The organism is Pseudomonas sp. SED1 (assembly GCF_034044025.1).
Lineage (GTDB): Bacteria > Pseudomonadota > Gammaproteobacteria > Pseudomonadales > Pseudomonadaceae > Aquipseudomonas.
In genome coordinates, this window is the sequence record NZ_JAXCIS010000013.1 from 1 (window position 1) to 53513 (window position 53513).

At 60.9% G+C, this 53513-nt stretch carries 45 protein-coding genes and 1 pseudogene; 32 read left to right on the top strand and 14 right to left on the bottom strand.

What is annotated here, in order from left to right:
* Positions 1 to 118 precede the first annotated feature (118 nt).
* From SNL23_RS01550 to SNL23_RS01570, 5 genes are all read right to left on the bottom strand, one after another.
* Complete coding sequence (locus SNL23_RS01550) at positions 119 to 1534, bottom strand: efflux transporter outer membrane subunit (protein WP_167664242.1); 1416 nt, start codon at positions 1532 to 1534, stop codon at positions 119 to 121.
* Positions 1531 to 4710 carry an efflux RND transporter permease subunit gene (locus tag SNL23_RS01555; RefSeq protein ID WP_076013563.1) on the bottom strand — a complete coding sequence of 1060 codons (3180 nt, stop codon included), beginning with the start codon at positions 4708 to 4710 and terminating at the stop codon, positions 1531 to 1533. The genes SNL23_RS01550 and SNL23_RS01555 overlap by 4 nt, the downstream gene beginning before the upstream one ends.
* Positions 4711 to 4725: 15 nt before the next feature.
* The gene (gene mexE / locus SNL23_RS01560; protein ID WP_076013718.1) at positions 4726 to 5967 is read right to left on the bottom strand and encodes a multidrug efflux RND transporter periplasmic adaptor subunit MexE; all 1242 of its coding nucleotides are present in this window, start codon (positions 5965 to 5967) and stop codon (positions 4726 to 4728) included.
* A gap of 225 nt (positions 5968 to 6192) precedes the next feature.
* On the bottom strand, positions 6193 to 6603 hold the full coding sequence (locus SNL23_RS01565; protein ID WP_076013562.1) for a DUF3757 domain-containing protein: 411 nt from the start codon (positions 6601 to 6603) through the stop codon (positions 6193 to 6195).
* Between the two features lie 68 nt (positions 6604 to 6671).
* Positions 6672 to 7058 (bottom strand): cupin domain-containing protein, encoded by a 387-nt coding sequence (locus SNL23_RS01570; protein WP_076013561.1) that lies wholly within the window; start codon positions 7056 to 7058, stop codon positions 6672 to 6674.
* Between the two features lie 265 nt (positions 7059 to 7323).
* On the opposite strand from SNL23_RS01570, the gene SNL23_RS01575 reads away from it, so the two are divergent.
* From SNL23_RS01575 to SNL23_RS01590, 4 genes are read left to right on the top strand one after another with little or no spacing between them, the layout of a single operon-like run.
* Positions 7324 to 8310, top strand: coding sequence for a sugar ABC transporter substrate-binding protein (locus SNL23_RS01575; protein WP_318301414.1), 987 nt, complete (start codon positions 7324 to 7326; stop codon positions 8308 to 8310).
* Entirely contained in the window at positions 8310 to 9845 is a 1536-nt protein-coding gene (locus tag SNL23_RS01580; RefSeq protein WP_318301415.1) for a sugar ABC transporter ATP-binding protein, read from the top strand. Before SNL23_RS01575 ends, SNL23_RS01580 begins: the two co-directional genes overlap by 1 nt.
* Positions 9832 to 10824, top strand: coding sequence for an ABC transporter permease (locus SNL23_RS01585; RefSeq protein ID WP_318301416.1), 993 nt, complete (start codon positions 9832 to 9834; stop codon positions 10822 to 10824). The genes SNL23_RS01580 and SNL23_RS01585 overlap by 14 nt, the downstream gene beginning before the upstream one ends.
* Complete coding sequence (locus SNL23_RS01590) at positions 10821 to 11798, top strand: ABC transporter permease (protein WP_318301417.1); 978 nt, start codon at positions 10821 to 10823, stop codon at positions 11796 to 11798. The genes SNL23_RS01585 and SNL23_RS01590 overlap by 4 nt, the downstream gene beginning before the upstream one ends.
* A gap of 30 nt (positions 11799 to 11828) precedes the next feature.
* Here SNL23_RS01590 and SNL23_RS01595 read toward each other — a convergent pair whose 3' ends face one another.
* The 4 genes from SNL23_RS01595 to SNL23_RS01610 are packed head-to-tail and all read right to left on the bottom strand — an operon-like array spanning position 11829 to position 15748.
* Positions 11829 to 12680 carry an urea carboxylase-associated family protein gene (locus SNL23_RS01595; RefSeq protein WP_318301418.1) on the bottom strand — a complete coding sequence of 284 codons (852 nt, stop codon included), beginning with the start codon at positions 12678 to 12680 and terminating at the stop codon, positions 11829 to 11831.
* Positions 12681 to 12694: 14 nt separating this feature from the next.
* Entirely contained in the window at positions 12695 to 13360 is a 666-nt protein-coding gene (locus tag SNL23_RS01600; RefSeq protein WP_318301419.1) for a GntR family transcriptional regulator, read from the bottom strand.
* A 17-nt stretch (positions 13361 to 13377) separates the two neighbouring features.
* The gene (locus SNL23_RS01605; RefSeq protein WP_076013555.1) at positions 13378 to 14886 is read right to left on the bottom strand and encodes an amino acid ABC transporter permease/ATP-binding protein; all 1509 of its coding nucleotides are present in this window, start codon (positions 14884 to 14886) and stop codon (positions 13378 to 13380) included.
* 16 nt (positions 14887 to 14902) lie between these two features.
* The gene (locus tag SNL23_RS01610; protein ID WP_318301420.1) at positions 14903 to 15748 is read right to left on the bottom strand and encodes an ABC transporter substrate-binding protein; all 846 of its coding nucleotides are present in this window, start codon (positions 15746 to 15748) and stop codon (positions 14903 to 14905) included.
* A 264-nt stretch (positions 15749 to 16012) separates the two neighbouring features.
* Here SNL23_RS01610 and SNL23_RS01615 point away from each other — a divergent pair, with 264 nt between their 5' ends.
* The 8 genes from SNL23_RS01615 to SNL23_RS01650 all read left to right on the top strand — a co-directional run bounded on the left by SNL23_RS01615 (position 16013) and on the right by SNL23_RS01650 (position 24911).
* Positions 16013 to 17413 (top strand): MFS transporter, encoded by a 1401-nt coding sequence (locus tag SNL23_RS01615; RefSeq protein ID WP_318301421.1) that lies wholly within the window; start codon positions 16013 to 16015, stop codon positions 17411 to 17413.
* A gap of 118 nt (positions 17414 to 17531) precedes the next feature.
* A complete protein-coding gene (locus tag SNL23_RS01620; RefSeq protein WP_076013553.1) occupies positions 17532 to 18491 on the top strand; it encodes an AraC family transcriptional regulator in 960 nt (319 codons plus the stop codon).
* An 85-nt stretch (positions 18492 to 18576) separates the two neighbouring features.
* Entirely contained in the window at positions 18577 to 19953 is a 1377-nt protein-coding gene (locus tag SNL23_RS01625) for a Rieske 2Fe-2S domain-containing protein (protein ID WP_318301422.1), read from the top strand.
* Entirely contained in the window at positions 19950 to 20438 is a 489-nt protein-coding gene (gene benB / locus SNL23_RS01630; RefSeq protein WP_318301423.1) for a benzoate 1,2-dioxygenase small subunit, read from the top strand. The genes SNL23_RS01625 and benB overlap by 4 nt, the downstream gene beginning before the upstream one ends.
* 10 nt (positions 20439 to 20448) lie before the next feature.
* Positions 20449 to 21471: a benzoate 1,2-dioxygenase electron transfer component BenC gene (gene benC, locus SNL23_RS01635; RefSeq protein WP_318301424.1), complete on the top strand. Its 1023-nt coding sequence runs from the start codon at positions 20449 to 20451 to the stop codon at positions 21469 to 21471.
* Positions 21472 to 21481: 10 nt separating this feature from the next.
* On the top strand, positions 21482 to 22243 hold the full coding sequence (locus SNL23_RS01640; RefSeq protein ID WP_318301425.1) for a 1,6-dihydroxycyclohexa-2,4-diene-1-carboxylate dehydrogenase: 762 nt from the start codon (positions 21482 to 21484) through the stop codon (positions 22241 to 22243).
* A 55-nt stretch (positions 22244 to 22298) separates the two neighbouring features.
* Entirely contained in the window at positions 22299 to 23633 is a 1335-nt protein-coding gene (locus SNL23_RS01645; protein WP_318301426.1) for an MFS transporter, read from the top strand.
* Between the two features lie 30 nt (positions 23634 to 23663).
* Positions 23664 to 24911, top strand: coding sequence for an OprD family porin (locus SNL23_RS01650; RefSeq protein WP_318301427.1), 1248 nt, complete (start codon positions 23664 to 23666; stop codon positions 24909 to 24911).
* On the opposite strand, the gene SNL23_RS01655 is transcribed toward SNL23_RS01650, so the two are convergent.
* Entirely contained in the window at positions 24908 to 25126 is a 219-nt protein-coding gene (locus SNL23_RS01655; protein WP_318301428.1) for a DUF2790 domain-containing protein, read from the bottom strand. The two genes, SNL23_RS01650 and SNL23_RS01655, sit on opposite strands and share 4 nt — an antisense overlap.
* A 110-nt stretch (positions 25127 to 25236) precedes the next feature.
* On the opposite strand from SNL23_RS01655, the gene SNL23_RS01660 reads away from it, so the two are divergent.
* A complete protein-coding gene (locus SNL23_RS01660) occupies positions 25237 to 26160 on the top strand; it encodes a LysR family transcriptional regulator (RefSeq protein WP_318301429.1) in 924 nt (307 codons plus the stop codon).
* A 91-nt stretch (positions 26161 to 26251) separates the two neighbouring features.
* On the top strand, positions 26252 to 27085 hold the full coding sequence (locus tag SNL23_RS01665; protein ID WP_318301430.1) for an oxidoreductase: 834 nt from the start codon (positions 26252 to 26254) through the stop codon (positions 27083 to 27085).
* Between the two features lie 8 nt (positions 27086 to 27093).
* On the opposite strand, the gene SNL23_RS01670 is transcribed toward SNL23_RS01665, so the two are convergent.
* Positions 27094 to 28008, bottom strand: coding sequence for a LysR family transcriptional regulator (locus SNL23_RS01670; protein ID WP_003217142.1), 915 nt, complete (start codon positions 28006 to 28008; stop codon positions 27094 to 27096).
* A 248-nt stretch (positions 28009 to 28256) separates the two neighbouring features.
* Between SNL23_RS01670 and SNL23_RS01675 the strand changes: the two genes are divergently transcribed.
* From SNL23_RS01675 to pgm, 4 genes are all read left to right on the top strand, one after another.
* Complete coding sequence (locus tag SNL23_RS01675; RefSeq protein WP_076013528.1) at positions 28257 to 29279, top strand: zinc-dependent alcohol dehydrogenase family protein; 1023 nt, start codon at positions 28257 to 28259, stop codon at positions 29277 to 29279.
* A 654-nt stretch (positions 29280 to 29933) separates the two neighbouring features.
* The gene (locus tag SNL23_RS01680) at positions 29934 to 31355 is read left to right on the top strand and encodes a hypothetical protein (RefSeq protein ID WP_318301431.1); all 1422 of its coding nucleotides are present in this window, start codon (positions 29934 to 29936) and stop codon (positions 31353 to 31355) included.
* Between the two features lie 24 nt (positions 31356 to 31379).
* Positions 31380 to 32789 (top strand): aminotransferase-like domain-containing protein, encoded by a 1410-nt coding sequence (locus tag SNL23_RS01685; RefSeq protein WP_076013526.1) that lies wholly within the window; start codon positions 31380 to 31382, stop codon positions 32787 to 32789.
* Between the two features lie 99 nt (positions 32790 to 32888).
* Positions 32889 to 34535 (top strand): phosphoglucomutase (alpha-D-glucose-1,6-bisphosphate-dependent), encoded by a 1647-nt coding sequence (pgm, locus tag SNL23_RS01690; protein WP_318301432.1) that lies wholly within the window; start codon positions 32889 to 32891, stop codon positions 34533 to 34535.
* Between the two features lie 125 nt (positions 34536 to 34660).
* Here the strand turns inward: pgm and SNL23_RS01695 are convergent, their stop codons facing one another.
* Positions 34661 to 35356, bottom strand: a complete 696-nt coding sequence (locus SNL23_RS01695; protein WP_017479706.1) for a pirin family protein — start codon at positions 35354 to 35356, stop codon at positions 34661 to 34663.
* 218 nt (positions 35357 to 35574) lie between these two features.
* On the opposite strand from SNL23_RS01695, the gene SNL23_RS01700 reads away from it, so the two are divergent.
* A complete protein-coding gene (locus tag SNL23_RS01700; RefSeq protein ID WP_318301433.1) occupies positions 35575 to 38043 on the top strand; it encodes a UvrD-helicase domain-containing protein in 2469 nt (822 codons plus the stop codon).
* A gap of 106 nt (positions 38044 to 38149) precedes the next feature.
* Here the strand turns inward: SNL23_RS01700 and SNL23_RS01705 are convergent, their stop codons facing one another.
* Positions 38150 to 38422, bottom strand: coding sequence for a DUF1652 domain-containing protein (locus SNL23_RS01705; RefSeq protein ID WP_076013522.1), 273 nt, complete (start codon positions 38420 to 38422; stop codon positions 38150 to 38152).
* A gap of 260 nt (positions 38423 to 38682) precedes the next feature.
* On the opposite strand from SNL23_RS01705, the gene SNL23_RS01710 reads away from it, so the two are divergent.
* From SNL23_RS01710 to SNL23_RS01730, 5 genes are all read left to right on the top strand, one after another.
* Positions 38683 to 39498 (top strand): helix-turn-helix transcriptional regulator, encoded by an 816-nt coding sequence (locus SNL23_RS01710; protein WP_076013521.1) that lies wholly within the window; start codon positions 38683 to 38685, stop codon positions 39496 to 39498.
* A 49-nt stretch (positions 39499 to 39547) separates the two neighbouring features.
* Positions 39548 to 40954: an NAD(P)/FAD-dependent oxidoreductase gene (locus tag SNL23_RS01715; protein WP_318301434.1), complete on the top strand. Its 1407-nt coding sequence runs from the start codon at positions 39548 to 39550 to the stop codon at positions 40952 to 40954.
* 27 nt (positions 40955 to 40981) lie between these two features.
* On the top strand, positions 40982 to 41323 hold the full coding sequence (locus tag SNL23_RS01720; RefSeq protein WP_076013519.1) for a cupin domain-containing protein: 342 nt from the start codon (positions 40982 to 40984) through the stop codon (positions 41321 to 41323).
* 60 nt (positions 41324 to 41383) lie between these two features.
* Positions 41384 to 42463, top strand: a complete 1080-nt coding sequence (locus SNL23_RS01725) for a polyamine ABC transporter substrate-binding protein (protein ID WP_017479712.1) — start codon at positions 41384 to 41386, stop codon at positions 42461 to 42463.
* 90 nt (positions 42464 to 42553) lie between these two features.
* Positions 42554 to 43012, top strand: coding sequence for an REP-associated tyrosine transposase (locus tag SNL23_RS01730; protein WP_076013518.1), 459 nt, complete (start codon positions 42554 to 42556; stop codon positions 43010 to 43012).
* 149 nt (positions 43013 to 43161) lie between these two features.
* Here the strand turns inward: SNL23_RS01730 and SNL23_RS01735 are convergent, their stop codons facing one another.
* Positions 43162 to 43956, bottom strand: coding sequence for a helix-turn-helix transcriptional regulator (locus SNL23_RS01735; RefSeq protein WP_412104135.1), 795 nt, complete (start codon positions 43954 to 43956; stop codon positions 43162 to 43164).
* Between the two features lie 197 nt (positions 43957 to 44153).
* Here SNL23_RS01735 and SNL23_RS01740 point away from each other — a divergent pair, with 197 nt between their 5' ends.
* The 8 genes and pseudogenes from SNL23_RS01740 (at position 44154) to SNL23_RS01775 (ending at position 53485) form a co-directional block, all read left to right on the top strand.
* Positions 44154 to 45518, top strand: coding sequence for an APC family permease (locus tag SNL23_RS01740; RefSeq protein ID WP_017479714.1), 1365 nt, complete (start codon positions 44154 to 44156; stop codon positions 45516 to 45518).
* A gap of 9 nt (positions 45519 to 45527) precedes the next feature.
* Complete coding sequence (locus tag SNL23_RS01745) at positions 45528 to 46628, top strand: DmpA family aminopeptidase (protein ID WP_167664264.1); 1101 nt, start codon at positions 45528 to 45530, stop codon at positions 46626 to 46628.
* Positions 46629 to 46992: 364 nt separating this feature from the next.
* Positions 46993 to 48441, top strand: coding sequence for a serralysin family metalloprotease (locus SNL23_RS01750; protein WP_318301435.1), 1449 nt, complete (start codon positions 46993 to 46995; stop codon positions 48439 to 48441).
* 74 nt (positions 48442 to 48515) lie between these two features.
* On the top strand, positions 48516 to 48884 hold the full coding sequence (locus tag SNL23_RS01755) for a protease inhibitor Inh/omp19 family protein (RefSeq protein ID WP_318301436.1): 369 nt from the start codon (positions 48516 to 48518) through the stop codon (positions 48882 to 48884).
* A 104-nt stretch (positions 48885 to 48988) separates the two neighbouring features.
* Entirely contained in the window at positions 48989 to 50713 is a 1725-nt protein-coding gene (locus tag SNL23_RS01760) for a type I secretion system permease/ATPase (protein ID WP_167664267.1), read from the top strand.
* Positions 50694 to 50786 (top strand): annotated as a pseudogene (locus SNL23_RS01765) (outer membrane lipoprotein carrier protein LolA); the annotation flags it as partial. The gene SNL23_RS01760 and the pseudogene SNL23_RS01765, both read left to right, overlap by 20 nt.
* Positions 50787 to 50810: 24 nt before the next feature.
* Entirely contained in the window at positions 50811 to 52145 is a 1335-nt protein-coding gene (locus tag SNL23_RS01770) for an HlyD family type I secretion periplasmic adaptor subunit (RefSeq protein ID WP_318301437.1), read from the top strand.
* A gap of 2 nt (positions 52146 to 52147) precedes the next feature.
* Complete coding sequence (locus SNL23_RS01775; protein ID WP_318301438.1) at positions 52148 to 53485, top strand: TolC family outer membrane protein; 1338 nt, start codon at positions 52148 to 52150, stop codon at positions 53483 to 53485.
* Positions 53486 to 53513 lie beyond the last annotated feature (28 nt).

Here is a 53513-nt window from a genome sequence, read left to right on the forward strand (position 1 = left end):
ACCCAAATAACGGATATACACACAAAACCTCAGCCCAAAAAAAGCCCCGCGACCGAATGACGGCACGGGGCTAAAAATTGGCTGGATGCGACCAACCAAAGGAGCTCTTTAAATCACATCACTTGGCACTGGCAATGGTGGTACTCGGCTGCCACCCACCCCCCAACGCCTTGTAAATCGCGACAATCCCACGATACAGATCCACCTCGGCCTGAGCCTGCGAATCCTCGGCAGCCAAACGCTCACGCTGCGCGTCCAGCAACACCAGGAAATCCACCGTCCCTTCGCGGTAACGAATCTCCGCCAGATCCGCAGCCGCCCGACTCGACTCACTCTGACGAATCAGCGAAACCAACCGCTGCTGGCGTTTACCGTAATCACTGAAGGCATTTTCCGATTCTTCCAGCGCCAGCAACACCTGCTGCTCATAGCTCGCCAGAGCACCATCCGCCTCGGCATCCGCACCACGCAACCGCGCCCGCACACTGCCCAGGTCAAACGCCGCCCAGGTAATGCTCGGACCCAGCGACCACGCATTCGCCGCCGCCGACCCAATCTGCGAACCGCGCCCAGCGGTAAACCCAAGGAACCCACTGAGGCTCACCCGCGGAAACAGATCAGCCTTGGCCACCCCAATCCGCGCCGTGGCGGCTGCCAACTTACGCTCGGCACTGAGAATGTCCGGACGACGTTGCAGCAGTTGCCCCGGATCACCAATCGGCAACGCCTTGGCAATCGCCGGCAAATCTTTCGGGCTCAAATCCACGCTCAACTTGTCCGGACGCTCACCGAGCAGGGTAGCGATGCGATTACGCTCGCGAACTTCCTCGGCCTGCAGTTGCGGCACACTGGCTTCTACAGCCGCCAGCCGCGCATCGGCACGCACTACATCGAGCTGATCGCCCACACCGGCATCCCGCAGGCTGACCGTAATGCCGCGCGAATCCTCCTGGTTCTTCAGGTTGGCCACCGCGATTTTCTCACGCAGTTGCGCGCCCCGCAGTTGACCGTAAGCGTCCACCAGCTCGGCAATCATCGTGACTTGCAGTTGATACAGGTCGGCCTCGGCAACCTGTTGGTCAGCGTCGCTGGCCTCGAGGTTGCGGCGGATGCGCCCGAACAAGTCCACCTCCCAAGCCATGTCCAGGCCCAGGTCATAACGCTCACTGTTGACGCGTTTGGTGGTCTGGCCCGGAATCTGGCCTTTGCCCACGTCGCTGCTGACGCGGCTGGTGATCACCGGCATCACGTCATTGGCAGCGTCGTCACGAATCGCCCGGGCTGCCCGCAGGCGGGCAAATGCCACCCGCAGGTCACGGTTACCGTTCAGGGACTGAGTCACCAACTGGTTAAGGGTCGGGTCCTCGAACTGCTGCCACCAGATGCCTTCGAACTTCGCGTGGTCGTACTGCTTGGCGTCGGCGGCGGCCGTTACGTTGGCCGCCTCCAGTGGCTGGGTTTTATAGTCCGGGCCCACGGCACAGGCGCTCAGCGCCAGTACCAGCAAGCTCGGCAAAAATACTTTCACGCTCATTGCTGTGTCTCCAGCTTCAAGGCCTTGGCCGCTTTGCGCGCCTCACCGCGTTCAACAAACCGGCGGATCAGTACATAGAACACTGGGGTCAGCAGCAGACCGAAGAAGGTCACGCCGATCATCCCGGAGAACACCGCCACACCCATGGCATGACGCATCTCGGCACCGGCACCGCTGGACAACACCAGAGGCACTACACCCATGATGAAGGCGAACGAGGTCATCAGGATCGGCCGCAGACGCAGACGGCAGGCTTCCAGTACCGCGGCGAGCGGGTCGAGGCCTTCCTGCTGTTTATCCTTGGCGAACTCGACAATCAGAATCGCGTTCTTACAGGCCAGGCCCACCAGTACGATCAGGCCGATCTGGGTAAAGATGTTGTTGTCGCCGCCAGAGATAATCACCCCGGTGATGGCCGACAGCAGGGTCATCGGTACGATCAGGATCACCGCCAATGGCAGGCTCCAGCTTTCGTATTGGGCGGCGAGTACCAGGAACGCCAGCAGTACGCAGAGCGGGAACACGAACAGCGCAGTGTTGCCCGAGAGGATTTGCTGATAGGTCAGGTCGGTCCACTCGTAGGTCATGCCGTTGGGCAGTTCGTCTTTCAACAGTTTCTCGATCGCCACCTGGGCCTGGCCGGAGCTGTAGCCCGGTGCGGCGTTGCCGTTGATCTCGGCGGTGATGAAGCCGTTGTAGTGCATCACGCGGTCCGGACCCGAGGTGTCGCTGACCTTGATGAAGGTCGCCAGGGGAATCATCTCGCCTTTGTTGTTACGCACTTTCAGCTGACCGATCTGGTCTTCATCCTGGCGGAACTGTTGCTCAGCCTGCACGTTGACCTGATAGGTTCGCCCGAAGCGGTTGAAGTCGTTGGCATACAACGAACCCAGGTAGATCTGCAGGGTGTCGAAGATGTCACTGATCGCCACGCCATGGGTCTTGGCCTTTTCACGGTCGATGGCAGCATCGACTTGGGGCACGTTGACCGTGTAGCTGGTGAACAGGCCGAACAACTCAGGCACGCCACGGCTCTTGGTAATGATGTTCTGCACTTCTTTGTACAGCTCGTCGTAACCCAGGTTGCCACGGTCTTCGACCTGCAGGCGGAACCCGCCGATCGTACCCAAGCCCTGTACCGGCGGCGGTGGGAAGATCGCCATGTAGGCTTCCTGGATGCTGCTGTATTTGCCATTCAGTGCACCGGCAATCGCACCGGCCGACAGGCTTGGGTCTTTACGCTCATCGAACGGCTTCAAGGTCACGAACACGATGCCGTTGTTCGGGCTGTTGGTAAAACCGTTGATCGACAAACCAGGGAAGGCAATCGCGCTTTCCACGCCCGGCTGTTTCATCGCAATGTCCGACATGCGCTTGATCACGTCTTCGGTGCGGTCCAGGCTCGCGGCGTCCGGCAATTGCGCGAAGGCCACCAGGTATTGCTTGTCCTGGGCCGGTACGAAACCGGTCGGCGTGTGGGCAAAGCCCAGCCAGGTCAGGACCATCAGGCCGGCGTACAGGAACAGCGCGATGCCACTGCCGCGAATCACCCGGCGCACAGTGCCGACGTAACCATGGCTGGCCTTCTCGAAGAAACGGTTGAACGGCTTGAACAACCAACCGCCCAGCATCTTGTCGAGGAACCTGGAGAAGCCGTCTTTCGGTGCGTTGTGGCCTTTGAGCAATACCGCTGCCAGTGCGGGCGACAGGGTCAGCGAGTTGAACGCCGAAATTACCGTCGAGATCGCAATGGTCAAGGCGAACTGCTTATAGAACTGCCCGGTCAAGCCGCTGATAAAGGCCGCTGGAATGAACACCGCACACAGTACCAGCGCGGTCGCGATGATCGGGCCGGTCACTTCGCTCATGGCCTTTTCGGTGGCCGGGAACGGTTCCAGTCCAAGCTCGATGTTCCGCTCGACGTTCTCCACCACCACGATGGCGTCGTCCACCACGATACCAATCGCCAACACCAGTCCGAACAGCGACAGCGCATTGAGCGAGAAGCCAAACAGGTGCATCACCGCAAAGGTACCGATCAACGAAACCGGCACCGCCACCAGCGGAATGATCGACGCACGCCAGGTTTGCAGGAACAGGATCACCACCAGCACCACCAGGATCAGTGCTTCGAACAAGGTGTGAACCACGGCCTCGATGGAACCGCGCACGAAGACGGTCGGGTCGTAGGCGATTCGGTAATCCATGCCTTCCGGGAAGCTCTTTTTCAGCTCCGCCATTTCGGCGCGCACTTCATTGGAGATGTCGATGGCGTTGGAGCCAGGGCGCTGGAAGATCGGGATCGCCACCGCCGGCTGGTTGTCGATCAGCGAGCGCAGGGCATATTGGCTGGAACCCAGCTCAACCCGTGCAATGTCCTTCAGGCGCGTGATTTCACCGTTGTCACCGGCACGAATGACGATGTTCTCGAACTCTTCCTCAGTGACCAGACGGCCCTGGGTATTCACCGACAGCTGGAAACTGGTGTCAGTCGGCGCAGGCTGCGCACCCAGCGCACCGGCCGCTACCTGGCGGTTCTGTTCGCGAATGGCCGTCACCACATCAGTGGCGGTCAGGTTGCGCGAGGCGGTCTTGTTCGGATCGAGCCACACCCGCAGGGAGTAGTCGCCCATGCCGAACAGCTGCACATCACCCACGCCGCCCAGCCGTGCCAACTCATCCTTGATATTCAGGATCGCGTAGTTGGACAGGTACAGCATGTTGTAGCGCTGATCGGGGGAGGTGATGTGCACCACCATGGTCAGGTCGGGAGACGCCTTGTCCACGGTGATGCCGATGCGTGTCACTTCCTCAGGCAGTTTTGGCTGAGTCCGGGTTACCCGGTTCTGGACCTGCACCTGCGCGTTGTCCAGGTCGGTGCCCAGGGCGAAGGTGATGGTCAGGGTCAGCTTGCCGTCGGCGGTCGACTGCGAGGACATGTACAGCATGTTCTCGACGCCGGTGATGGCTTGCTCCAGAGGCGCGGCCACGGTTTCACCGATGACCTTGGGGTTGGCGCCCGGGAAGTTGGCGCGTACCACTACAGTCGGCGGCACCACTTCCGGGTATTCACTGATGGGTAGCTGGAACAGTGAAATCGCGCCGGCGATCAGGATCAACAGCGACAACACCGCTGCGAAGATCGGCCGCGAAATGAAGAACTTGGAAAAATTCATCTTGAGTCGTATCCCTTAACCGCGTGGAGTCGCGACACTGGCGAGCTTGGGCGCGGCTTTATCCGGCGCCACTTGCTCCAGGTTGCTGGCTTCAAGCGCTTGTCGTTGTTGTGCCAAGGCGGCGAGGGTTTCCTTGCTGGCCATCGGGATGGTTTCCGGAGCAACCGGCGATCCCGGGCGAACGCGCTGCAAGCCTTTGACGATGATCGTGTCGTCCTTGGTCAGGCCGCTGCGCACAATGCGCAAGCCTTCGATCTTCGGCCCCAGTTCCACGGCGCGATAGGCAGGCTTGTCGCCGTCCATCACCAGTACGAATTTCTTGCCCAGGTCGGTGCCCACGGCTTCGTCGCTGATCAGCACGGCGGAGTAGGTGCCGCTGCCCACCAGCTTCAAGCGGGCATACAGGCCAGGGGTGTATTCGCCCTTGCTGTTATCGAACACGGCGCGACCGCGAATGGTGCCGGTGGCCGGGTTTACCTGGTTGTCGACGAAGTTCATCTGGCCCAGGTGCGGGTTGCCGGTTTCATTCGACAGGCCCAGGTACACCGGGGTGGTAGCGCCACGGCGACCCTGGCGCGCGAGTTCGGTGTACTTGAGGTACACGCGCTCATCGGCGTCAAAGTAGGCGTAGACCTTGTCGGTGGAGACCACGCTGGTCAGCGCGGTGACATCGGCGGTCACCAGGTTGCCGGCGGTGATTTCGGCACGGCTGACACGGCCGCTGATGGGCGAAGTCACGCGGGTGAAACTCAGGTTCAACTTGGCCAGGTCCAACTGCGCCTGGATCCCGGCGACGGCGGCGCGGGCTTCCTGGGCGGCGGTGGTGCGCGAGTCGGCCAGTTCGGCGGAGATCGCATTGCTCTGGCGCAGGCGTTCGCCGCGCTGGGCTTCGTTATCACTGCGGGAGGCAGCAGCTTTGGTTTGCTGCAGTTGGGCTTCGAGGCGGCGCACTTCAGCCTGGAATGGGCGTGGGTCGATCTGGAACAGCAGGTCGCCTTTCTTGACCAGCGCGCCTTCGGTGAAGGCTACCTGATCGATCTGGCCCGACACGCGCGGACGGATCTGTACGGTTTCCGGCGCTTCGAGGCGGCCGGTGAATTCGTCCCACTCGTTGACCGGTTGTTCCAGCACCTTGGCCACGCTGACATGGCTGGGTGGCATGGCGGCTGCTTGTTCCGGCGCTTTGCCGCAGGCGCTCATCACCATCACGGCCAAAATGGCCAAGGGATAGCGCAAATGTTTGAGAGACTGTTCCATGAAGTGCATCCGCCAATGTATTTAAGATGGGCGGATCATGCTCGGCAGGGTGCTATCTCACGAATCGAATGAAACAAAGGTAACTATCATTCGGAATGATATAAGCGTAATGCGAGCCCTCTAGCATGCAGGTTTCGTTAGGGAGCTATCAATGCTGTTGATGACAAAGGACTGTTGCGCAAGATGCAAGGAACAGCGCGCCCTATAAACTGTCGGGCGTGCTGGCTATTCAAAGGTGCAGAGCGCCGGGTTGGTTGCCGTGCATTCGTTGCCGGCCCATGCGTTGCCAACCGGCTTGGCATTGACCGGGTTTTTCAGGGTCATGCTCACCGGTTCGTGGTTCTGATCCAGGTAGTGGCATGCCACCGACGACTGACCCTGGCCGCTTTGGATCACCGCCTTTTCAAAGTGGACCTGGTGCAGGTCCTTCTGCTCTGTCATCGGGTTTTGCCCGGTCCATTGCTGACCGTCCGGGCCGGACGCGGAGTAGGCAACCACTTCGCCGGTCGGCGTCTTTTTGTACGTATCTTTAAGGGCATGGGTGGGCGGGCAGGCGGCAGTGCCGGCGTAGACGTTGCCCATCAACGCCATCAGGGTAATCACGAGGGCTGAGGTTTTCTTGAGCTGCCTGTTCATCACGCGTGCTCCTGATCTGGAGTAACTGTGAGGTAAAGACTAGCCCAAACAGGCAACGCCGGAAGGTGCTAAATCCACACGTCGTTGATTGCCGTACGCTCGCCACCCTCACTGCCGGTGTTCAGCACGCCGCAGGGCTCGATCAACAGCAGCTTCACCTCACCCAATGCGTGCGGCTTGTGCTCGACGCCTTTGGGCACCACATACATTTCTCCTTGGCCGATGGTCACGGCGCCGTCGCGGAAGTCGATGCGCAGGGTGCCTTCGAGGACGATAAAGGTTTCATCGGTGTCGGCATGGTCGTGCCAGATAAAGTCACCTTCAATCTTCACCACCTTGAACTGGTAGTCGTTCATTTGCGCGACGACCTTGGGCGCCCATTGCTCGCTGAACAGGGCGTATTTTTGCGCGAAGTTGATCGAAGTGTAATGCGTCGAAGCGGAGGTGGCAGGCATCGGAGGTTCCAGGGTTTCAGCAGATCGGAGCCTTACGTTAGGCCCAACGGCCCCATGGATATTGAATGATCGTGCAGTAGGCGGCGGTCTTGGGTGTGTGCAACTGTTGGCTGGGCAACACCAGTCGGACACTTATGGTTTACGCGGGACAGCGTGATGCCAGCCGTTGTTTTTATCTGATTGATTTTATTAACAATAATTTATGGCATGGGCTCTGCAATGCACACAGGTGAACCCTTTCACCCGTCGCTCAGCGGAGCCTTGTATGCCTTGCACTTTTTTCTCACGTTTCCGTTTCATCTGGCTTGGCGCAGCGCTGTTGCTGGGCCACGCCGCGCTGTCCCAGGCCGCCGAGGGCGACGACGCGGTGCCGTCCCTGGCCGGCAAGCGCATTGCCGTGAGCATGACCGGCACCAGTCACTATTTCGATATCAAGGCATTCCAGGCCCAGGTCGACGAGATCAAGCGCCTCGGCGGCACGCCGATCACCCTCGACGCCGGGCGCAATGACAAGAACCTGGTGACCCAACTGCAAACCGTGGTCACCCAGAAACCCGATGCGGTGATCCAGACCCTTGGCACCCTCAGCGTGATCGACCCGTGGCTCAAGCGCATCAGCAAGGCCGGCATCCCGCTGTTCACCATCGACGCGCCTTCGCAGTACAGCCTCAACAACACCACCTCGGATAACGTCGCCACCGGCAAGGCCCTGGCCGATCAACTGATCAAGGACGCCGGCGGCAAGGGCAAAATCCTGGTGTTCAATGGCTTCTACGGCGTGCCGGTGTGCGCGATTCGCTATGACCAGTTGAAGCTGGCGCTCAAGGATCACCCGCAACTGGAAATCATCGAGCCGGAGTTGCGGGATGTGATCCCCAACACCGTGCAGGATGCGTATTCCCAAGTGTCCGCGCTGCTCAACAAGTACCCGGCCGGCAGTGTCTCGGCGATCTGGGCGGCGTGGGACATTCCGCAACTGGGGGCGAGCAAGGCGTTGATCGATGCCAAGCGCACCGAGATCAAGACTTATGGTGTGGACGGCACGCCTGAGGTGCTGGAGCTGCTCGGCCAGGCCAATTCACCGGTGGGCGCAGTGGTCGCCCAGCAGCCGGCGCTGATCGGCAAGACCGCGGTGCAGAACGTGGCCCGCTACCTGGCCGGGCAGCGCGACCTGCCCAAGGAAACTCACGTCGCGACGCTGCTGACCACGGCTGCCAACCTGGCGCAGGTCCAGCAACTGCGGGGTGATTGATGGCTGCATTGCACTTGCAGCACCTGCACAAACGTTTCGGCGCCACCCTGGCGCTGGATGATGCGAGCCTGAAAGTCGAGCGCGGCACCATTCACGGCCTCGTGGGTGAGAACGGTGCCGGCAAGTCGACCTTGATCAAGGTCCTGGCGGGGATCCACAAGGCGGACTCGGGGCAGGTGAGCATTGACGGCCAGGCGTATACCGCGCTGTCCCCGCGCCAGGTGGATGCGCTGGGCGTGCAGTTCATCCATCAGGAGCGGCTGTTGCCGGCGAGTTTTACCGTGGGTGAGGCGCTGTTTTTCGGGCATGAGTTACGTCGTGGTCCGTTTGTGGATCGGCGTCGGCAGCAGCGTGAGTCTGAGCGTTTGCTGGCGGAATATTTTGAGCTGCAACTGCCGGCCGACGCGTTGGTAGGCGAGCTGAACAGCGCCGAGCGCCAGGTGCTGCAAATCACCCGGGCATTGGTTCGCCAGCCGAAGATCCTGGTGTTCGACGAGCCCAGCGTCGCGTTGGTCAAGCGCGAGGTCGACCAGTTGCTGCGGATCGTCAAGCGCCTGCGGGACCAGGGTTTATCAATCCTCTACATCTCCCATTACCTGCAGGAAATCGACAGCCTGTGCGATGAGGTGACGGTGTTGCGCAATGGTCGTGATGTGGCGGTGGTGGAGCCACGTCATACCTCCAGCGCGCAGATTGCGCGGTTGATGGTCAATCGTGAGGTGCAGGACATGTATCCCAAGGCTCAGGTCGAACTGGGTGAACCGTTGCTGCAGGTGCGCTCGCTGAGCCTGGCCCGGCGCTACCGGGAGATCGACCTGGAGCTGCGCCGAGGTGAAATCGTCGGACTGACCGGGCTGGTCGGGTCGGGCGCCAAAGACTTGCTCAAGACCCTGTTTGGCGTAGCGCGTGCCGACAGCGGCAGCATCCACCTGGAAGGCCGTTTGTTGCGCCTGCGTTCACCCGGCGACGCCATCGCCCAAGGGATTGCCCTGGTGCCGGAAGAGCGCCGCAGCCAAGGGGTTTCACCGCTGCTCTCGGTGCTGGAAAACCTCACACTGGCCGGGCTTGCGCGGTTCAGCCGTTGGGGCTTGCTGAACAAGCGCCAGGAACAGGCCGAAAGCCTGCGCCTGATCGACGAACTGGCAATCAAGGTGCCAGGTCCGCAGGCCGCGGTCAGCCAACTCAGCGGGGGTAACCAGCAGAAAGTTGCCTTGGGCAAATGGTTGAGTCGACGCTCGGCGGTGTACCTGTTGGATGAGCCGTGCGTGGGGGTGGATGTCGGCGCCAAAGTCGAGATTTATCGCCTGATCGGGCGCCTGGTGGAAGAGGGGGCTGCGGTGCTGGTGCTGTCTTCGGACTTGCCCGAGCTGCTGGGAATTTGCGACCGCATCCTGGTGTTGCATCGAGGCGAGATTGCCGGTGAGTTCCTGGCCGGTGAGGCGGACAGTGATCAATTGCTGGCGTGTGCCACGGGGGCTGTGCCGCCCACGGTATCCGTGCCGGTGAATCGGGAGGTGGCGCATGTCCCTGCTTGAGACGGCTGCGCCGGGCTTGTCCCAACGGTTGTGGGTACTGGTGTTGCGGCGCGGTTCGGTGGGGGTGTTCCTGGCGATCCTGCTGGGGTTTGCCGTGGCCGCGCCAAACTTTTTGTCGGTGGGTAATATCGCCAATGTGTTCAGCCAGTCGGCCATCCTGGGGGTGCTTGCCTTCGGCCTGACCTGCGTGATCATCGGCGGCGGTTCCAATATCGTCGCCGGCGGGCTGGACCTGTCGCTGGCGGCCAATCTGGGGTTGTGCGCTGCACTGTTCAGCCGACTCAACAATGCCGGTCTCGACCTTTGGGCCAGCCTGCTGCTGACCTTGGGCTGTGGCCTGGCGGTCGGCCTGCTCAATGGCCTGGCCGTGGTGGTACTGCGTTTGCCACCGTTGCTCGCGACCCTGGCAAGCATGAATGTTCTGGCCGGCCTGGAGTTGGTCCTGACCGAAAACACCGTGGTCTCCACCGACTCACCGTTGCTCGACCTGCTCAGCGGCGGGACCTGGCTGGCAGTGCCGGCACTCGCCTGGGTGTTGCTGGTGACGGCCTTCGTGCTGGCGCTGTTGATCCAGCACACGGCGTATGGCCTGCGCCTGCATGCCGTCGGGGAATACCCGCACGCCGCTGAGGCTGCGGGCATTCGGGTGCCAGCGTATGTGCTTTCCAGCTATCTGTTGTCGGGGTTGTGTGCCGCCGTGGCGGCGTTGTGTTCAGCGGCATTTTTCAGCGGCAGCACCACCGGCTCCGGCGACATGCTGCTATCGGTGGTGGCGATTGCCTTTCTCGGCGTGGTGTTTTCCCGGCGGCTGGTGGCAAGCATCCCCGGCACCTTGCTCGCGACCTTGCTGATCGGCTTTCTGATCAACGGGTTTCAACTGCTCAACCTGTCGAGCTTCTGGGTCAACGGTGTGCAGGGCGTGCTGATTTTGCTGGTGGTCGCGGCTTCCAGTGCATTGAATCGGGGAGAGCCTTCATGAGTCGGGTTTCAACGCTACAAGCACATGGCGGTGGGTGGCGTTCACTGTTACCCCTGACGTTGCCGCTGGTGTTCGTGGCCATCGTCGTGGTGTTTGCCTGGCAGGCACCCGGGTTCCTCAGTGGCGGTAATCTCAAAAGCCTGGTGCTGAACAACTTCGTGCTGCTGGCGATTGTCGCCATCGGCATGACCTACGCGGTGGCGGCCGGTGGCATCGATCTGTCGGTGGGCACCGCGCTGGATTTCGCCAGTTTCAGCTTTGTAGTGTTACTGAACGCCGGGCACGGGTTGGGTGTGGCGATCGCTGGTGCGTTGGCCGCCGGGTTGCTGGTAGGACTGTTCAACGCCGGCTTGATCGCGGGTTTGCGGATCAGCCCGTTCCTGGCGACCCTCGGCACCTTGTTTATCGGCACCAGTGCCCAGCAGTTGCTCTCGGACGGCGGCCAGCCGATCTACATCGCCCAGGGCTTCAAGCCGGAACTGGCGAGCTTCAGCCCGTTGGGTGTGCCGTTGCCGTTGTTGATCGTGCTGGTATTGGCAGTGGTCTACGGCCTGTTGCTGGCCCGTGGACGCCTGGGGCGCGAACTGCTGGCCCAAGGCACCCAGCCGCTGCTGGCGTATTACTCAGGGTTATCGGTACGGCGCATTGTCACCACCACAGTATTGGCCGCTGCGCTGGCGTGTGGGGTGGCGGGGATTCTGCTCAGTTCGACGGTGAGCGCTTATGTGCCGCTGTCGGGCAATGCGTTCCTGCTGAATGCGATTGGTGCGGTATTTATCGGCACCACGTTGAATCGCCAGGGCCGGGCGAATATCCCGGGCACGCTGCTGGGTGTGCTGTTTATCAACGTCATTGCCAATGGCTTGCTGTTGATCGGCTGGAATTTTTACTGGCAGCAGGTGGCCACCGGCGTGCTGATTTTTGTGGTGCTGGCCTTCAGTTTTATCAGCCGCAGGATCGCCCAGAACACCTGAGGCGCGGCGCCCCAGGTGTCAATCTGTCGGTTACTTTTCCCAGTCAGCCTTGGGGATCAACAGGCCATGGTTGCCGTTATAGGCGGCGCGTTCGGGCTGTTTCCAGCCTTCCAGCAGCGCGTCGTCGAGGCGGTAGATCTCAACCCCCAATGGACGGCAGACCTTCAGCGGGTCTTCGGCGTCCGGGCCCCACATCGGCAGCGACAGGTCGCCACCCGGGCAGGTGGAGAGGGCGCACAGCAGGTCGATTTCGGCAAAAAACTCCAGATAGTCGCCCTGTTTGGCCGGGCAGGCTTTCATGAAGTACATGTCGTCGTGATTCAGGCCGGTGCACTGGAAGATATTCAGCACGTCATGCACGTCGAACTCGGTCAGGCCATGGGGCAACACGGCGCGAGTCAGGTTGGAGTGGCAGTGGTGGTGGAAGTCTTCGCCGGTGAGCATCTTGTTCACGTAAGGGTCGCAGCGCGTGCCGAGCAAATCGTGCAGGCGCCCGCCGTGTTCGTCGATGCCGTAGTCGGCCAGGCTGTCGTCGGTGATGGTGACCATCGGCCGCAAAAACGGCAAATTCGACCACAGGCGGTCATAGGTGCTGACGTGAGCGCCTTGCAACTGGCGGGTGCGTGCCGCCCACATGCGCTCGCGAGGGTCGTTTGCACTCCACACGTTGAAGTCGCCGACCTGCGGGCCCACCGGTGTGGTCACGCGAAACACATGGCCGGCCGGTACTTTCCAGGCGCGGCCGGTGCGGATCGGCACTTCGAATTGTTCGATCAGGGTGCGGCCGTCCGGGGACTCGCGCACGCGGTCATAAAAGGCTTTGTCGACCTGCAAGGCAGCGCCTTTGCTGACTTGGTAGGCCGCTGGATAGTCCTTGTACATGGTAGGTCCTCGCTTCAGGGTTTGGGGATGCTGCTCAGAATGTCCAGCAGCACCGATTCGGAGTCGTTGAGGTAGCTGCCCAGGGCTTCCCCGGCGGCTTGCTTGTGGCCGTCAACCAGCAGGTCGTGAATCTGCCGGTCGCGTTCCAGCCAGGGTTTCTGGAAGGCCTCCTCGCTGGGGGCGTTGGAAAACACCAGGCGCATCTGGGCTGCAATATGGGTAAAGAATTCGTCCAGCAACGGGCTGCGCATCAGCCCGACGATGTGTTGGTGAAAGCGCAGGCTGTGAGTACCGAAGGCCTGCCAGTTCTCGCGATCCTGGGCCAATTGCGCGGCCTCGATGGACTCGAGCATCAAGTCGGACTGGTACTCGCGCAACGGCTTGCTGGCGGCGATGGCCTGCAGCTCCAGGGTGCGACGCACCTTGAAGAGGTCACGCACTTCATCCACCCCGAGGCGGCGCACGATCACGCCTTTGTTGCGCACGTAACTGGTCAGGCCTTCGCGGCCCAGGTGGTGCAAGGCTTCACGCACCGTGTTGCGCGAGGCGTTGTAGGCGTTCACCAGCTCGCTCTCCACCAGCGGCATGCCGGGCAGCAGGCGGCCGCCGATGATGTCTTCACGCAGCTCGATGGCAACCTGGTCGGCCAGCGACAGGCTGGGTTCCTTGGCTTGACTCACGTTGGGGCTCCTTGGGCTCACGCCAGTTGGACGTCTTTGAGGAACTTGGTCATGCGTTCGCTGCGTTGTTCGAGCATTTCACGCGGCGGGGCGTCCTGAATAATCTCGCCGCCTTCCATGAACACCACACGATCGGAGAGCTTGAACGCGAAGTTCATTTCATGGGTCACGATGACCATGGTCATACCTTCGCGAGCCAGCTCTTCGATCACCGCGAGTACGTCGCCCACCAGCTCCGGGTCGAGGGCTGAGGTGGGTTCGTCAAACAGCATCACCGACGGCCGCATCGCCAAGGCGCGCGCAATTGCCACACGCTGCTGTTGGCCGCCGGACAATTGATGCGGGTACTTGCCGGCGTGCTCCAGCATGCCGACCTTGCGCAGCAGGGCCAGGCTCAACAGGCGCAGTTCTTCGCCGCCCCCATGGGCATGGTAGACGGGCGCGAGCATCACGTTCTCAAGGGCGGTTTTATGCGGGAACAGGTTGAACCCCTGGAACACCATGCCGACATGCACGATGCCGCGCATATGCACCTTGTGACCCAGCGCACCCTGGGGCTCCTGAGTGCCACGCAGGAACGGCTGGCCTTGCAGGGTGATTTCGCCACGGTCCAGGCTTTCGAGGCCGTTCATGGTGCGAATCAACGTAGTCTTGCCCGAGCCCGACGGGCCGATGATCGACACCACCTCGCCCCAGCGCACATTCAGTTCGACACCCTTGAGCACTTCCAGCTCGCCATAGGCCTTGCGCACTGCGCGGGCCTGCAACGCAAACTCGCCGGGCTCGGCCTGGCCGGACGCACGACGCGTCGCCACCTGGTCGAGTTCAGCGGGCGCGATTGCCTTGGGTTTGCGGCGGGTCACGTCCAAGTGGTTTTCAAGCACCCGCAGCAGCCAGCTGAACACCGTCACGATGAACACGTAATAGAACGCCACGGCCAGCATGGTCTCCATCACCAGGAAGTTCTGGGTGTAGAGCTGTTGGCCCACCAGCAGGATTTCCGAGAGCGAAATCACCGACACCAGCGAGGTCAGCTTGACGATGGTGATGTATTCGTTGGCCAGTGTCGGCAATGCCACCCGCAGCGCCTGGGGCACCACGATCAGGCGCTGCACGCCGCGATAACCCACGCCCAACGCCTTGCCGGCTTCGCGCTGCCCCTTGACCACCGCCAGCAAGCCGCCCCGATGAATCTCGGCGATGTAGGCCGCCTCACTCAATACCAGGGCGATCAGGCCCGCGGAGTAAGGGTTGGACAACACCACGCTGGTGGACGGAAACACCTGGGGCAGGTTGTAGACAAAGATCAATAGAACCAGTAACGGCAGGCTGCGGAAGAACCAGATGTAGACCCCGGCGCAATCCCGCAGCCAGCGCCGTTCAGACTGCCGGGCCAGGGCCAGGAAAAACCCCAGCACAATGCCCAGCAGCCAGGTTTCCAGGCTCAGTTCGACCACAGTGCCGACGGCGCGCCAGAAGTCGCCGTTCCACAACAGGCCCAGGGTGTAGTGCCAATCGAATTGCATAAAGGTGCTCCGCGTTTCAGTTACCCAGTGCCGCAGTGATTTCGGCGGCGTTCGGCTCGGCCAGGTTGTAGCGCGCAAGCAGCTTGCCGTAGCTGCCGTCCTGCTTGATCTGGCTCAGGGCACCGGTCAGTTCCTGGAGCAGTGCCGGGTTTTCTTTACGCACTGCCAGGCCGACCACCACCGGGTAGATCAATTCGTTTGAGCTGATCACGGTTTTGCCTTGCAGTTTTTCCACAGTGATCTTGGCGACCGCCGCGTCTTCCATCTGCACGTCGACCGCTTGGGCGAGCAGGGCCTGGGCGGCTTCCGGAGACGTCGGGAACTCACGCGACTCGATCGCCGGCTTGCCCGCAGGGAGGCAGTAGTCCGCCGAAACCTTGTTCAGCTTCGGCACCCACGACGCGCCCTTGATCGACCCGACGCGCTTGCCGCACAGGTCTTCCGGGCGTTGGGGTTTGAAGTCACCGGCGCTGAGCACCATCAGCGAAGAGCCGGTCTTCAGGTAGCTGAGGAAATCCACCTGTTTGGCGCGCTCGGGCGTGACATACAGCGCCGAGGCCACCACGTCGAAACGCTGCGCGTTGACGCCGAGGATCAGGTTGGCGAAACGGGTGTCGAGAAAGCGCGGTTTCAGCCCCAGTTGCTTGCCCATCAACTGCATGAACTCCGGGTCGAAACCGGCGGGGGTCTTTTGCTCAAGGTAGGTGTAAGGCGGGTAGGTGAGGTCGGAGCCGATCGACAGCTCGCCCTGCTTGAGGGTGCCCTTGACCTCGGCAGCCGACAGTAGCGGTGCCACACACGCCAGGGTGATCGCTAGCCCCAGGGTGCGCTTGGTGTTCTTGCCCTTCAGACCTTTTTGCATGTTTGTCGCCTCGGTTGCTGGATTCAGGGGTAGTCATGATTGTTCAACAATCCTGTATTAGTGGGTACGCGTTTATCGTGCCAAGTAGATTGATTAAGGGTTTTTTGATGAGTTTTGATGGGAGGCGAGGGCTTTTTTTGTAGGCGCGCACACCAATTCGGGGCGATTCGTTACCACGCGCTACGTTGTGGGGCGGGAATATTGCGGGGCATCACGCACGTACTTATTGATAAAGTGCCGCTACGAAACCCTGAGTGAACAGCAATGACGTCGATCTCCCAACGCCGCTCAACCTTGATTGCCTTGTTGGTCGCCGTCACCTTTTTCATGGAGAACCTGGACGCCACGGTGATCGCTACGGCGTTGCCGGACATCGCCAAAACCTTCGGGGTGGGGGCGGTGGACGTGAATATCGGCATGAGCGCCTACATGCTCGCCGTCGCTGTGTTTATTCCCATCAGCGGCTGGCTGGCCGACCGCTTTGGGTCGCGGCGGGTATTCGGTTCGGCGATTGTGCTGTTCAGTGTGTCGTCGTTGCTGTGCGGGTGGAGTGACAGCCTGCAAACCTTCGTCGCCGCGCGCGTGTTGCAGGGCATCAGTGGGGCGATGATGGTGCCGGTGGGACGCCTGGCGGTGCTGCGCTCGACCGAGAAGAAAGACCTGGTGCGGGCGATTTCATTTATCACCTGGCCCGGCCTGGTGGCGCCGATACTCGGGCCGCCGGTGGGCGGGTTTATCGTCACCCACGCGTCCTGGCCGTGGATTTTCTACCTCAACCTGCCGCTGGGCCTGTTGGCGTTGATTGCCACGCTGGTATTGATCCCCAAGCACGACGAGGTCACTGCCCGCACCTTCGATTTCAGCGGTTTCCTGCTGGTGGGCGTCGCCAGCGCGGCGCTGTTGTACGGTGTCGAACTGCTCGGGCAAAGCCGTGGCAGCCTTTTGCAGGGCCTGTTGCTCAGTGGCGCAGGCGTGATGCTCGGTGCCTTTGCCTGGCGCCATATGCGCCGGCATGCCCAGCCGTTACTGGCGTTGGGTGTGGTGAGCGTGCGCACCTTCAGTGTGTGCCTGTGTGGCGGGTCGATTTTCCGGGTGGCCATCAGCACCTTGCCGTTCCTGCTGCCGTTGATGTTTCAACTGGCGTTCGGTCTCTCGGCCTTCGATGCCGGATTGCTGGTGCTCGCGGTATTTGCCGGCAACCTGGCGATGAAACCGTTCACCACCTGGGTAATGCAGCGTTGGGGTTTCCGTCCGGTGTTGATGATCAACGGCATCCTTGGCGTACTGGCGATTGCCGCCTGTGCGTTGCTGGATGAGCGCATGAGCTGGGCGCTGATCCTGTTCATTCTGTTCGTGGGCGGCCTGTCACGCTCAATGCAGTTCACCTTGTTCAACACCCTCGGGTTTGCCGATATACCCAAGGCGCAGATGAGCGATGCTTCAACCTTGTTCAGTATGTTTTTCCAGCTGAGCATGGCCATGGGCGTGGCGATTGGCGCGCTGTTGTTACGTTTTGCCATGATTTTTCACGGCAATACCGGGCAGGCCGCCACCACCGATTTCCAGCTGACGTTTCTGTTGGTAGCGGTGATTGCCGGCGTGGCGCTGCTGGATAACCTGCGCTTGCCGCCCCAGGCCGGGGAGTCGGTGCTGCAACGCAAGTGAACCCACGATACCTTCGGGGTATGAAGCAACACCTATTGAATATTGGACGGTTTGCGTCCCCCGCAGCACTCTGCGGTGAAGTTCACACGCAGGGCCCATAACAATAAAAGGCGCAACCATGACCGTGCTATTGAGTGAGCGCAGCCAGATTTTCGATCGTGCAGATGCCTATGCCGTGTCCGACTACGTCAACCAGCACGTAGGCAGCCACTGTATCCGCCTGCCGCCCAAGGGCCGCCCGCAGGCGAGCATCAGTCACCGGACCTTCTCCAGCCTGGACCTGTGCCGCATCAGCTACGGTGCGCCGGTGCGGGTGACGTCGGTGGCGCTGGAAACCATCTACCACCTGCAAATCCTGCTGCACGGCCACTGCCGCTCGAACTCCCGTGGCGAAGAGCAGGTGCTGGGCCCGGGGGAAGTGCTGCTGATCAACCCGGATGACCCGGTGGACCTGACCTATTCCGCCGACTGCGAAAAATTCATCGTCAAAGTGCCGGTTCGCCTGCTGGAAAACGCCTGCCTTGAACAGCACTGGACGTTACCGCAGCCGGGCATCCGTTTTGCGGCGCCGCGCCATGCACTCACTGAAATGGGCGGGTTCCTGCAACTGCTGGGGCTGATCTGCCACGAGGCCGAAAACGCCGCCGAGCCGGAAGTGCAGGGCCTGTATGAGCGCATCGTCGCCAATAAGTTATTGGCGCTGCTGGCCAGTAACGTCCTGCGGGTGATCCCGCGGCCCGATCAAGGCGGCGGCTTTGAAGCGGTGCGCCAGTTTATCGAGGAGCACCTGACGGACGACATCAGCGTCGAACAACTGATGGCCATCGCCAGGGTCAGCGAGCGGTCGCTGTATACCTTGTTTGAACGCCAGGTCGGCCTGTCGCCCCGGGACTACATGCGCCAACGCAAGCTGGAGCGGGTGCACACCATGCTGCAACTGGCCACGGCGCGCAGCGTCACCGAGGTGGCGCTGGATCACGGGTTTGTACACCTCGGGCGATTCTCCGAGGCCTATCGCAAACGCTTCGGCGAGTTGCCCTCGCAGACATGGAAGCGTCGGCTTGCGCCAGGCGGATAGCGAATTGCAGTCAGCGGATATTGAGGGGTAGGGCAAGCACATAAGGTGGTGGGGCCTGATACAAGAACAACCGAGGGCCTACCCCATGATCAGCACATTCGACCGACTCGCCCGACAATTGCGCGACTCCGTCCAGGAAGATCCCGCCACCGGGGTGTTCCGGTGCCGCCGCGACATCTTTACCGACCCCGACCTGTTTGCCCTGGAGATGAAGCACATTTTCGAAGGCGGTTGGGTCTACCTGGCACACGAAAGCCAGGTGCCAGAAATCAACGACTACTTCACCACCTGGATCGGCCGCCAACCCGTGGTCATCGCCCGCGACAAACAAGGCTCGCTACATGGCCTGATCAACGCCTGCGCCCACCGTGGCGCCATGCTCTGCCGCCGTAAACAAGGCAACAAAGGCTCGTTTACCTGCCCGTTCCACGGCTGGACCTTCAGCAACGCCGGCAAGCTGCTCAAAGTGAAAGACGCCAAGACCGGCGCCTATCCCGACAGCTTCGACTGTGACGGCTCCCACGACCTCAAGCGCCTTGGCCGTTTCGAAAACTATCGCGGCTTCCTGTTCGGCAGCCTCAGCGAGACGGTACCGGAACTCAGCGACTACCTGGGCGAAACCCGGGTGATCATCGACCAGATGGTCGACCAGGCACCGCTGGGCCTGGAAGTGCTGCGGGGCAGTTCGTCGTATGTGTATGACGGCAACTGGAAGCTGCAGATCGAAAACGGCGCCGATGGTTATCACGTCAGCTCCGTGCACTGGAACTACTCGGCGACCATGGGCCGCCGCAACTACGAAGCCGAAGGTACGCGCACCGTCGACGCCAATGGCTGGTCGAAAAGCCTGGGCGGCGTCTATGCCTTCGAGCACGGGCATATTCTGCTCTGGACGCGCCTGCTCAACCCCGAAGTGCGCCCGGTGCATGCTCACCGTGAAGCGCTGGCCGAGCGTCTGGGCCAGGAGCGTGCGGACTTTATCGTCGATCAAACCCGCAACCTGTGCCTCTACCCGAATGTGTACCTGATGGACCAGTTCTCCACGCAGATCCGCGTGGTGCGGCCAATTGCGGTACACAAGACCGAAGTCACGATTTACTGCATGGCGCCCAAGGGCGAAAGTGCCCAGGAACGCACCACGCGCATCCGCCAGTACGAAGACTTCTTCAACGTCAGCGGCATGGGTACGCCGGACGACCTGGAAGAGTTCCGCGCCTGCCAGACCGGCTACCAGGGCGCGACCACCTTGTGGAATGACCTCAGCCGCGGCGCGAAACAGTGGGTGGAAGGCGCCGACGAAAATGCCAAGGCCATGGGCATGAACCCGCAGCTAAGTGGCGTCAAAACCGAGGACGAAGGGCTGTTCGTGCGCCAGCACGCCCATTGGGCCCAGAGCCTGCAACGCGCTATTGAGCGCGAGCAGCAAGGCCTGATCGCCACGGACAAGGAGGTGCTGTCATGAGTGCTACCCGCGACCGCCTGCTGGACTTTCTGTACCGCGAAGCGCGCCTGCTGGATGACCGTCAGTGGGACGAGTGGCTTGAATGCTATTCACCCAAGGTCGAGTACTGGATGCCGGCCTGGGACGACCACGACACCCTGACCGAAGACCCCCAGAGCGAAATTTCGCTGATCTATTACCCCAGCCGCGACGGCCTGGAAGACCGCGTGTTCCGGATCAAGACCGAGCGCTCCAGCGCCAGCACACCGGAGCCGCGCACAGCGCACCTGATCACCAACCTCGAAGTGCTGGCCGATGACGGTCAACACGTGGAACTGCGTTTCAACTGGCAAACCCTCAGCCATCGCTACAAGACCACGGATACGTACTTCGGCACCTCGTTCTATCGCCTGGACATCCGCGCCGAACAGCCGCTGATCACGCGCAAGAAGGTGGTGCTGAAAAACGACTACATCCATCAGGTCATCGATATCTACCACATCTGAGGACACGCCCATGACGTACTCCATTGCCCTGAACTTCGAGGACGGAGTGACCCGTTTCATCGACTGCAAGGTGGGTGAAAAGGTCCTCGACGCGGCCTTTCGCCAACGTATCAACCTGCCCATGGACTGCTCGGACGGCGTGTGCGGCACCTGCAAATGCCGCTGTGAAACCGGCACCTATGACTTGGGCGACGACTATATCGAAGACGCCCTGAGCGAGGATGAAGCCGGCGAGCGCCAGGTGCTGACCTGCCAGATGGTGCCGCAATCCGACTGCGTGATTGCCGTGCCGGTGCCGTCCGGTGCGTGCAAGACCGGCACCGCGCAGTTTGCCGCGACGGTGGCGAGCATTACCCGGCATGCCGATGCCGCTCTGGAGGTGAGTTTCGAGCTGGACCAGGCGCCGGTGTTCCTGCCGGGCCAATACGTGAATATCGGCGTGCCCGACAGCGGGCAGACCCGCTCGTATTCCTTCAGCAGCAAGCCCGGCGACAAACGCGCCAGCTTCCTGATCAAGCATGTGCCTGGCGGGCTGATGAGTGGCTGGCTGGACCGCGCCCGGCCGGGCGACGCCGTACCGATGACCGGGCCACTGGGCAGTTTCTACCTGCGTGAAGTGGCGCGGCCGTTGTTGTTGCTGGCGGGCGGCACCGGGTTGGCGCCGTTCCTGTCGATGCTCGAAGCGCTGGCTGAACGTGGGGAAACCCGGCCGGTCAGGCTGATCTACGGCGTGACGCGGGATCAGGACCTGGTGATGGTCGAGGTGCTGGAAGCCTTCGCCAAACGTCTGCCCAATTTCAGTTTTGTCACCTGCGTGGCCGATCCACAGACAGCGCACCCGCAGCAGGGCTATGTCACCCAACACATGGCCGCCGACGTGCTGAACGACGGCGACGTGGATGTGTACCTGTGCGGGCCGCCGCCGATGGTCGATGCAGTACGCCAACACTTCAAGAACCAGGGCGTAACGCCCGCCAGCTTCCATTACGAGAAGTTCACACCCAACGCCATCGTCACCGGCGACGCCGCTTGAGGAAAGCCCCATGAACCCACGTTTCAACACCAAAGTCGCGCTGGTGACCGGCGCCGCCCAGGGCATCGGCCGGCGTGTCGCCGAGCGTTTGCTGGAAGAGGGCGCCTGGCTGGTGGCGGTCGACCGCTCGGAGCTCGTGCATGAGTTGCAGCATGAGCGGGCGCTGGTCCTCACTGCCGACCTTGAACAGCACGCCGAATGCGCGCGCGTGATGGCCGCCGCCAAGGCGCGATTCGAGCGTATCGACATTTTGGTCAATAACGTCGGCGGGACCATCTGGGCCAAGCCGTTCGAACATTACGCCGAGAACGAAATCGAGGCTGAAGTGCGTCGTTCGCTGTTCCCCACGTTGTGGTGCTGCCATTGCGTGTTGCCCTACATGCTGGAGCAGGGCAGTGGTGCCATCGTCAATGTTTCGTCCGTCGCCACCCGTGGGGTGAACCGCGTGCCGTATGGCGCGGCCAAGGGCGGCGTGAACGCCCTGACCGCATGCCTGGCCCTGGAGACCGCCGGCAGCGGCATTCGGGTCAATGCCACCGCGCCGGGTGGCACCGAAGCACCACCGCGCCGGATCCCGCGCAACAGCCAGCCCCAGAGCGACCAAGAGCGCGTCTGGTACCAACAGATTGTCGACCAGACCCTCGACAGCAGCCCGATGAAGCGCTACGGCAGCATCGACGAACAAGCCGGCGCGATCCTGTTTCTCGCCTCCGATGAGGCTTCTTACATCACGGGCGTGACCTTGCCGGTAGGAGGCGGCGACCTCGGCTGACCCATCGCTGTACCTGCAGACACTGACTCACAACAACAATAAAGAGAGCATTGCCATGCGTACCCATGACGTTAATTCGATTATCGACAACGCCCGTTTCAACCGTTTCCACTGGTTGGTAGTCAGCCTGTGTGCCTTGCTGTTGATCTTTGACGGGTATGACTTGTTTATCTATGGCGTGGTCTTGCCATCGATCATGACGGAATGGGGGCTGACGCCCTTACAGGCCGGCGCGCTGGGCAGTTACGCGCTGTTTGGCATGATGTTCGGAGCGCTGATCTTCGGTAGCCTGGCGGACAAGTTTGGTCGCCGCAAAGGCATCGCCATCTGCTTTGCGTTGTTCAGCGTCGCCACGGTGATTAACGGTTTTGCCAGCAGCCCGACTGAATTTGGTATTTGCCGGTTTATCGCCGGGCTTGGCTGCGGCGGGCTGATGCCCAATGCCGCCGCACTGATTACTGAATACGCGCCGAAGAAAATGCGCAGCATCCTGATGGCGGTGATGTTCGGCGGTTATTCGCTGGGCGGCATGCTCTCGGCCGGGGTCGGGATTTTCATGTTGCCGCGTTTCGGTTGGCCGTCCATGTTCTTCGCGGCGGCCATCCCGCTGCTGCTCATGCCATTGATTGTGTATTGGCTGCCCGAATCCATCGGGTTCCTTATCCGTCAGGGCCGACAGGAGCAGGCGCGTGCGCTGCTCAAGCGCCTGTCGCCGCACATTTCGATCAACCCGGAAGATGAGCTGCACATCAGCACCGGAAAAGGCAAAGGTGCCTCCGTGATGGAATTGTTCCGCCATGGCCTGGGCTTGAGGACGGCGGCGATCTGGGTCGCGTTTTTCTGCTGCCTGTTGATGGTTTACGCCTTGAGTTCCTGGCTGCCCAAGCTGATGGCGGGCGCCGGTTACAGCCTGGGGTCGAGCCTGTCCTTCCTGCTGGCGCTGAACTTTGGTGGCATTGCCGGGGCGCTCGTCGGCGGTTGGCTGTGTGACCGGCTTAACCTGGTGAAGGTGGTGATCGGCTTCTTCATCGCCGCGCTGGTTTCCATCAGCCTGCTGGGGATCAATAGCCCGATGCCGGTCTTGTATCTGCTGATCTTTTTTGCGGGCGCCACCACCATCGGCACACAGATCCTGCTGTACGCCGGTGCCGCACAACTCTATGGCTTGAACATTCGAGCCACTGGCCTCGGCTGGGCTTCCGGTATTGGCCGCACGGGCGCCATCGTAGGTCCGCTGTTGGGCGGCGCACTGATGGGCATTGAGTTGCCCCTGCACCTGAACTTCATGGCCTTTGCCATTCCTGGGGCTATCGCGGTGCTGGCGATGACGGGGTACGCCCTGAATGAACGTCGAGGCCGGCCAGAGGTGGTCGCCGCCCCGGCGCAATAACTGTCGATAACAATAACTAAGAGCAACGACATGAATACACAACGTATCTGGCTGTCCCTGTTGGGCATGCCCCTTGCGGCGACGGCGGCTGAGGGTGGTTTTTTCGCAGACTCCACAGCCACCTTGCAGGCCCGCAATTACTATTTCAGCCGCGACTTTTCGGACATCGTGGGCGCCAACAAGCAATCAAAGGCGCAGGAGTGGGGCCAGGGTTTTATCCTGACCTACAAATCCGGCTATACCCCGGGGCCCGTGGGTTTTGGTTTGGATGCCCTAGGCACCCTGGGGCTCAAACTCGACAGCAGCTCGGACCGGACCAATACCGGCTTGCTCCCGGTCAAGGGCGATGGCAGTGCCCCGGACGACTACAGCCGTTTGGGCCTGACCTTCAAGGCGAAACTCTCCAAAACCGAATTGAAGGTTGGCGAGCTGCAACCCAACCTGCCGGTATTGGCCTTCAGTGACATTCGCCTGTTGCCGCCCAGCTACCAGGGCGTGAGTGTCAGCTCCGGCGAAATCGCCGGCCTGACGCTACAGGCCGGGCACTTGACCACCACCAGCCTGCGCAACGAAGCCGGCGACGAGAAGATGATCGCCATGCTTGGCCACGTGCCGCAACGCGGCGCAGAAAGTGATGCGTTCAACTATGTCGGCGGCGACTACGCCTTCAACACCAACCGCACCAGCGTCAGCTACTGGCATGGCCAACTCAAGGACATCTACCGCCAGGACTTTGTGGGTCTCAAGCACAGCAAGCCGATGGGCGACTGGATACTCGGCGCCAACCTCGGCTACTACGATGCCCGGGAAGACGGCGACAAACTGCTCGGCAAGATCGACAACCAGGCGTTTTTCTCGCTGCTGTCGGCCAAGCATGGCGGCCATATCTTCTACGTCGGCTATCAAGCCATGTACGGCGACAGTGCGTTCCCACGGGTCTTCGCCAACATTTCGCCACTGGGCAACGAGGTGCCCACCTACGAGTTCGCCTACACCGACGAACGCTCCTGGCAAGCGCGGTACGACTACGACTTCGCGGCGTTGGGCATTCCGGGGCTGACCACCACCGTGCGCTATATCTCCGGTAATAACGTGACGACCGGCGCCGGTTACGAAGGCAAGGATCGTGAGCGCGACCTGGATATCGGCTATGTGGTGCAAAGCGGCACGCTGAGCGGCCTGGGCATCCGGGTGCGTAACGTCATGGCCCGTTCAAACTACCGCAGCGATATCGATGAGAACCGGCTGATCCTCAGTTACACCTGGAAGCTGCTTTAAACCCCGCCCTGGCACGTACCCATGACCTGGTAGTTGACGGTGTGGCTGACGCCCTGGCTGTCGAGATAAACCATCGTCGCCGGTTCTACCTGGCAACTGCCGGGCACGGGTGTGAGTGAAACAATGCGCTGGATATCCGGCGCTTCACTGCTGCCGGCCGCCATAGCGCCGGTAGCGCTGAAGAGCAGGATCAAGCTGAGCCATTTGATATTCATGATGAGTCCCTCTGTGAGTAGGGTTCATTTTAGTGATTGCCACAGCGGGATAAAGACAGGAACAGGTGAATGACTCGTACGTATCAGGTAGCAATCGAGGGGCAACACTGATGGATCTGCTCAATGGCATGCAGGTGTTTGCCCGGGTTGTCGACACAGGCAGCTTTGCTGCGGCGGCCGAGGCTCTGGACATGTCCGGCGCACACGTGTCGCGGTTGATCGCCGAGCTGGAAAAACACCTTGAGACCCGCCTGTTGCAACGCACCACCCGACGCCTGAGCCTTACCGACTCAGGCGAGCGGTTCCTGCTGCGCTGTCGCGACATTCTTGAGGACGTGAGGGAAGCCACCGCGGAGGCCAGCGGCGCACACCTCAACCCGCGCGGGCGGTTGCGGCTGCATTGTATGAGCGGGCTTGGCGTGCTGATCACCCCGTTGATTGCCCGCTACAGCGAGCAATACCCGGACGTGTCCATCGAGCTGACCCTGTCACAGCACAACCCGGACCCGCTGGAAGAGGGCCACGACGTGGTGATCTCCATCGCCCATTCGTTGCCGGATTCAGCGCTGGTGAGCCAGACGGTGGGGCAGTTGTTCAGCGTACTGTGTGCGGCGCCGGGGTATCTGGCCAGATACGGCGTGCCCGAGAGTCCGCAGCAACTGGTGCAGCACCGACGCTTGCACCTTCAGGATTTCCAGGAGGATGTCTGGGTGTTCAAAGGTGAAGAGGGCGAGGTTGCGATTGCGCCGGGGGACACCTTCAGGACCAACGTGGCGGATGCGATGGTCAAGGCGACGCAGGAAGGAATGGGCGTCAGTTTGTTGCCGTTTTTCAGTGCAAGCGCGGCACTGCGGGAAGGTTCGCTGGTACGGCTGTTGCCCGACTATCGGCTAAGGGAGCGCAGCATTTTCGCGGTGTATCCGTCGAGGCGTTTTTTGGATGCCAAGGTGCGCACGTGGGTCGCGTTTTTGCAGCTGCAATTGCCGGTGTTGCTGGCGGAGCAGGTGAACGTGATTGAGCCTCCCCGAGGCTAATAGGAATAGGCAAACCTCATAGAGTTACCGGCATAGGTCGACAGTGCTTACCTGACTACCATGGGGGCACATCCACCGAGAGCCATTTTTCATGAGTACTCAAAAAACACTGTTCATCACCGGCATCAGCAGCGGCTTTGGCAAAGCGCTGGCAGCAGAGGCGTTGGCTGCCGGCCACCGAGTCATCGGGACTGTGCGCAATGAGACGGCCCTGCAGGCGTTCGAAGCGTTATCGGCGGAACGCGCCCATGGCGTAATTCTGGACGTCACGGACTTTGAGCGGATCGACAGCGTCGTCGCCGAGGTGGAGACCCGCTTCGGCCCGGTGGACGTCCTGGTGAACAATGCGGGTTACGGCCATGAGGGGATTTTTGAAGAGTCGCCGCTGGAGGACATGCGCCGTCAGTTCGACGTCAATGTGTTCGGCGCCGTTGCCGTGACCAAGGCCTTCGTGCCGTACTTCCGCCAGCGCCGCCGTGGGCACATCATCAACATCACGTCCATGGGCGGCACGATCACCATGCCGGGTATCGCCTACTACTGCGGGAGCAAGTTCGCGCTGGAAGGCATCTCCGACACCCTGAGCAAAGAACTCCGGCCGTTCAACATCTTTGTCACGGCCTTGGCGCCGGGTTCGTTTCGTACCGATTGGGCCGGGCGGTCCATGCAGCGTACGCCACGCAGCATTGCCGACTACGATGCGAGCTTTGATCCGGTGCGCAAGGCGCGGGAAGAAAAAAGCGGCCATCAATTGGGTGACCCACAAAAAGCCGCGCAGGCGATGTTGACGCTGATTGCCAGCGACCACCCACCGGCGCATTTGCTGCTGGGCAGTGATGCGCTGGGTTATGTGCGGGAAAAACTGCGGCAATCCCTGCGGGATATCGATCAGTGGGAAGCTGTGACACGTTCTACGGATGGTTAAGTCATGGGTCAGAGGCTGTCCGGATCCCCAAAGAACATCTGAATCCGCGACCGCAACCACCGTTCCCCCGGATCATTGTCCTGAGACCCACGCCACGCCATGTGCAATTCAAACGTACGCACTGGCAACGGCGGCTCCTCAGCCCGTAAGCCACCCGCTGACGTCAACGCCTCAGCGGCATAGTCCGGCACGGTCGCGACAATATCGGTACCCGCCAGCAACGTCCCCAGTCCATTGAATTGCGGCACCGCCAGCACCACATGGCGCTTGCGGCCAAGCTTCTCCAGCTCTTCATCCAGAAACCCGCTCAAATCCCCGGCAAACGACACCAGGGCATGGGGCCGGGCGCAAAAGTCATCCAGGCTCATGGACCCAGGCATGCTGTCGGCCCGCAGCAGCATCGGCTTGCTGCGGCGCAGGACCTTGCGCTTGGCGTTGGCCGGCAAATCGGTGGTGTAGCTCACGCCGATGGAGATTTCCCCGGAGGCCAGCAGCCCGGGCATCAGGATGTAGTTGACGCGGCGCACCACCAGCACGATGCCGGGGGCTTCGGCCCGCAGGCGCTTGAGCAGCAGTGGCAGCAGGGCGAATTCGACGTCGTCCGACAGGCCGATGCGGAATACGGCGGTGCTGGTGGCCGGGTCGAACTCCGATGCGCGGCTGACGGCCGTGGAAATCGAGTCCAGGGCCGGGGAGAGCAGGGCGAAGATTTCGACCGCACGGGCCGAAGGCTCCATGCTGCGCCCGGTACGCACGAACAACGGGTCGTCGAACAGGCCGCGCAGGCGTGACAACGCCGCGCTGATGGCCGGTTGGCCAAGGAACAATTTCTCGGCAGCGCGGGTCACACTGCGCTCATGCATCAAGGTTTCGAATACGATCAACAGGTTGAGGTCGACACGACGCAGGTCGTTACGGTTCATCTTGTGTCCCAGGCGGCGTCAGTAAACTTGACGGGAGCGGTCATATAAGAACAATGACCGGCATGAATCTTACGGGGAAAGGCTGGTACTCTGCACCGGCTAATTCAGTTTTCCTACATGGCTTGGTGCGTTTTCCGTATGTGCGGAATCAATGACAGGCATGTCGACTATTAATGGCGACCGGTGGCCTTGCTCCGAAAGCCCAGATAGAGTTCATGGCAATAGAGGTTACTTTGACGAGGTTTGCGATGTCCCGCACGATCCGTTTTCACAAGTTTGGTCCGGCCGAGGTGCTCAAATGCGAAGAGCATGCAGCCGCTAAGCCCGCATCGGGCGAAGTGCAGGTGCGCGTCGAAGCGATTGGCATCAGTTGGTACGACATTCTGTGGCGCCAGAACCTGGCGTCGTCCCATGCCCGTCTGCCATCAGGCCTGGGCCATGAAATGGCCGGTGTGGTTGTGGCCGTAGGCGAGGGTGTCGACGACCTGGCGGTGGGTGACAAGGTCGCCAGCTTCCCGGCCGAGAGCCCGAATGATTACCCGGTGTATGGCGAACAAATCGTCCTGCCCCGTTCGGCCTTGACCCGTTACCCGGACGTCTTGAGCCCGATTGAAGCCAGCGTGCACTACACGCCGCTGCTGATTGCGTACTTTGCGTACATGGACTTGGCGCGGGTCAAACCCGGGCAGTTTGCCCTGGTGACGGACGCCAGCCACTGTGCCGGCCCATCGTTTGTGCAACTGGGTAAAGCCCTCGGTGTGCGGGTGATTGCCGCCACCAAGACCAGTGATGAGCGCGAATACCTGCTGTCCCTCGGGGCAGAAAAGGTCATCGTCACCGAAGAGCAGGACCTGCTGATGCAAATCAACAAGTTCACCGACAACCGCGGCGTTGACGTGGTGTTCGATGGTTTGGGTGGCCCGCAGATGTCGCTGCTGGGCGATGTGTTGGCGCCCCGTGGCAGCCTGGTGCTGTACGGCCTACAAGGTGGCAACCAGACGCCATTTCCGGCCTGCGCGGCGTTCCAGAAGAACATTCAGTTCTTTGTGCACTGCATCGGCAACTTCACCGGCAAACCGGAACTGGGCATCATCCAGGACCAGGTGGCCTTGCAGCGAGCCTTGCGTGACATCAACCAACTGACCGCCGACAAGGTGCTGGTACCGCTGAAGACCACGGTGTTTCCGTTCAGCCAGTTCGTTGAAGCGCACCGTTATATGGACGAATGTCCGTGCCGTGAGCGCGTCGCCTTGCAGGTAGAAGCTGTTTGATCTGTGGGAATATTCTCAAGCGAGTATTCCTTCCCCCGGGCGCATGGGGCAAATGCGCCATTTGACAGGATTTAACCTGCCCACCGTTTTAATCGGGACTTCAGCGTTTTAGCCCGATAAATCACCTTGCTGCCCCTCACGCCGCCCTGAATCCCAGTGCGGCGTTGTCGTGTCTGGGGGGTCGATACCCGATGCCTGCGCTCATCTGAACTGGTTTCAGGCCCGGTTCTGTATCTGTTAATCAGGATTCAAGCGCTGATAATTGCTCCCTCACTTTCATCTCAAGGATTGAGCAATGATTGAATATCTGAAGTCACCCCATGCGTTCATTAAATCCAATAAAGCGCTGTATGCCCGCTCAGGCGAAAAACCACTATTTAAGTTGGTTGCGTCAGATGCTTCTTTAGTTTGTAAGTTAAGACGGTGTAGGAAGTTGTCAGAACAATCCTAAGACCGCCGGTGTTAGCACCGCCGACTCGAAGCGTGCCGCGTTTCCGGGACTGGAAGCCCCGAAGCGCCCATTGGCAGGCATGGTGCGGTGCTAATCTCCATTGAATGTCACATGTTGCAACGCCCCTACAGAAACAACAGTCAGGCAAACACCGTTAGTTAACGGTTGCCCGACACTGATATTTCAACTCAGGTAGTAGAACTATGAGCGCTATTCACGAACAAGCCATGAACTATGTCTATCAACAAGTATTACAACGCTTGGTTGGACATTTTTCTCGAACAGAACGCACCTCGCTTCAATTATTGATTCAAAGAATCGTGGTGGCGGCAGGCGGCATGGAGCGGATCGGTGAATACAAGGTGCTGGTCGCTCACGGCGCTGGCGCTGGCAGCAGCTACGCCTTGACCTTGCTGCGTGCGGCGCAGCTGACACTCGCGGGCCGGGCGCCTCGCACCTTTCAATTACGTGTCGCCACCTTGCGCCACGCCGGCATGACGCAAACGGCGCTGGACACCTTGCATCGCGGCTACAGCGCGCTGTTTGTGCATGACGACCCGCGTGTGGAACTGCTGATGGTGGAAAACCAGGAAGTGTTGCCGTTCAACCACCTGCGGCCGGCCTCCGCCACGGCGCGCGATACCAGTCGGCGCAACATGCTGATGGTGGGGCACCTGACCTCGGGAGACCTGCGCCAAACCCTGTGCAACGACGCCTACCTGGCCCTCGGCGACTTCTATCAGCGTGTGAGCACGTGGGATGGCGGCGTGCACGCGATGGTCAGCGGTGATTCCCCACGCAAGCAACGCGAGTACCTGGCGTGGTTGAAAAAGGCTGCGCTGGCGGCGGGTGCAGCGGTTCCGGCGCGGCAGCCTATGGTGCTCAGCGGATTGTTCGCGCGCATGGACGAGTGGAGCAGCGCTTATTACTCCGATGTCTACGGCGAGCACTATGTCGCCGTCGATGCGTCCGACAAGGACACCGACCGTCCCCTGGCCTACATCGGCATTGCGGACCTGATGGAAGCCGTCGAATACCCGTCCGGCCCGTTGTTGCGGCAGTTCCTGGCTTATCAGCCGGAAGAGTTTGGCTTTCACTTCAGTCATCCAGCCTACGCGAACCCATTGCTGATGGCCCACCTGCGCGGCTTGCAGGCAGAGTGCCTGCGGGAACTGAGCTATGAAGAGGGCGCCTTGGGCTTTGTGCAGCAGGCCACGTTGTTTATGCGGCGCAAGCAGATTCCCGAGCAGCTGATAGCCCAGGCCGGCAGCCAGGATGGCCGCGCCTTGTCGGCCGACTACGCCCAGGCGCTGTTCGGGCTGGATGAAAACCAACTGAACTGCCTGATGTTTTCGCCGTTCATCCGTCATGGCGAGCGCCTCGAAAGCTTTTTGCGCCAATGCCACCCCGGCATGTTGGTGGCACTCCCCGAGCTGCACAAGGCGCTGCAAGGCAAGCCGGTGGCCGAGATGCTCATGCAATGGGCGATCGACATCAGCGGATTGCCGATCGACCTGTTGCAACATCTGTATCGCAAGCGGCCTGCCACAGCGGCTGCGTGTGTGGCCGCAGGGCCGCAGCAAGAAGCGCCCGCCCTGGCAACCTGCCAACTGGCAGGGCGTTGAGGGGGTGACGACGGGTAAACAGCGATGAACCTCAAGGACGACAGCCAAACCGACTTCGCTTACCAGGCGGTTTATCGCTACATGATCAACCTCATCAGTGAGGTCGGCACCGACGCCCGGGTAAAATTGCCGTCATTGCGGCAATTGTCTCAGCGCCTGAATGTGTCGATCTCGACCATCCAATACGCTTACTCGTTGCTGGAGAAGGAAGGGCGGGTCTATTCGGTGGCCAAGTCGGGCTATTACGCCTGGCCGGTGTTGAATAAGCCGCCCAGTAGCAGTGGTGACCTGCTGGAGCGCCTCTATGCCAGTGCACGACGCCCCGGCATGCTGGTGCTCAGCGCCGATGAACCGGCACTGGGGGCGTCTCTGGACGGTGCGTTGTTGTTGTTGGAGCGCGAACTGTTGCGTCACTACCCGCGCCATTTGCAGCCATGGTCGCAGCCGTGCGGCGTCTGGGAATTGCGCGCGGCACTCGCGGCACGCTACACCTCGTCTCCAACCCGCTGCTGGCAGGCGGATGAGGTGTACATCGGCGCCGATCTGCGCGGAGTGCTGGAAATCCTGATTGAGGTGCTGGGGCTCAAGGGCGCTGCCGTTATTGTGGAATCACCCTGTGACTGGTTGATTCTGCGGTTGTTGCAGGGCGCAGGCGTGAAGGTCCTGGAACTACCGTTCACGGCGGACGGCGGCCTGGATCAAGGGTTGCTCGAGCAATTGCTCAGCAATGAACCGGTTCAACTGGCGTTGCTCTCCTCGGGCATCAGCCAGCCATCAGGCATCGTCCTGTCCACTCATGACCGCCTGCACTTGGTACGGTTGCTGAACCAGCATGGCTGTTGGTTGTTAGAAAATGACAGCCATGGCGAACTGGGCTTCGAGCAGCCAACCACTGCCTTGCGGGACCTGGCGAACCCCGAGCGGCTGATGGTGTTTTCCACCTTCGAGAAAGTGCTCGGGCCTGAAGCGCCGTTTGGTTATTTGCTGTCCCGGCACTTGAGCGGCGAGCTGCAACGCCTGTTCCTGCTGCGCGAGTTCCGGTTGTCCTCTATCCGCCAGCGGGCGATTGCGCGGCTCTACCTGAGCGGGCGGATCGACCAGCATCTGCGGGAGTTACGCCCGCAACTCAAAGAGCAGGCCCGGCTGATGAGCCTGCGCCTGGACGAGCATCTGGGGGATCAAGTGAGCTACCAAATGCCTGCCGCTGGCGCCACCTTCTGGTTGCGCTCAACGGCGGCGGTGGACATGCGCCAGGTGTTCCAGCGCCTGCTCGGCCGGCAGGTGGTGATCGCGCCGGGTGAGTTGTTCAGCGTCAGTGGCCTGCACCGCCAGCATTTGCGGCTGAGCCATACCTTCGACGGGGCGCATAACCTGGAGAACGCCCTGGGTGAGCTGGCTCAGGCGCTGAGGCAGACACAGACCAGCGCCGAATGAAATTTCCCTGATTGTTGTAGGATTTATAACGTCGCGGAGCAGTCCAACTCTCAGTAAACTGCACTTTTTTCCGAATCCTTCTCTTTCAGAGGTTTATGCATGACTCTCAGTCCTTTTGCGGGCAAGCCGGCACCAGCTCAACTGCTGGTAGACATCCCGCGACTGGTAACGGCCTATTACACCGGCCAGCCTGATGCAGCGATCTCCACCCAGCGCGTCGCCTTTGGAACCTCCGGGCATCGCGGCAGCTCGTTCGACTTGAGCTTCAACGAATGGCACGTGCTTGCCATCAGCCAGGCTATTTGCCTTTACCGTGAAGCCCAAGGCATCAACGGCCCGTTATTTGTCGGCCTGGACACCCACGCGCTGTCCACCCCAGCCGGCGCCAGCGCCCTGGAAGTGTTGGCCGCCAATGGCGTACACGTGATGTTGGCCGAGGGCGACGAGTACACCCCGACACCGGCGATTTCCCACGCCATTATTTGCTACAACCGTGGCCGCACCAGCGGCCTGGCCGACGGCATCGTGATCACGCCGTCCCACAACCCGCCGCAAAGCGGCGGCTACAAGTACAACCCGCCGAATGGCGGCCCGGCCGACACTCACATCACCAAGTGGATCGAAGCCAAGGCCAATGAATTGCTGGCCAATAAACTGTCCGGGGTCAAGCGCATCACCCACGCCCAGGCCTTGAAGGCCGACACGACCCATCGTCACGACTACCTCAACACCTACGTGGCCGACTTGGTCAACGTCATCGACTTTGATGCGATCCGCAGCGCGGGCCTGCGCCTGGGCGTCGATCCGCTGGGCGGAGCAGGGGTGCGCTACTGGTCGGCCATTGCCGAGCACCATCGCTTGAACCTGGACGTGGTGAACACCGAAGTCGATTCCACCTTCCGCTTCATGAGCGTCGACTGGGACGGCCAGATCCGCATGGACCCGTCCTCCAGCTACGCCATGCAAGGCTTGATCGGCCTCAAGGACCGTTACGACGTGGCCTTCGCCTGCGACCCGGACCACGACCGCCACGGCATCGTGACGCCATCCGGTGGCTTGCTCGCGCCGAACAACTACCTCGCGGTGTCTATCGATTACCTGTTCCAGAATCGCCCTGAGTGGCGTGCTGATGCTGCCGTGGGCAAGACCGTGGTCAGCAGCGGCCTGATTGATCGCGTGGCCAATCGCATTGGCCGTCGCCTGTACGAAGTGCCGGTGGGCTTCAAGTGGTTTGCCGACGGCCTGTTCGACGGCTCCCTCGGTTTTGGCGGTGAAGAAAGCGCTGGGGCTTCGTTCCTGCGTAAGGACGGCAGCGTGTGGAGCACCGACAAGGATGGCTTGATCCCGGCGCTGCTGGCCGCAGAGATGACTTCCCGCAAAGGCCAGGACCCGAGCCAGATCTACCGTGGGCTGACTGACGCGTTGGGCGAACCGTTCGCCATTCGTGTGGACGCCAAGGCCACCCCCGTGCAGAAAGCCTTGCTGGGCAAGCTGTCGCCGGACCAGGTGACGTCCACGCAGTTGGCGGGGGAAAGCATCCAGCAGATCCTCAGCCACGCGCCGGGTAACGACCAGGCGATTGGCGGGCTGAAAGTGATGACTGAAAACGGCTGGTTTGCCGCACGGCCATCGGGTACTGAGGACATCTACAAGATCTATGCCGAGAGCTTTATTGGCGAGGATCACCTGAAGCAACTGGTGGAAGAGGCGCAGGTGTTGGTGGACGGGGCGATCTCGGCTAACTAGAGCTGTAACAACTGTAGGAGCGAGCTTGCTCGCGAAGGACTTTAACGATGACGCGGGCTTTCTGAAAACACGCGGCGCTCTTTAGTTTTTCGCGAGCAAGCTCGCTCCTACAGGGGTGTTTAGCGTCAGGCGAGGTCGACCAACACGATCTCACTGTCCTCAACCGCCGTCACCCGCAATACCTGCTCATCCTCAACCGCAACACCGTCTCGAGCGTGTGCACGCAAGCCGTTGACTTCAATCACTCCGGTCGCCGGCACCAGGTACGCCCGGCGTCCGCTGTCCAGGCGATACTCCGCGCTTTCACCGGCTTTCAAGTTGGCTGCCACCAGGCGTGCATCCGCACGAATGCGCAGGCTTTCGCTGTCTCCAGCCTTGCCACTGGCCAGGGTCACAAAACCTTCGCGGTCACCCTTCGGAAACGGCTTGGCGCCCCACGACGGCGGCAAACCCGCCTCATTGGGAATAATCCATATCTGAAAAATCTTGGTCGGCGTGGCTTCCAGGTTGTATTCGCTGTGGGCAATCCCGGTGCCGGCGCTCATCACCTGGACATCGCCAGCCTCGGTGCGGCCCTTGTTGCCCAGGTTATCAGCATGGCTGATGGCGCCTTCACGCACATAGGTGATGATTTCCATGTCCCGGTGCGGGTGTTGCGGGAAGCCGGTGCCCGGTGCAATGAGGTCGTCGTTCCATACCCGCAGGTTGCCCCAGTGCATGCGCTTGGGGTCGTGGTACTCGGCAAAGGAAAAGTGGTGGTGAGCGTCCAGCCAACCGTGATTGGCGCCGCCCAGGGTATTGAAAGGTCGAAGTTCAAGCATGATCGTCTCCTGTGGATGGGAGCCATGATCCAGCAGCATCCATTCGATAAAAAGCGTAAAAAATGCAGGATTCCTATCGAATGCTTCGATGCCGATGCTCAAGACGTATCTTCACTTCATCGCCTAACTGCATGAGCCCAAAGCAATTGGCTGGAACTGAGGGGCATTTACGGCGAACATAGCGCTCTAGTCCGAGTTAAAGCCTCGCAGGAGTCCGCGTGCCGCAACACACCCCCGATCTGCCTCCCGAACCGCGGCCACTGGCCGAAATGCCCCTGTTGAAACGGCTCGCCGCCCGATTATTCGGACATGGCCTGACGCGCTTGCGTGCCCAGCACCGGTTTTCCTGGTTGCATGGCCAGGCCGATGGCTTTCGAAGTGGCCACACGGCCGGCGTGGAGTATGGCTATAAGGAAGGCAAGGCAGAGGGTATCGAAGAAGGCCGCCAGGTCTTGCTGATCCGTGACTTCCGGCCGGATGAACACACCGCGCCGGGTGTCGACGACAGCTTGTTCGACGATTGGCGCCTACCGCTGACCGCCGAGCTGAAAAAACGTATCAAGGCCGACGTCGCGCGCCTGCTGCCAGCCCATGCCCAGCCGAGCACGGCCCAGTGGAAGATGATCTTCAGCGACACGCCGTCCACCTCGGTAATTGCCGGCGCCGGCGCCGGTAAATCCACCTCGCTGGTGCTGCGTATCCTGCTGCTGACCCATTACCTGGGCTTTGAGCTGAGCTCGATGACGGTGGTGACCTTCACCCGCGAATCGCGCAAGGACTTCATCAACAAGCTCATGGAAATTCTCGCCTTGTGGGGTCAACCCCTTGGTATGAAAGAAGCCCAAGCCGTGGTGCGCACCTTTCACTCGCGCATTCTGCCGATGGTCCGCAGCCTGCCGGGCCTGGAGCGGCTGCAAGCGTTTGAGAACCTCAACGCGCGCACCGAAGCGGGTTTTGATGAAGCCGACAGCAACCCCTTTGAATTGCGGATCAACGACGTCCAGCGCCAGCAACTGAATGCCTGCTACCACCAGCTGCATGGCCGTCACGAACGCTTCCGCGAACTGATTGCCCCGTTGGCGCGCCACGCCCTGCAACTCAAGGAGCTTGAGCGGGATCATCCTGACGTGCAGAAACGCGTGGCCGTTACCGAGCTGGCCGCCAAGCGCGATGAAGAACTCTGTGATGTGATCGAAGACCTGTGGTTTCGCGCCGGCGCCTGGCCGATCAAGGGCATCGAGCCCAATCGCCAGACCTTCGATATCAACGGTGCGCAGTTTCACTGCCATGGCTACATTGCCGAGCTGGATGCCTGGGTAGTGCTGGGCTTCGACCCTCGGGAAAATGCCCAAACCAGTCGTCCCGGCGCCAAGCTGTCCGTGCGTGCAGAGTGGGCGGTAAAGCGCACCCTGTTTCAAGCTTTCTGCCGTAAGCCACTGATATGGCTTGATAACTACGAGTCATCCAGGCGTCTTCTGAGCAGCTTGGCCGGCGATGCAACAGCGGGCCCGGGCTTCGATTACAAGGTCAAGGGCGAGCTGGCTTCGGCGCCACTACTGGACAGCTTTGTCGCCGCCGCCGGGTTTATCGAGAACCTGGGGCTGGATGTGCCCACCGCCGTGGGCAAGATGAGCTTTGCCAAGGACGATCCAGACCGTTTTTACTTCGAGGCGCTGAGCATTTTCTGGAAAGCCCTCGAAGATCACTTGCTGGATCAGTCGCCACCGATCATGACCTACAACCGGATGTTCTCGCTGTTTGGCGAAAACACCCCGGAAAACCTCAAGCTCCTGAGCGACAGCCTGCTGCGGCCGATGTCGCACCTGATGATCGACGAGTTCCAGGACGTGTCGCCGCAGATCGTCTCGTGGATCCGTGCCAGCCTGCGGGAAATTCGCAGCCGTGGCCCGGCCATGCACGTAGGCCGTGGCGCCCAGCGTTCTTCGCTGTTGTGCGTGGGGGATGACTGGCAGTCGATCTATGGCTGGCGGGGCAGTTCGCCAAAGTACTTCATGGAGTTCAACAAGGAATTCCCGTCACCCACCACCACGCGGGTGATGCTGGGCGAGAACTACCGTAGCCATCAGCACGTGATCGATGCTGCCGAGCACATCGTGCGTGCTGCTCCGGCCATCAGCGGCAAGAAAGCCAAGGCCAGTGGAACCGCGAAGGAACTGGTGCCGGTCAGCATGCGTGATCGTGACGATGCGGCGCTGGGCCAGCAACTGCTGGCGCACTATCAAAAAGGTGATTCGGTATTAATGCTGTATCGAAAAAGTAGCGATAAGTCATTGATGCAAGAGCATATTCAGGCTGTAGTTAATCTGGATTCTAGCTTGCCGTATGGCGATCGCCGTCTGAAGCAACTGACCTATCACAGCGCCAAGGGTCTGCAAGCGGATGCGGTATTCCTGCTGGGCGACTGCCAGCATTTGACCAGTTCGCCGTACAAGAACCAGGTCTACCGCATGGCGGGCCTGGGCAAGGATGGCGATACCGACGCTTACGACAGCGCGCAAAAAGACGAAGTACTGCGCCTGGCCTATGTGGGGATTACCCGGGCAGTGAGTCATTGCTACTGGTATGTCGACGCGCAGGATGGCCAAGGGGTGAATGTGCCGAAGGCCTCGGATCGGGTTGCCGGGGACAAGCCGTTTTTTGATGATCAGCGCATCAGCAAATCATAAAGGGGGACGTTGAATCACGTGGCGAGGGAGCTGGAGTGCACAGCGCTCCTAGGATTTTGGGGCTGCTACGCAGCCCAGCGGGAGCAAGCTCCCTCGGCACACCAGATCAAGCCCGCAGCGACAGCGGCGGCACAAACGACTCCAGCTCATCCTCTACGGCCTCGATGATCCGCTCCACATCAGCGGCATTCATCACCGTGGCACAAGGGATGCCGGCAATCGCAATCAGGGTTTCTCCGCTGGCGCGGTCGAACAGGCGGGCGATCATGCTGCCGGGAGCATCCATGCTCGCCTCAAAGCCCAGTGGATGAAAATGCCAGCGCATCAGCTGGCAGGCGTTGGGGAATGTCACTTTGTTCATCTTGCCCACCTTGTTCATTGAGCACTTCCTTTAGCTCGCTGCAGGGGCGCCATGACCGTCACTGGTCCTGGCCGTCGTGAGCTTTAAAAATAGCATTCGTTCGCATCCTGCATGGGAGTTTTTTCGCTCCGTTCGGCGGTTGTTTTCAGGAAGTTTGACGTAGGTCATGTACTACGTGGAAATGGGCGAAAGGCCATTAGGCATAACTGTCAAATGGCCATTGAACCCACCCGGAAAGTTGGGCAAGCTCGCAGGCTGCCCCAGCCTTAGAGCGCTCCATGCCCGACTTCATCCCGGATGATTCCCAGCAAACCCAGGCCACCGGAGACTTGGTGCTGCGTCACCATCTATGCTGGAAACACCGGGACCTGGACGGCGTGATGTCGTACTACCACCCGGACATCCAGTACCACGATTTCTTCCAGAACCGCGTAGTAGGCGCAGACGATCTGCGCGAGTATCTGCAAGCCAGCATGCCCCGTGGCGCCGACGAGGCCATCGAGCACACCGACCGCATCCGCGCCGACGGCGACACCGCGTTCATCCAGTACCGCATTACCTTGCGCGGCGGCCAGGGCCTGGTGTCGTTTCGCACCAGCGAAGCCATCACCGTGCGTGACGGCCTGATCTGGCGGGTCAACGAATACGCCTCGCTGGTGCACGAGCAATCTGCCAGCCGCAGCGAGACCACGCGCCCAACCGTCAGCCGCCTGGGCCTGTCGCCCCAGCAACTGAGTTACATGGCCAAGGACCTGCAGCAGTACTTCGAGCGCCAGCAACCCTATCTGGACCCCGAACTGGATCTGCAACGGGTGGCGAAGGAGTGCGGGTACAGCCGCAACCAGATCTCCTACCTGCTGAACCAGGTGCTGGGCCAAAGCTTTTACCGCTACGTCAACCAGGCGCGGCTCCAGCATTTGCTGGCCGCACTGGACAAGGCCACGCCGCCGATCCGCATCGACGAACTGGCGTTTGCCGCGGGCTTCAATTCGACGTCGGCCTTCTACAGCTGCTTCCGCCAGCACACCGGCCAGTCGCCCAAGGCCTACGTCAAACAAATTTCCCTGCGTGCACGCGCGCAAGACAGCCCCTGAGGCCAGGCTCTAGGATCACGGCCATCGAAGTGTGGTGGTGGAGCTTGGCATGCCTGCATGGCGCAATATCAGTTTATGGATGGACCAGCTGGACGAGCCGCTGGTGGCGCGTGCGTCCCTGGAGCACGACCTGGACGTCAACGTGGCCATTATCGGCGCCGGCTACACCGGGCTGTGGACTGCGTATTACCTGAAGCGCCAGGCGCCCGAGCTGAAAATCGCCATCATCGAGGCGCAAACCGCCGGGTTCGGCGCCTCGGGCCGTAACGGCGGCTGGCTGATGGGTAACCTGCTGGGGGAAGACCGGCTGCTGGCCGGCTTGTCCCCGGAGCAGCGCCGGGCCTCGTTCGACCTGCTGCACGCCATTCCCGATGAAGTGGCCCAGGTGATCGAGCGCGAAGGCATCGACTGTGACTACCGCAAGGGCGGCGTGCTGTACTGCGCCGCGCGTTATCCCGAGCAGGAAACCAGCCTGCGGGCCTACCTGGCCAAACTCCACGCTCAGGGCCTGACCGACGACGACTACCGTTGGCTCGGCCCGCAGCAACTCGCCGAACACATCCGCATCGCCAAGCCCTATGGCGGTATCTATGCCCCCCACGTTGCCACGATTCACCCGGCCAAGCTGGTGCGTGGCCTGGCGCGGGTGGTGGAGCAGATGGGCGTCACGATCTATGAAAACAGCCCCGTCACCCATTGGCAGTCCGGCAGCCTGCGCACGGCTAAAGCTTCAGTACGCGCGTCATGGGTGGTGCCGGCGGTGGAAGGGTATGCCACCACCTTGGCGCCTTTGGGCCGCTATCAGTTGCCGGTACAAAGCCTGATTGTCGCCACCGAACCGTTGCCCGCCAGCACCTGGGACGAAATCGGCCTGAACCGTGGCCAGGCATTCGGCGAAAGCAGTCGACAGGTCACCTACGGCCAGCGCTCGGCGGACAATCGCCTGGTGTTCGGCGCCCGTGGTGGTTATCAGTTTGCCGGCAAGCTGCGGCACAACTTCGACCTCACCCACAGCGAAGTCGAACTGCGTCGCTACCTGTTCGGTGAACTGTTCCCGCAACTCAAGAAAGTCCGGATCACCCACGCCTGGGGCGGCAACCTCGGCATGTCCCGGCGCTTCAAGCCGCACATGCTGTGCGATCACGCGGCGGGCATCGCCCTGGCCGGTGGTTATGGCGGCGAGGGAGTAGGGGCCAGCAACCTGGGCGGGCGTACATTGGCCGACTTGATCCTGGGGCTCGACACGCCGCTGGTCACGCAGCCATGGGTCATTCAGCCGGGCCGGTTGGACGGGCTCAAGGCCTGGGAACCGGAACCCTGCCGCTGGCTGGGCTACAACGCGATCATTCGCAGCTTTGTCCATGAAGACCAGGTGTTGGCCAACCCCAACACCGCGCCGTGGCGCCGCAAGCTGGCCAGCGGGGTTGCCGGGTTTATGGAAGGTTTCATGCACTAAGTCGTTTCCATCACCACAGGTATGAACATGAGCATTACCCAGTTCAAAGACACACTCAGCGCCCATTTACCGGACTCTTCCCCCGTTGCCGCGCCACTGGGCACACCGGTAGCGGTGGCCTCGACCTTGAGCGTGGAGCGTAGCGACGGCGTCGAAACCGGCATCTGGGAATGCACGCCCGGGCGCTGGCGCCGGCAGATCAAAGCCCAGGAGTTTTGCCACTTTATCCAGGGACGCTGCACCTTCACCCCCGACAACGGAGAAATGCTCCACATAGAAGCCGGCGACGCACTGATGTTGCCGGCCAACAGCACGGGTATCTGGGATATCCAGGAAACCGTGCGCAAGACCTATGTACTGATCCTCTGATTCTTTGATCTTTGATCGCCTGCCATAAAAACAGCCCTAAAACCGCCAGGAAATCGAACCATGAGACCCATTGCCCTGTTGCCGCTGGTATTTGTCGCCACCCTCAGCCAAGCCGCCGAGACGGTGAAGATCTACAACTGGTCGGACTATATCGCCCCCGACACCACCAAGAACTTCCAGAAAGAAACCGGGATCGGCTTCACCTACGACGTGTACGACAGCAACGAAACCCTCGACGGCAAGTTGATGACCGGCAAATCCGGCTACGACGTGGTGTTCCCCTCCAACCACTTCATGGCCCGGCAGATCCAGGGCGGGGCGCTGAAGAAGCTCGACAAGAGCCAGTTGCCCAACTGGAAGAACCTCAACCCGGTGCTGCTCAAGGCTTTGGAAAACAACGACCCGGGCAACGCCCACGGTTTCCCGTACCTGTGGGGCAGCACTGGCATCGGCTACAACATCGACAAGGTCAAGGCGGTACTCGGCGACAACGCCCCGGTGGACTCATGGGACCTGATCTTCAAGCCCGAGAACATGCAGAAACTGCAGAAGTGCGGCGTGGCGATCCTCGACAACGGCCCGGAACTGCTGCCAGCGGCGCTCAACTACCTGGGCCTGCCGCACCACAGCAAGAAGGCGGAAGACTACAAAAAGGCCGAGGACCTGCTGATGAAAGTGCGGCCGTACGTGGCGTACTTCCACTCATCGAAATACACCGCCGACCTGGCCAACGGCGACATCTGCGTAGCCGTCGGCTTCTCCGGCGACATCCTCCAGGCCGAAAGCCGCGCCAAGGAAGCCAAGAACGGCGTGAACATCGGCTACAACATTCCCAAGGAAGGCGCCGCCATCTGGTTCGACATGGTCGCCATGCCCGCTGACGCCCCGGATGAAAAAGCCGGCTATGCGTTCATGAACTACCTGCTGCGCCCGGAAGTCATGGCCAGCATCACCAACTACGTGCACTACGCCAACGGCAACTCTGCGGCCGATAGTCTGGTGGACCCGGCGATCAAGAGCGACACCAAGGTGTACCCAAGCCCGGAAATGATGGGCAAGTTGTTTGCCCTGGAAGCGATGCCGCTGAACATCGACCGGATTCGTACGCGGGTGTGGAACACCATTCGTACCGGGCGTTGATGGGTAATATTTGGTGGCTCATCAATGACTGCTTTCAGGCCCTGCTCCTTCTAAATTCCTCGCCTCCTAATGTTGATTTGGAGGCAAGGAATGCCTGTATCAAACAAGTCTGGACGATTGCGGATTGGAAGGGCCTCAGAGGTTGGCGGGGTGTACCTGTTGACCGCTGTGGTCGACCGGCGTTTGCCGATCTTCAGTGATTGGCGGCTCGGGCGGTTGCTCGTAAGGGAATTTCGGCAGGCCCATGAAGATCAATGGGCGAACTCACTCGCGTTTGTGGTGATGCCGGATCATCTTCACTGGCTGGTTCAACTGCGTGACAAGTCGTTGGCCGAGTTGATGTGCCGGATAAAATCCCGCAGCAGTTTGACGGTCAATCGTACGCTTGGGCGCAGGGGCCGGCTTTGGCAGAAGGGGTATCACGATAGGGGTGTTCGGCGTGAGGAGGATTTGAAGGATTTCGCCCGTTACGTGGTGTGTAATCCGATTCGCGCGGGGTTGGTGAGGCGCGTGCATGATTATCCGCTTTGGGATGTTTGGTGGCTTTGAGGGCCTCACGCAGCCTCGCTGGGGCTCGACAGCTGCTACGCCGTGAGGTGGGGGCGTGATTCGCTTTGGGATGTTTGGTGGCTACGCCGCGATCTCACCTCCGTAGCAGCTGTCGAGCCCCAGCGAGGCTGCGTAGCCACACCGCGGAATTAAGGATTCTCCAAGTCATGCCCCAACGACTGGATAAACAACGAAAACAACTCCGGTTGCGACGAGATATCCAGCTTGGCATACAGGTGCCGACGATGAACCTTGACCGTATCCGGCGAGATATTCAGCCGTTCGGCCATGGCTTTTGACGAAAACCCACGCAACACCAACCGCGCAATTTCCAACTCCCGCTCCGACAACACCCCACAGCCAAAATGACTCAGCGCATCCCGGATCTGGCTGGCCATCTCGGCAGGCGCGGCCACCCGCTGTGTGCTCTGCTGCCAATGCTGCTGCATCAACGGCAACACCCAGGCCGCCAGCGTGGTCATCAACCCCGTTTCCTCGCCGGTAAACAACCGCTGCATCCCCAACGACAGCGACAACGTGCCCGCGCCCGGTAATTGCAGGATGAACTGCACCTCGTCTTCCAGCACGTTGTCGTGGAAGTAATTGAGGAAGTACTCACTCTGGCGAAAATGATCCGGCGCCACTTCTTCAAGGCGGTACACGCCACTGGCATAGCCTTCTCGGCACGCCTGGAAAAACGGGTCCAGCAAGTACAAGCCATTGAGGTAAACCAGCATCGACGCTGGCTTGCTACTCGGTTGCGCGTCGTACTCCTCCAGCGCCTGGGGCGGGCCGTCGGCGGGGTAGAAGATCGCCAGGGCATTGTCGAAGGGCACGCATTGGTGCAACAACAGCACCAGTTGTTTCCAGAAACGCCCGGTGCCGATTTGTGCGACGGTGCGGCCCAGGCCTGCGTGCATGCCGACTTCACTGAACAGGCTCATGTGCAGCTCCACGCAAAGGATTCAGGCCGCAAGGGTTCGACTTTTGCCGGTTGCCGTCAAGGGGAGTACTCCAATAGGGGAATTGGCCGCCTTACCCGCAGCGTTTAAGTTTGCCGTCAGTCAGCGGGGAACATACCCCGCGCCGCTCCACCTTTTCGTTTCTGCCTCAAACCAAGAACAATCAAGAGGATAACGATATGAGTGCTCCTTCCACGCCCGACGGCGTGCTGAAACCCACCTTGAGTGTGTTCGACGTGGTGGCCATCACCGTCTCGGCGGTGACCCCAGCCAGTTCAGTGTTCGTGATTGCGCCCTTTGCCATCCAGCAGGCCGGCAGCGGGGTGTTCCTGGCCTTTGTGATGGCCGCGTTGCTCGCGCTGATGTTCGCCTTTTGCTACGCCGAACTCGGCCGCGCCCACAACAGTGCTGGCGGTGAGTACGTGTACGCCAAGCGGGTGTTCGGCGGCATGGCCGGTTATGCGACGTTCCTCACGGTATTGGTGATGTTGCTGTTTATCCCGCCGGTGCTGGCCACCGGGGCGGCGACTTACCTGAATAACGCCCTCGGCACAAAATTCGACTCGCAAACCGTGGCCCTGGTCATCGTGGTGTGCAGCTACGCCCTGGGCATTCTGAATATCAAGCTGAATGCCTGGATCACCGGCACCTGCCTGCTGTTGGAAGTGGCGGCGTTGCTGGTGATCGTGTTTATCGGCTTCGGCAACCCGGTGCAGCCGGTCAGCGTGCTGCTGCAACCGCAAATCGTCGAAAACGGCGTGCTGCACCTGGCGCCCTGGGCGCTGGTGATCGGCGCAGTGGGCATTGGCTTGTTCTCCTTCAATGGCTATGGCCCTGCAGTGTTGCTGGCGGAAGACATGAAGTGCGGCGGCAAGGGCGTGCACAAGGCGGTGTTGTGGTCCCTGGGCCTGGTGGTGGTTATCGAACTGGTGCCGATCACCGCGTTGTTGATCGGTGCGCCATCCCTCAGCGCGATGATCAGCAGCCCCGACCCGATCGGCTACCTGCTGACCAGCCACGGCAATGAAACCCTGTCACGGTTGGTGAGCGCCGGGATTTTCCTGTCGGTGTTCAATGCGATTGTCGCCATCGTGATTCAGATCGGTCGGGTGGTGTTCAGCAGCGGCCGCGATGCACTGTGGACGCCGACCATCAATAAACTCTTCACCCGGATTCATCCGCGCTGGGATTCACCGTGGTTGGCTACGCTGTTCCTGGCAATCCCTTCGGCGTTGCTCAGCTTCAGCTCGAACCTGGCGGACCTGACGTCCTTCAGCGTGCTGCTGATCATGCTGGTGTACCTGATCGTGGCGTTGAGCGCGTTGATGAGCCGGGTGTTGCTGCGTGACCGCGAGCATCCGTATCGCATGCCGTTGTGGCCAGTGCCGGCATTGCTGGCGGTACTCGGGGCCGGCTACCTGTTGGTAACCCTGGCGATGGCCGCTTCGGTTCGGGACATCATGATTATCATCGGCCTGTTGGCACTGTCGGTGATCCTGTATTGCATCAGTGGCCGGTTGAGTCCGGCGTTTCAGAAATTGTAAGGAGTGGTTATGCGCGCACGTCAATTGGGCATCACGTTGGGGCTGGGCACGCCCGGTGAGTTGAATGCCATCACCGACGTTCCAGGGGTTCGGGTCGGCCACAGCACGATCAAGACCCGCATCAATGGCAAACAGGTACGGACCGGCGTCACGGCGATCCAGCCCCGGGCCGGTGCCGCGCGGTATCAGCCGTGTTTTGCCGGCTACCACGTACTCAACGGCAATGGCGACGCCACGGGGCTTGAATGGATCAGCGAATCGGGCCTGCTGACCACGCCACTGGCGATCACCAACACCCACAGCATCGGCGTGGTACGCGACACCCTGATCGCCCTGGAGCGCGAAAGCCTGGCAGACCCGGCGGTGTACTGGTGCATGCCGGTGGTGATGGAGACCTACGACGGGTTACTCAACGACATCTGGGGCCAGCACGTGGGCCCGGAGCATGTGCGCGAGGCGTTGGCCAACGCCGAATCCGGCCCGGTGGCGGAGGGCGCCGTGGGCGGCGGCACCGGAATGATCTGCCATGAGTTCAAGGGCGGGATTGGCACGGCCTCGCGGCGTTTGTCGGCGGAGCAGGGTGGCTGGACCGTCGGTGTGCTGGTGCAGGCCAACCATGGCAAGCGCCAGGAATTGCGGGTGGACGGCTACCCCGTAGGTCGGCAACTGATGGAAATCCCGTCACCGTTTGCCGATCGCGGTACGCCCGGCATGGGCTCCATCGTGGTGATCATCGCCACCGATGCGCCATTGTTGCCCCATCAGTGCCAGCGCCTGGCCCAACGGGCGTCCATCGGCATTGCGCGCACGGGCGGCGGTACCGAGGACTCCAGCGGGGACCTGTTCCTGGCGTTCGCCACCGGCAATCAGGATTTGCCGGTGGCCGACTACGGGCGCAAGGGCTTGCCCCTTAGCACGTCGCTGCACATGGTCAATAACGACCATATTTCGCCCTTGTTCAGCGCGGCGGCGGAGGCGGTCGAGGAAGCGATCATTAATGCGATAGTGGCCGGGGAAGATATGCTCACCGACGACGGTGCGCGAGTGCCGGGGCTGGACTCGCAAACACTCCTGCAAGCAATGCGTCAAACAGGCTGGCGCGCGCAATAAATAAACTAAGTCTTGTCCCGGTAATACGGGACAAGCACTTAAGTAGTGGCCATTCAACACTAACAATGACACGGTGACACTTTCTTAGTGCACCTCAAGCAATACTTTGGATCCATTCCTCATTAAATGTCTTTAGGAGTATTTAATATTTAAATAGCTGGATTTTTATAAGGTGCTATTGGCCAATGTTTGCAGGTTTTGTTCGTCGACCCAACTTTCTCCTTGGATAAAAACCGCTGGACGAATGATTTCAGGTTGTGTCAGTTTTCTTTCGCCTTCAAAAGGGGCGAGTGATCGGACTTACTCGCCAAAGTGAGTCCGGTCGGACAAAAACTGTTCCACTTGCAAACAAGGAAGTACGTTTATGTCAAAAGTAAAAGACAAAGCTATTGTGTCGGCGGCTCAAGCAAGTACCGCTTATACGCAAATCGATAGCTTTAGCCATCAATACGACCGCGGCGGCAACCTCACGGTCAATGGCATACCTTCGTTCACCGTTGACCAGGCCGCCGACCACCTGCTGCGTGAGAACGCCGCTTACCGCGACGTGGACGGCAACGGCAAGATCGATCTTACCTACACCTTCCTGACCTCGGCTTCCAACGCGACCATGAACAAGCATGGGATCACCGGGTTCAGCCAGTTCAACACCCAGCAGAAAGCACAGGCCGTACTGGCCATGCAATCCTGGGCTGATGTGGCCAATGTCACCTTCACCGAGAAAGCCTCGGGCGGTGACTTCCACATGACCTTCGGCAACTACAGCGGCGGCCAGGACGGCGCAGCGGCCTTTGCCTACCTGCCAGGCACCAACGCCAAGTACAACGAAAGCGGGCTTGACGGCACTTCCTGGTACCTGACCAACAACAGCTATACGCCGAACAAGACGCCGGACCTGAACAACTATGGCCGGCAGACCCTGACCCACGAAATCGGCCACACCCTGGGCCTGGACCACCCTGGCGACTACAACGCCGGGACCGGCAACCCTTCGTACAAAGACGCGGACTATGGACAGGACACGCGTGGCTACAGCGTCATGAGTTACTGGAGCGAGAGCAACACCAACCAGAACTTCAGCAAAGGCGGGGTAGAGGCTTACTCCTCCGGCCCGCTGATCGACGACATCGCCGCGATCCAGAAGCTCTACGGCGCCAACTACAACACCCGCGCCGGCGACACCACCTACGGCTTCAACTCCAACACCGGGCGTGATTTCCTCAGCGCCACTTCATCGGCTGACAAGTTGGTGTTCTCGGTGTGGGACGGTGGCGGTAACGACACCCTGGACTTCTCCGGCTTTACCCAGAACCAGAAGATCAACCTCAATGAGACCTCGTTCTCCGACGTTGGCGGCCTGGTGGGTAACGTTTCCATCGCCAAGGGCGTGACCGTAGAGAACGCCATCGGCGGTTCGGGCAACGACCTGTTGATCGGTAACGCTGCGGCCAACGTCCTCAAAGGCGGTGCCGGCAACGACATCCTCTTCGGCGGCGGCGGTGCAGACCAGCTGTGGGGCGGTTCAGGCAACGACACCTTCGTGTTCGGCGCCAGCTCGGACTCCAAGCCAGGTGCGGCCGACAAGATCTTTGACTTCACCTCGGGTTCGGACAAGATCGACCTCACCGGCATTACCAAAGGTGCAGGCCTGACCTTCGTCAACGCGTTTACCGGTCACGCCGGCGACGCGGTGCTGTCCTACGCTTCGGGTACCAACCTGGGCACATTGGCAGTGGACTTCTCCGGTCACGGCGTGGCGGATTTCCTCGTCACCACCGTGGGCCAGGCAGCGGTCAGCGACATCGTGGCTTGATTCAGGTGTAAAGGAGGGTGGCGCACACGCGCCGCCCTCTGCCCTTGCATCCACCCCTTGAACGGGCGAAGGTGATGACGCTATTTCGCAGTACAGTTGCCTGGTGTCTCCAGGCGTTGCTTATGTCGGCAGGAGCCACAGCAATGGCAAGCAGTCTGGTTTTACCCACGTCCGCGCAGTTGGCCGGGCATTGGACGCTGCACCAGCAAGAGCAGGTATGTGCGCTGGATCTGATTGAGCAAGCCAACGCCCTGGGGGGCGATGTGGGGTGCGCGGGACAATGGCTGGGTGAAGCCCCCGTTAGTTGGACGCCAACTCCCGACGGTATTTGGTTGATGAATGCCGAAGGCACCGGCATTACCCATTTGAATCGCCAGAAAGAAGGCGAATATGAAGGCCGCGTAAAATCTGGCGCGGTATTGATATTACAACGTGCACCCTAATAGTTCGTTATAACGATATAACCCGATTTTAATGTTTGCCCGCCTCTTAATGGGGCGCCTGGCAAACTATTGCGCGTCATTCGGCTCAGGGAAGATCAGGCAACATGGCGAAGACCACTCCCGTTGCACCACTGTTCAAGGCACTCGGCGACTACAAAAGTATTCTGATCAGTATTGGCTGCTTCACGGCATTGATTAACGTATTGATGCTGGTGCCGTCGATTTATATGTTGCAAGTCTACGACCGCGTGCTGTCTTCACAGAACGAAACCACCCTGGTGATGTTGACGCTGATGGTGGTGGGGTTCTTCGCATTTATCGGCGTGCTTGAGGTGATCCGCAGCTTTATCGTGATTCGCATCGGCAGCCAGTTGGAGCGCCGCTTCAACCTGCGGGTGTACAAGGCCGCCTTCGAGCGCAACCTGCAACGGGGCGAAGGCCATGGCGGGCAATCCCTGGGGGATCTGACCCACATCCGCCAATTCATCACCGGGCCGGCGCTGTTCGCGTTTTTCGATGCGCCGTGGTTTCCGATCTACCTGTTTGTGATTTTCCTGTTCAACGTCTGGCTGGGTGTCTTGGCCAGTGCCGGGGCGGTACTGCTGATTGCGCTGGCGTGCCTCAACGAATACCTGACCAAAAAGCCCCTGGGTGAAGCCAGCGGGTTTTCCCAGCAATCCACCCAGTTGGCCACCAGCCACCTGCACAACGCCGAAACCATCCAGGCCATGGGCATGCTCGGCGCATTGCGCAAGCGCTGGTTCAAGGTGCATTCGCAGTTTCTGGGCTTGCAGAACAAGGCCAGCGATACCGGCTCGATCATCAGTTCCCTGAGTAAATCCCTGCGCCTGTGCCTGCAATCGTTGGTGCTCGGCCTGGGGGCGTTGCTGGTGATCAAGGGCGACATGACGGCGGGCATGATGATCGCCGGTTCGATCCTGATGGGCCGGGTGTTGAGCCCCATCGACCAGTTGATCGCCGTGTGGAAGCAATGGAGTTCGGCCAAGCTGGCCTATCAGCGCCTGGACGGCCTGATGCGTGAATTTCCGCCCCAGGGCGAGCAGATGGCCTTGCCGGCGCCCAAGGGCAATGTGAGTTTCGAGCAGGTCAGCGCAGGCCCGCCGGGGCGGCGTGTGCCCACCTTGCATCAGGTGACCTTCAATCTTGCCGCCGGTGAAGTCTTGGGTGTGCTGGGTGCTTCCGGCTCCGGCAAATCGACCCTGGCCCGTGTATTGGTGGGCGTGTGGCCTACCCTGGCGGGCACCGTGCGACTGGATGGTGCCGACATCCATCGCTGGGACCGCGACGACCTCGGCCCGCATATTGGCTACCTGCCCCAAGACATCGAACTGTTCAGCGGCAGCATCGCCGACAACATCGCACGCTTTCGCGAAGCCGATCCCCAACTCGTGGTGCAGGCCGCCCAACAAGCGGGCGTGCACGAATTGATCCTGCGCTTGCCCCACGGCTACGACACCGTGCTCGGTGACGAAGGCAGCGGCCTGTCCGGTGGCCAGAAACAACGGGTCGCCCTGGCCCGCGCGCTGTACGGCGGGCCTCGCCTGATCGTACTCGATGAGCCCAACTCCAACCTCGACACCGTGGGTGAAGCCGCCCTGGCCAGCGCGATCATGCAGATGAAAGCCCAGGGCAGCACGGTGGTGCTGGTGACTCACCGTTCCTCCGCGCTGGCCCAGGCCGACAAACTGCTGGTGCTGAACGAAGGCCGGTTGCAGGCATTTGGTCCGAGCCAGGACGTGCTGCGGGCACTGTCCGGCCAGCGAGAACAGCCCAACTGTAGGAGCGAGCTTGCTCGCGAAGGTCGTTAACGATGACGCGGGCATCCTGAATGAACGCGGCGGTCTCAGGTTTTTCGCGAGCAAGCTCGCTCCTACAGTTTTTTAACAAGCCGCAAGGATCAGGCGCATGAGCAGCGACAGCAGCATTCAAATCAACCGCGATTACGAACAGACTCACCCCGAACACGACGCGCGCTTCTTTGCGCGCATGGGCTGGCTGCTGACAGTGGTCGGCGCCGGTGGGTTTTTCCTGTGGGCCAGCCTGGCACCGCTGGACCAGGGGATTCCGGTGCAAGGCACGGTGGTGGTGTCGGGCAAGCGCAAGGCGGTACAAACCCTCAGCCCCGGCGTGGTCAGCCGGATCCTGGTGCGTGAAGGCGAGGCGGTGAAGCAGGGCCAGCCGCTGTTCCGCCTCGACCAGACGCAGAACCAGGCCGACGTACACTCCCTGCAAGCCCAATACCGCATGGCCTGGGCCAGCGTGGCGCGGTGGCAGAGCGAGCGTGATAACCAGTCGACCATCACCTTTCCGGCCGAGCTGAGCACCAACCCCGATCAAGCCCTGGCATTGGTCCTTGAAGGCCAGCGCCAACTGTTCAGCAGCCGCCGCGAAGCCTTTGCCCGGGAACAGGCCGGGATTCGCACGAATATCGAAGGCGCCACCGCACAGCTCAACGGCATGCGCCGCGCCCGCAGCGACCTGACCGCCCAGGCGCAATCCCTGCGTGACCAACTGAACAACCTGCAACCCCTGGCCGACAACGGCTACATCCCGCGCAACCGGCTGATGGAGTACCAGCGCCAACTGTCCCAGGTGCAACAGGACCTGGCGCAGAACACCGGCGAAAGCGGGCGGGTGGAGCAGGGCATCCTCGAATCGCGCCTCAAGTTGCAGCAGCACAGCGAGGAATATCAGAAGGAAGTCCGCAGCCAATTGGCCGATGCGCAACTGCGCAGCCTGACCCTGGAGCAGCAACTGACTTCCGCTGGTTTCGACCTGCAGCACAGCGAAATCAATGCGCCTGCCGATGGCATCGCGGTCAACCTGGGCGTGCACACCGAAGGCGCTGTGGTGCGTGCCGGTGAAACCCTGTTGGAAATCGTGCCCCAGGACACCCGCCTGGAAGTGGAAGGGCGCTTGCCGGTGCATCTGGTGGACAAGGTCGGCGCCCACTTGCCGGTGGACATCCTCTTCACCGCCTTCAACCAGAGCCGCACGCCGCGGGTGCCGGGGGAGGTGAGCCTGATCTCCGCCGACCAGATGCTCGACGAAAAAACCGGCATGCCGTACTACGTGTTGCGCACCGTCGTCAGCAGCAACGCCCTGGAAAAACTCCATGGCCTAGTGATCAAGCCGGGGATGCCCGCCGAGATGTTCATCCGTACCGGCGAGCGCTCCTTGCTCAATTACCTGTTCAAGCCGCTGCTGGACCGCGCCGGCTCGGCGTTGACCGAGGAATGAGCATGAAGCTGATGTTCATCGCCTTGTTACTCGCCTGCAGCAGCGCCCAGGCCGCCATGGGCCCGTTCGATGTTTACGAACAGGCTCTGCGCAACGACCCGGTATTCCTCGGCGCCATCAAGGAACGTGACGCCGGCCTGGAGAACCGCACCATCGGCCGCGCCGGCCTGCTGCCCAAACTGTCGTACAACTACAACAAGGGCCGCAACAACTCCCAGGCCACCTTGCCCGACGGGCGCGGCGGTAATTATCACGATGACCGCAACTACAACAGCTACGGCTCCACCTTCACCCTGCAACAGCCGCTGTTCGACTACGAAGCCTATGCCAACTACCGCAAGGGCGTGGCTCAGGCGCTGTTTGCCGACGAGAGTTTTCGCGACAAGAGCCAGGCGCTGCTGGTGCGGGTGCTGACCTATTACACCCAGGCGTTGTTTGCCCAGGACCAGATCGACATTGCCCGTGCGAAGAAAAAGGCCTACGAGCAGCAGTTCCAGCAGAACCAGCATCTGTTCCAGCAGGGCGAAGGCACCCGCACCGACATTCTGGAAGCGGAATCGCGCTATGAGCTGGCTACCGCCGAGGAAATCCAGGCGCTGGATGAGCAAGACGCGTCGCTGCGAGAGCTTGGCGCATTGATCGGTGTGCAGAGCGTCAACATCAATGACCTGGCGCCGCTGAACCCGGGATTTGCCGCCTTCACCCTGACCCCAGCCAACTACGACACCTGGCACGAACTCGCGCTGACCAACAACCCCAACCTGGCCTCGCAGCGCCAGTCCGTGGAAGTGGCGCGTTATGAAGTGGAGCGCAACCGTTCCGGGCACCTGCCACGGGTCACGGCCTATGCCAGCTCGCGCCAGCAGGAGTCCGACAGCGGCAACACCTACAACCAGCGCTACGACACCAACACCATCGGCATCGAAGTCAGCATGCCGTTGTATGCCGGTGGCGGCGTCTCGGCGTCCACCCGCCAGGCCAGCCGGGCCATGGAGCAGGCCGAGTACGAACTGGAAGGCAAGACCCGCGAAACCCTGATCGAACTGCGGCGCCAGTTCAGCGCTTGCCTGTCGGGGGTGAGCAAGCTGCGCGCCTACCAAAAGGCGCTGACCTCGGCCGAAGCGCTGGTGGTCTCCACCAAGCAAAGCATCCTCGGCGGCGAGCGGGTCAACCTCGATGCGCTGAACGCCGAGCAGCAGCTGTTCAGCACCCGTCGCGACCTGGCCCAGGCGCGGTATGACTACCTGATGGCCTGGACCAAATTGCATTACTACGCGGGCAACTTGCGCGACACCGACCTGGCCAAGGTGGATGAGGCATTTGGCCCTATGAGCCGCTGATGGTGGGGCTAAGGAGCTTGCTGTGGTG

Excerpts from the sequence above, each read along its gene's own strand:
- SNL23_RS01550 (WP_167664242.1), bottom strand. The coding sequence starts at position 1,534 with ATGAGCGTGAAAGTATTTTTGCCGAGCTTGCTGGTACTGGCGCTGAGC.
- SNL23_RS01555 (WP_076013563.1), bottom strand. The coding sequence starts at position 4,710 with ATGAATTTTTCCAAGTTCTTCATTTCGCGGCCGATCTTCGCAGCGGTG.
- mexE (WP_076013718.1), bottom strand. The coding sequence starts at position 5,967 with ATGGAACAGTCTCTCAAACATTTGCGCTATCCCTTGGCCATTTTGGCC.
- SNL23_RS01565 (WP_076013562.1), bottom strand. The coding sequence starts at position 6,603 with ATGAACAGGCAGCTCAAGAAAACCTCAGCCCTCGTGATTACCCTGATG.
- SNL23_RS01570 (WP_076013561.1), bottom strand. The coding sequence starts at position 7,058 with ATGCCTGCCACCTCCGCTTCGACGCATTACACTTCGATCAACTTCGCG.
- SNL23_RS01575 (WP_318301414.1), top strand. The coding sequence starts at position 7,324 with ATGCCTTGCACTTTTTTCTCACGTTTCCGTTTCATCTGGCTTGGCGCA.
- SNL23_RS01580 (WP_318301415.1), top strand. The coding sequence starts at position 8,310 with ATGGCTGCATTGCACTTGCAGCACCTGCACAAACGTTTCGGCGCCACC.
- SNL23_RS01585 (WP_318301416.1), top strand. The coding sequence starts at position 9,832 with ATGTCCCTGCTTGAGACGGCTGCGCCGGGCTTGTCCCAACGGTTGTGG.
- SNL23_RS01590 (WP_318301417.1), top strand. The coding sequence starts at position 10,821 with ATGAGTCGGGTTTCAACGCTACAAGCACATGGCGGTGGGTGGCGTTCA.
- SNL23_RS01595 (WP_318301418.1), bottom strand. The coding sequence starts at position 12,680 with ATGTACAAGGACTATCCAGCGGCCTACCAAGTCAGCAAAGGCGCTGCC.
- SNL23_RS01605 (WP_076013555.1), bottom strand. The coding sequence starts at position 14,886 with ATGCAATTCGATTGGCACTACACCCTGGGCCTGTTGTGGAACGGCGAC.
- SNL23_RS01610 (WP_318301420.1), bottom strand. The coding sequence starts at position 15,748 with ATGCAAAAAGGTCTGAAGGGCAAGAACACCAAGCGCACCCTGGGGCTA.
- SNL23_RS01615 (WP_318301421.1), top strand. The coding sequence starts at position 16,013 with ATGACGTCGATCTCCCAACGCCGCTCAACCTTGATTGCCTTGTTGGTC.
- SNL23_RS01620 (WP_076013553.1), top strand. The coding sequence starts at position 17,532 with ATGACCGTGCTATTGAGTGAGCGCAGCCAGATTTTCGATCGTGCAGAT.
- SNL23_RS01625 (WP_318301422.1), top strand. The coding sequence starts at position 18,577 with ATGATCAGCACATTCGACCGACTCGCCCGACAATTGCGCGACTCCGTC.
- benB (WP_318301423.1), top strand. The coding sequence starts at position 19,950 with ATGAGTGCTACCCGCGACCGCCTGCTGGACTTTCTGTACCGCGAAGCG.
- benC (WP_318301424.1), top strand. The coding sequence starts at position 20,449 with ATGACGTACTCCATTGCCCTGAACTTCGAGGACGGAGTGACCCGTTTC.
- SNL23_RS01640 (WP_318301425.1), top strand. The coding sequence starts at position 21,482 with ATGAACCCACGTTTCAACACCAAAGTCGCGCTGGTGACCGGCGCCGCC.
- SNL23_RS01645 (WP_318301426.1), top strand. The coding sequence starts at position 22,299 with ATGCGTACCCATGACGTTAATTCGATTATCGACAACGCCCGTTTCAAC.
- SNL23_RS01650 (WP_318301427.1), top strand. The coding sequence starts at position 23,664 with ATGAATACACAACGTATCTGGCTGTCCCTGTTGGGCATGCCCCTTGCG.
- SNL23_RS01655 (WP_318301428.1), bottom strand. The coding sequence starts at position 25,126 with ATGAATATCAAATGGCTCAGCTTGATCCTGCTCTTCAGCGCTACCGGC.
- SNL23_RS01660 (WP_318301429.1), top strand. The coding sequence starts at position 25,237 with ATGGATCTGCTCAATGGCATGCAGGTGTTTGCCCGGGTTGTCGACACA.
- SNL23_RS01665 (WP_318301430.1), top strand. The coding sequence starts at position 26,252 with ATGAGTACTCAAAAAACACTGTTCATCACCGGCATCAGCAGCGGCTTT.
- SNL23_RS01670 (WP_003217142.1), bottom strand. The coding sequence starts at position 28,008 with ATGAACCGTAACGACCTGCGTCGTGTCGACCTCAACCTGTTGATCGTA.
- SNL23_RS01675 (WP_076013528.1), top strand. The coding sequence starts at position 28,257 with ATGTCCCGCACGATCCGTTTTCACAAGTTTGGTCCGGCCGAGGTGCTC.
- SNL23_RS01680 (WP_318301431.1), top strand. The coding sequence starts at position 29,934 with ATGAGCGCTATTCACGAACAAGCCATGAACTATGTCTATCAACAAGTA.
- SNL23_RS01685 (WP_076013526.1), top strand. The coding sequence starts at position 31,380 with ATGAACCTCAAGGACGACAGCCAAACCGACTTCGCTTACCAGGCGGTT.
- pgm (WP_318301432.1), top strand. The coding sequence starts at position 32,889 with ATGACTCTCAGTCCTTTTGCGGGCAAGCCGGCACCAGCTCAACTGCTG.
- SNL23_RS01695 (WP_017479706.1), bottom strand. The coding sequence starts at position 35,356 with ATGCTTGAACTTCGACCTTTCAATACCCTGGGCGGCGCCAATCACGGT.
- SNL23_RS01705 (WP_076013522.1), bottom strand. The coding sequence starts at position 38,422 with ATGAACAAGGTGGGCAAGATGAACAAAGTGACATTCCCCAACGCCTGC.
- SNL23_RS01710 (WP_076013521.1), top strand. The coding sequence starts at position 38,683 with ATGCCCGACTTCATCCCGGATGATTCCCAGCAAACCCAGGCCACCGGA.
- SNL23_RS01715 (WP_318301434.1), top strand. The coding sequence starts at position 39,548 with ATGCCTGCATGGCGCAATATCAGTTTATGGATGGACCAGCTGGACGAG.
- SNL23_RS01720 (WP_076013519.1), top strand. The coding sequence starts at position 40,982 with ATGAGCATTACCCAGTTCAAAGACACACTCAGCGCCCATTTACCGGAC.
- SNL23_RS01725 (WP_017479712.1), top strand. The coding sequence starts at position 41,384 with ATGAGACCCATTGCCCTGTTGCCGCTGGTATTTGTCGCCACCCTCAGC.
- SNL23_RS01730 (WP_076013518.1), top strand. The coding sequence starts at position 42,554 with ATGCCTGTATCAAACAAGTCTGGACGATTGCGGATTGGAAGGGCCTCA.
- SNL23_RS01735 (WP_412104135.1), bottom strand. The coding sequence starts at position 43,956 with ATGAGCCTGTTCAGTGAAGTCGGCATGCACGCAGGCCTGGGCCGCACC.
- SNL23_RS01740 (WP_017479714.1), top strand. The coding sequence starts at position 44,154 with ATGAGTGCTCCTTCCACGCCCGACGGCGTGCTGAAACCCACCTTGAGT.
- SNL23_RS01745 (WP_167664264.1), top strand. The coding sequence starts at position 45,528 with ATGCGCGCACGTCAATTGGGCATCACGTTGGGGCTGGGCACGCCCGGT.
- SNL23_RS01750 (WP_318301435.1), top strand. The coding sequence starts at position 46,993 with ATGTCAAAAGTAAAAGACAAAGCTATTGTGTCGGCGGCTCAAGCAAGT.
- SNL23_RS01755 (WP_318301436.1), top strand. The coding sequence starts at position 48,516 with ATGACGCTATTTCGCAGTACAGTTGCCTGGTGTCTCCAGGCGTTGCTT.
- SNL23_RS01760 (WP_167664267.1), top strand. The coding sequence starts at position 48,989 with ATGGCGAAGACCACTCCCGTTGCACCACTGTTCAAGGCACTCGGCGAC.
- SNL23_RS01770 (WP_318301437.1), top strand. The coding sequence starts at position 50,811 with ATGAGCAGCGACAGCAGCATTCAAATCAACCGCGATTACGAACAGACT.
- SNL23_RS01775 (WP_318301438.1), top strand. The coding sequence starts at position 52,148 with ATGAAGCTGATGTTCATCGCCTTGTTACTCGCCTGCAGCAGCGCCCAG.